The organism is Lysinibacillus sp. NPDC096382 (assembly GCF_044762845.1).
Classification (GTDB): Bacteria; Bacillota; Bacilli; order Bacillales_A; family Planococcaceae; genus Lysinibacillus.
In genome coordinates this window covers 1-44,472 of sequence record NZ_JBIWFC010000029.1, presented here as the reverse complement: position 1 = coordinate 44,472, position 44,472 = coordinate 1, and the positions used below count along the sequence as shown (strand labels likewise).

Annotated in this window: 45 protein-coding genes and 1 riboswitch; of the genes, 19 read left to right on the top strand and 26 right to left on the bottom strand. The window is 36.8% G+C overall.

Annotated elements, in window-relative coordinates; genetic code table 11:
* Nucleotides 1-279 precede the first annotated feature (279 nt).
* The gene (locus ACIQZA_RS24405) at nucleotides 280-1,236 is read left to right on the top strand and encodes a threonine ammonia-lyase (RefSeq protein ID WP_402884439.1); all 957 of its coding nucleotides are present in this window, start codon (nucleotides 280-282) and stop codon (nucleotides 1,234-1,236) included.
* Between the two features lie 28 nt (nucleotides 1,237-1,264).
* Here the strand turns inward: ACIQZA_RS24405 and ACIQZA_RS24400 are convergent, their stop codons facing one another.
* From ACIQZA_RS24400 to ACIQZA_RS24385, 4 genes are all read right to left on the bottom strand, one after another.
* Nucleotides 1,265-2,023 carry a CPBP family intramembrane glutamic endopeptidase gene (locus tag ACIQZA_RS24400; RefSeq protein ID WP_402884441.1) on the bottom strand — a complete coding sequence of 253 codons (759 nt, stop codon included), beginning with the start codon at nucleotides 2,021-2,023 and terminating at the stop codon, nucleotides 1,265-1,267.
* Complete coding sequence (locus tag ACIQZA_RS24395; RefSeq protein ID WP_400935928.1) at nucleotides 2,020-2,589, bottom strand: TetR/AcrR family transcriptional regulator; 570 nt, start codon at nucleotides 2,587-2,589, stop codon at nucleotides 2,020-2,022. The genes ACIQZA_RS24400 and ACIQZA_RS24395 overlap by 4 nt, the downstream gene beginning before the upstream one ends.
* Nucleotides 2,590-2,851: 262 nt before the next feature.
* Nucleotides 2,852-3,046: a hypothetical protein gene (locus tag ACIQZA_RS24390; RefSeq protein ID WP_400935926.1), complete on the bottom strand. Its 195-nt coding sequence runs from the start codon at nucleotides 3,044-3,046 to the stop codon at nucleotides 2,852-2,854.
* Between the two features lie 130 nt (nucleotides 3,047-3,176).
* Complete coding sequence (locus tag ACIQZA_RS24385; RefSeq protein WP_400935924.1) at nucleotides 3,177-3,551, bottom strand: winged helix-turn-helix transcriptional regulator; 375 nt, start codon at nucleotides 3,549-3,551, stop codon at nucleotides 3,177-3,179.
* Between the two features lie 165 nt (nucleotides 3,552-3,716).
* Between ACIQZA_RS24385 and ACIQZA_RS24380 the strand changes: the two genes are divergently transcribed.
* Nucleotides 3,717-4,433, top strand: coding sequence for a 3-ketoacyl-ACP reductase (locus tag ACIQZA_RS24380; protein ID WP_400935922.1), 717 nt, complete (start codon nucleotides 3,717-3,719; stop codon nucleotides 4,431-4,433).
* Between the two features lie 128 nt (nucleotides 4,434-4,561).
* Here the strand turns inward: ACIQZA_RS24380 and speB are convergent, their stop codons facing one another.
* Nucleotides 4,562-5,434 (bottom strand): agmatinase, encoded by an 873-nt coding sequence (speB, locus tag ACIQZA_RS24375; RefSeq protein ID WP_400935920.1) that lies wholly within the window; start codon nucleotides 5,432-5,434, stop codon nucleotides 4,562-4,564.
* 428 nt (nucleotides 5,435-5,862) lie between these two features.
* On the opposite strand from speB, the gene ACIQZA_RS24370 reads away from it, so the two are divergent.
* Nucleotides 5,863-7,917: a transglycosylase domain-containing protein gene (locus ACIQZA_RS24370; RefSeq protein ID WP_402884445.1), complete on the top strand. Its 2,055-nt coding sequence runs from the start codon at nucleotides 5,863-5,865 to the stop codon at nucleotides 7,915-7,917.
* Between the two features lie 345 nt (nucleotides 7,918-8,262).
* On the opposite strand, the gene ACIQZA_RS24365 is transcribed toward ACIQZA_RS24370, so the two are convergent.
* Nucleotides 8,263-8,778 carry a YwhD family protein gene (locus ACIQZA_RS24365; RefSeq protein ID WP_402884446.1) on the bottom strand — a complete coding sequence of 172 codons (516 nt, stop codon included), beginning with the start codon at nucleotides 8,776-8,778 and terminating at the stop codon, nucleotides 8,263-8,265.
* A gap of 165 nt (nucleotides 8,779-8,943) precedes the next feature.
* Between ACIQZA_RS24365 and ACIQZA_RS24360 the strand changes: the two genes are divergently transcribed.
* Nucleotides 8,944-9,129, top strand: coding sequence for a 2-hydroxymuconate tautomerase (locus ACIQZA_RS24360; RefSeq protein WP_053484500.1), 186 nt, complete (start codon nucleotides 8,944-8,946; stop codon nucleotides 9,127-9,129).
* A 253-nt stretch (nucleotides 9,130-9,382) separates the two neighbouring features.
* Nucleotides 9,383-10,051, top strand: a complete 669-nt coding sequence (locus ACIQZA_RS24355) for a class A sortase (RefSeq protein ID WP_402884448.1) — start codon at nucleotides 9,383-9,385, stop codon at nucleotides 10,049-10,051.
* Nucleotides 10,052-10,355: 304 nt separating this feature from the next.
* Here the strand turns inward: ACIQZA_RS24355 and ACIQZA_RS24350 are convergent, their stop codons facing one another.
* Nucleotides 10,356-10,607: a hypothetical protein gene (locus ACIQZA_RS24350; RefSeq protein WP_132363378.1), complete on the bottom strand. Its 252-nt coding sequence runs from the start codon at nucleotides 10,605-10,607 to the stop codon at nucleotides 10,356-10,358.
* Between the two features lie 414 nt (nucleotides 10,608-11,021).
* Between ACIQZA_RS24350 and ACIQZA_RS24345 the strand changes: the two genes are divergently transcribed.
* A complete protein-coding gene (locus ACIQZA_RS24345) occupies nucleotides 11,022-11,294 on the top strand; it encodes an LCI fold-containing protein (RefSeq protein WP_400935912.1) in 273 nt (90 codons plus the stop codon).
* Nucleotides 11,295-11,514: 220 nt separating this feature from the next.
* A complete protein-coding gene (locus ACIQZA_RS24340; RefSeq protein ID WP_248717467.1) occupies nucleotides 11,515-11,721 on the top strand; it encodes a DUF6440 family protein in 207 nt (68 codons plus the stop codon).
* 614 nt (nucleotides 11,722-12,335) lie between these two features.
* Here the strand turns inward: ACIQZA_RS24340 and ACIQZA_RS24335 are convergent.
* The 5 genes from ACIQZA_RS24335 to ACIQZA_RS24315 all read right to left on the bottom strand — a co-directional run bounded on the left by ACIQZA_RS24335 (nucleotide 12,336) and on the right by ACIQZA_RS24315 (nucleotide 20,955).
* The gene (locus ACIQZA_RS24335) at nucleotides 12,336-12,500 is read right to left on the bottom strand and encodes a hypothetical protein (protein ID WP_400941992.1); all 165 of its coding nucleotides are present in this window, start codon (nucleotides 12,498-12,500) and stop codon (nucleotides 12,336-12,338) included.
* Between the two features lie 46 nt (nucleotides 12,501-12,546).
* Nucleotides 12,547-12,816 carry a hypothetical protein gene (locus ACIQZA_RS24330; protein WP_400941989.1) on the bottom strand — a complete coding sequence of 90 codons (270 nt, stop codon included), beginning with the start codon at nucleotides 12,814-12,816 and terminating at the stop codon, nucleotides 12,547-12,549.
* Nucleotides 12,817-13,366: 550 nt separating this feature from the next.
* The gene (locus tag ACIQZA_RS24325; RefSeq protein WP_402884450.1) at nucleotides 13,367-18,553 is read right to left on the bottom strand and encodes a collagen binding domain-containing protein; all 5,187 of its coding nucleotides are present in this window, start codon (nucleotides 18,551-18,553) and stop codon (nucleotides 13,367-13,369) included.
* Between the two features lie 489 nt (nucleotides 18,554-19,042).
* On the bottom strand, nucleotides 19,043-20,416 hold the full coding sequence (locus ACIQZA_RS24320; protein WP_400941985.1) for an HD domain-containing protein: 1,374 nt from the start codon (nucleotides 20,414-20,416) through the stop codon (nucleotides 19,043-19,045).
* Between the two features lie 314 nt (nucleotides 20,417-20,730).
* Nucleotides 20,731-20,955 carry a YuzB family protein gene (locus ACIQZA_RS24315; protein ID WP_049667962.1) on the bottom strand — a complete coding sequence of 75 codons (225 nt, stop codon included), beginning with the start codon at nucleotides 20,953-20,955 and terminating at the stop codon, nucleotides 20,731-20,733.
* A gap of 499 nt (nucleotides 20,956-21,454) precedes the next feature.
* On the opposite strand from ACIQZA_RS24315, the gene ACIQZA_RS24310 reads away from it, so the two are divergent.
* On the top strand, nucleotides 21,455-22,102 hold the full coding sequence (locus ACIQZA_RS24310) for an RsfA family transcriptional regulator (RefSeq protein ID WP_142509390.1): 648 nt from the start codon (nucleotides 21,455-21,457) through the stop codon (nucleotides 22,100-22,102).
* 46 nt (nucleotides 22,103-22,148) lie between these two features.
* On the opposite strand, the gene lipL is transcribed toward ACIQZA_RS24310, so the two are convergent.
* Nucleotides 22,149-22,982 (bottom strand): octanoyl-[GcvH]:protein N-octanoyltransferase, encoded by an 834-nt coding sequence (gene lipL, locus ACIQZA_RS24305; RefSeq protein ID WP_400941982.1) that lies wholly within the window; start codon nucleotides 22,980-22,982, stop codon nucleotides 22,149-22,151.
* Between the two features lie 157 nt (nucleotides 22,983-23,139).
* Here lipL and hemQ point away from each other — a divergent pair, with 157 nt between their 5' ends.
* On the top strand, nucleotides 23,140-23,889 hold the full coding sequence (gene hemQ / locus ACIQZA_RS24300; protein WP_142509392.1) for a hydrogen peroxide-dependent heme synthase: 750 nt from the start codon (nucleotides 23,140-23,142) through the stop codon (nucleotides 23,887-23,889).
* Nucleotides 23,890-24,064: 175 nt separating this feature from the next.
* Here the strand turns inward: hemQ and ACIQZA_RS24295 are convergent, their stop codons facing one another.
* Complete coding sequence (locus tag ACIQZA_RS24295) at nucleotides 24,065-24,247, bottom strand: hypothetical protein (protein WP_142509393.1); 183 nt, start codon at nucleotides 24,245-24,247, stop codon at nucleotides 24,065-24,067.
* Between the two features lie 1,157 nt (nucleotides 24,248-25,404).
* Between ACIQZA_RS24295 and ACIQZA_RS24290 the strand changes: the two genes are divergently transcribed.
* Both ACIQZA_RS24290 and gerQ read left to right on the top strand, forming a co-directional pair.
* Nucleotides 25,405-25,788: a cell wall hydrolase gene (locus tag ACIQZA_RS24290; protein ID WP_400941852.1), complete on the top strand. Its 384-nt coding sequence runs from the start codon at nucleotides 25,405-25,407 to the stop codon at nucleotides 25,786-25,788.
* 21 nt (nucleotides 25,789-25,809) lie between these two features.
* On the top strand, nucleotides 25,810-26,151 hold the full coding sequence (gerQ, locus tag ACIQZA_RS24285; RefSeq protein ID WP_132360250.1) for a spore coat protein GerQ: 342 nt from the start codon (nucleotides 25,810-25,812) through the stop codon (nucleotides 26,149-26,151).
* A 275-nt stretch (nucleotides 26,152-26,426) separates the two neighbouring features.
* On the opposite strand, the gene ACIQZA_RS24280 is transcribed toward gerQ, so the two are convergent.
* The 5 genes from ACIQZA_RS24280 to ACIQZA_RS24260 form a co-directional block, all read right to left on the bottom strand.
* Nucleotides 26,427-27,605 (bottom strand): M20 family metallopeptidase, encoded by a 1,179-nt coding sequence (locus ACIQZA_RS24280; RefSeq protein ID WP_400941846.1) that lies wholly within the window; start codon nucleotides 27,603-27,605, stop codon nucleotides 26,427-26,429.
* 222 nt (nucleotides 27,606-27,827) lie between these two features.
* Nucleotides 27,828-28,208 carry a DUF423 domain-containing protein gene (locus ACIQZA_RS24275; protein ID WP_248717785.1) on the bottom strand — a complete coding sequence of 127 codons (381 nt, stop codon included), beginning with the start codon at nucleotides 28,206-28,208 and terminating at the stop codon, nucleotides 27,828-27,830.
* A 243-nt stretch (nucleotides 28,209-28,451) separates the two neighbouring features.
* Nucleotides 28,452-28,718 carry a YwdI family protein gene (locus ACIQZA_RS24270; RefSeq protein WP_400941844.1) on the bottom strand — a complete coding sequence of 89 codons (267 nt, stop codon included), beginning with the start codon at nucleotides 28,716-28,718 and terminating at the stop codon, nucleotides 28,452-28,454.
* Entirely contained in the window at nucleotides 28,715-28,894 is a 180-nt protein-coding gene (locus ACIQZA_RS24265; protein WP_068985233.1) for a uracil-DNA glycosylase, read from the bottom strand. The genes ACIQZA_RS24270 and ACIQZA_RS24265 overlap by 4 nt, the downstream gene beginning before the upstream one ends.
* A gap of 169 nt (nucleotides 28,895-29,063) precedes the next feature.
* Nucleotides 29,064-29,741 carry a uracil-DNA glycosylase gene (locus tag ACIQZA_RS24260; protein WP_402884453.1) on the bottom strand — a complete coding sequence of 226 codons (678 nt, stop codon included), beginning with the start codon at nucleotides 29,739-29,741 and terminating at the stop codon, nucleotides 29,064-29,066.
* Nucleotides 29,742-30,198: 457 nt separating this feature from the next.
* On the opposite strand from ACIQZA_RS24260, the gene thiD reads away from it, so the two are divergent.
* Entirely contained in the window at nucleotides 30,199-31,029 is an 831-nt protein-coding gene (gene thiD / locus ACIQZA_RS24255) for a bifunctional hydroxymethylpyrimidine kinase/phosphomethylpyrimidine kinase (RefSeq protein WP_402884455.1), read from the top strand.
* 247 nt (nucleotides 31,030-31,276) lie between these two features.
* Here thiD and ACIQZA_RS24250 read toward each other — a convergent pair whose 3' ends face one another.
* Nucleotides 31,277-31,828: an acyl-CoA thioesterase gene (locus ACIQZA_RS24250; RefSeq protein WP_142509401.1), complete on the bottom strand. Its 552-nt coding sequence runs from the start codon at nucleotides 31,826-31,828 to the stop codon at nucleotides 31,277-31,279.
* Between the two features lie 179 nt (nucleotides 31,829-32,007).
* Between ACIQZA_RS24250 and ACIQZA_RS24245 the strand changes: the two genes are divergently transcribed.
* The 3 genes from ACIQZA_RS24245 (at nucleotide 32,008) to bshB2 (ending at nucleotide 34,148) form a co-directional block, all read left to right on the top strand.
* On the top strand, nucleotides 32,008-32,337 hold the full coding sequence (locus ACIQZA_RS24245; protein ID WP_400941836.1) for a hypothetical protein: 330 nt from the start codon (nucleotides 32,008-32,010) through the stop codon (nucleotides 32,335-32,337).
* 757 nt (nucleotides 32,338-33,094) lie between these two features.
* A complete protein-coding gene (locus ACIQZA_RS24240; RefSeq protein WP_049667947.1) occupies nucleotides 33,095-33,445 on the top strand; it encodes a YojF family protein in 351 nt (116 codons plus the stop codon).
* Nucleotides 33,446-33,458: 13 nt separating this feature from the next.
* Nucleotides 33,459-34,148, top strand: a complete 690-nt coding sequence (gene bshB2 / locus ACIQZA_RS24235; RefSeq protein WP_400941833.1) for a bacillithiol biosynthesis deacetylase BshB2 — start codon at nucleotides 33,459-33,461, stop codon at nucleotides 34,146-34,148.
* Nucleotides 34,149-34,199: 51 nt separating this feature from the next.
* Here bshB2 and ACIQZA_RS24230 read toward each other — a convergent pair whose 3' ends face one another.
* Entirely contained in the window at nucleotides 34,200-34,943 is a 744-nt protein-coding gene (locus tag ACIQZA_RS24230) for a TerC family protein (RefSeq protein WP_400941831.1), read from the bottom strand.
* Between the two features lie 246 nt (nucleotides 34,944-35,189).
* Between ACIQZA_RS24230 and ilvA the strand changes: the two genes are divergently transcribed.
* On the top strand, nucleotides 35,190-36,452 hold the full coding sequence (gene ilvA / locus ACIQZA_RS24225; protein WP_400941828.1) for a threonine ammonia-lyase IlvA: 1,263 nt from the start codon (nucleotides 35,190-35,192) through the stop codon (nucleotides 36,450-36,452).
* A gap of 193 nt (nucleotides 36,453-36,645) precedes the next feature.
* Here the strand turns inward: ilvA and ACIQZA_RS24220 are convergent, their stop codons facing one another.
* From ACIQZA_RS24220 to ACIQZA_RS24205, 4 genes are all read right to left on the bottom strand, one after another.
* Nucleotides 36,646-37,590, bottom strand: coding sequence for a nuclease-related domain-containing protein (locus tag ACIQZA_RS24220; RefSeq protein ID WP_400941826.1), 945 nt, complete (start codon nucleotides 37,588-37,590; stop codon nucleotides 36,646-36,648).
* Nucleotides 37,591-37,749: 159 nt separating this feature from the next.
* Nucleotides 37,750-38,544, bottom strand: coding sequence for an ABC transporter ATP-binding protein (locus tag ACIQZA_RS24215; protein ID WP_402884458.1), 795 nt, complete (start codon nucleotides 38,542-38,544; stop codon nucleotides 37,750-37,752).
* Complete coding sequence (locus ACIQZA_RS24210; RefSeq protein ID WP_400941821.1) at nucleotides 38,537-39,565, bottom strand: ABC transporter permease; 1,029 nt, start codon at nucleotides 39,563-39,565, stop codon at nucleotides 38,537-38,539. The genes ACIQZA_RS24215 and ACIQZA_RS24210 overlap by 8 nt, the downstream gene beginning before the upstream one ends.
* Nucleotides 39,566-39,970: 405 nt before the next feature.
* On the bottom strand, nucleotides 39,971-40,993 hold the full coding sequence (locus tag ACIQZA_RS24205) for an ABC transporter substrate-binding protein (RefSeq protein ID WP_402884460.1): 1,023 nt from the start codon (nucleotides 40,991-40,993) through the stop codon (nucleotides 39,971-39,973).
* 597 nt (nucleotides 40,994-41,590) lie between these two features.
* On the opposite strand from ACIQZA_RS24205, the gene ACIQZA_RS24200 reads away from it, so the two are divergent.
* The 3 genes from ACIQZA_RS24200 to ACIQZA_RS24190 all read left to right on the top strand — a co-directional run bounded on the left by ACIQZA_RS24200 (nucleotide 41,591) and on the right by ACIQZA_RS24190 (nucleotide 43,148).
* Nucleotides 41,591-41,845: a hypothetical protein gene (locus ACIQZA_RS24200; RefSeq protein ID WP_400941816.1), complete on the top strand. Its 255-nt coding sequence runs from the start codon at nucleotides 41,591-41,593 to the stop codon at nucleotides 41,843-41,845.
* Between the two features lie 77 nt (nucleotides 41,846-41,922).
* Nucleotides 41,923-42,318, top strand: coding sequence for a DUF1259 domain-containing protein (locus ACIQZA_RS24195; RefSeq protein WP_402884462.1), 396 nt, complete (start codon nucleotides 41,923-41,925; stop codon nucleotides 42,316-42,318).
* 296 nt (nucleotides 42,319-42,614) lie between these two features.
* A riboswitch (PreQ1 riboswitch) is annotated at nucleotides 42,615-42,659 on the top strand.
* A gap of 6 nt (nucleotides 42,660-42,665) precedes the next feature.
* The gene (locus ACIQZA_RS24190) at nucleotides 42,666-43,148 is read left to right on the top strand and encodes a QueT transporter family protein (protein ID WP_142509411.1); all 483 of its coding nucleotides are present in this window, start codon (nucleotides 42,666-42,668) and stop codon (nucleotides 43,146-43,148) included.
* Nucleotides 43,149-43,346: 198 nt separating this feature from the next.
* On the opposite strand, the gene ACIQZA_RS24185 is transcribed toward ACIQZA_RS24190, so the two are convergent.
* Nucleotides 43,347-43,916, bottom strand: coding sequence for a hypothetical protein (locus ACIQZA_RS24185; RefSeq protein WP_400941811.1), 570 nt, complete (start codon nucleotides 43,914-43,916; stop codon nucleotides 43,347-43,349).
* Between the last annotated feature and the right edge of the window lie 556 nt (nucleotides 43,917-44,472).

The window sequence follows — 44,472 nt, the reverse complement described above, 5'->3', positions numbered from 1 at the left end:
GCTGCGCTGCAGGGTCTCGGGCCAACACGATGTTGGTCACGAAGGCGTTATCACAGGATGTGATGCTTTTAGCCTTCGTTCCTCTATTGCTGATCTCCGGAGAGTCGCCCAGTCTCCACTCCAATCAACTATTTACATAGTAGACGTTTTAACAAAAGTCATCCACAACTTTTGGTGATAAACCTTATTATTTCATGATTGACACAATTTGCCTGTAAGTCTACAGTTATATTAAAGAAATTGAGTATTCTATCATTTTAATGAAATGAGGGTTGTTGTATGTTAACATTTGAACAAATTCATGACGCTAAACGAAGAATCTCATCTTATATATATGAAACGCCTATTATTCGTTTAAATGGGCTCGATCATCTTTTAGGATGTCACGTCTACATAAAAGCCGAGAATTTGCAAAAAACAAACTCCTTTAAGCTTCGAGGGGCTCTCAATAAAATGCTTTCCATGCCACTAGAACAACTACAAAAAGGCGTAGTTGCTGCATCCTCTGGTAATCATGGTAAAGGTGTCGCCTATGCTGCCAAGCTATTAAATAGTAAGGCGACAATTGTTCTACCGGATTCAGCTCCTAGCGTTAAGGTTGATGGAATACTTGCCTTAGGTGCAGAAGTTGTACAGTGTAAGCTGGCAGAAAGACATGTTCTAACTGAAAAACTTAGTCGTGATCATGGCTATTGCAATATACATCCTTATGATGATTACGATATTATGGCAGGACAAGGAACAGTAGGATTGGAAATTGTAGCACAGCTTCCTGAAGTCGATACTATTGTTGTTCCTATTGGCGGTGGTGGATTAATTAGTGGCGTTGCAACTGCTGTCAAATCCATAGCCCCTCATATCAACGTAATTGGTGTGGAACCTGCTGTTGTTTCGCGTTATACAAAAAGCTTAGAGGCAGGCGTAAGATTGCTTTTAGCGGAACAAAAATCTTTGGCTGATGCTCTACTAACTTTACAGCCTGGGGAACGGAACTTCCCAATTGTTCAACAGCTTGTCGATGAGATTGTAAGTGTAGATGAAGTAATGATTCAACGTGGGATGAAAACCTTACTCTCTGCGGGTAAAATTATTGCGGAGCCCTCCTCTTCTATCGGCATTGGCGCTGCCCTGCAAGGAATTTTACCTATTCGTAAAAATGAAAAAGTGTGCTTCCTTATTTCTGGAGGAAATGTCAGATTTGAAGCTTTAGACAAAAAAGCATCCACTCAAATTTAACGAGTAGATGCTTTTTTGCTTGTCGAGTCTAAACGTAACTCTCAGGATTTTTTAAATTCATAACAGCCTTTTTAGGAAATAAAGCTTTCCAGAAATAAATTGCGAAACCCATTAACACTAAACAATGAAAGACATAAATCGAAATAGCAAGAACATTCGGCTCACTATCGGTCATAAAAGCAATAAAATCATGCGTAGCGTGCCAGATAATTGGAAATATAATACTTTTTGTCTTTGCTACAATTTCTGCACAAACTAGCCCAAAGAGGCATGCATAAGTAACCTGTAGTAATGTCATTAAAAAATCCTGACCGGAAAGTAAATTTGTAAAATGTCCAATACCAAATAAAATTGAGGAACCTATAATAGCCACTTTAAGCCCTTTTGCTGATAAATATTTGAAAACTAGGCCTCGGAAAATAAGCTCTTCACAAAAACCAACGGCAATAACAAATAGAAGTAAAATAAATACATACTGCGCAGAAAAACCATCTTTATCAGTAATACCATTCAAGAATGTAACCAGCTCAGAAACAATGATAACAACCATCCAAGCCTCTGCTTTAAATCTTCTAAACCCAAAATCTTGGAAAGAGAATTTACTTTTTTTCATGATCCAAAGAGTAACTAGTACACCAACTGCAAAGGCAATAAATTGAATTAAAACTAAAGAGCTTAAGCTACTTATATTTTTGACAGCTATAATTACACCAGCTACGAAAGGAAAAACAAGTGCAAGCATAGTAAATAGTATCGATAAAAGAATAGGTGAATTCTTCATTTTCATTTATTCTCTCCATTCAATAATTTTAGTTTAACGCCTTCAAAAACATCTTTTAAAATACCCTCAATTTCCGAGCTGTCTAAATCGCAAGTATTCGTCGCACACATTGTCGCTATACCATGCGTAGTTAACCATATATCGATAAATAGAGATTTAGCAGAGGTTTGGGTTAATCCCGTTAATTTAGAAATTAGCGCTATAATTCCTTGGTTTTCTACGTCATTTATTAAATTTGAAAAGCTCGATATCTCATACTTATTGGATAGGAATAATAGCTCAAAGAACTTTTTTTCCTCGCGAGCAAAATTAATATAAGCTAACCCCATTCCTAAAAAAGAACTTTCTTGCAAGCCCTGAAACATTCTTTCGTTGTATAGATTGCTAGCCCTTTCATATATTGCAGACTTTAAATCGTCCATACTCGAGAATAATCGAAATATAGGCTTTGTCGAACAACCTAACTCTTTTGCTAAATCTCTTGCATTAACACTATCAATCCCACTCTTCCTAGCCATTTCAAAAGCACAATCCATTAAAATTTCTTCCGTAAACCGCTCTTTTGGCGCCAAAAAAATTTGCCTCCTCTCAATAGGTAACACTAGTTACCTATAATGTAACAGTATTTTCCTACCAATGTCAATAAGGTATTCAAAAAAATTCCAAGAATAAAAAAGCTCACTTTGTAAATGAGCTTTCTTTTCCCAAGAAAGTCCGTAAACTCCCAATACTACTGATGTCTGGAATGAAAAAGCAAGCAGGGCTAAAAGTGAGCTCATTACGCTTCCCCACTTATAGCCCCTTATAAAATAAATTAAATTATCTAGATATTCCTTATTCCAAATTTAACAAATCCGAAATTATTTCTGCACTACCTGGCGAAAACATAAATATTGAGAATGAAATACATAATAATCCTACAAATACAATACTAATTTTCTTTATTAACAAAGATTGCTTTTTCATAAATATTCCTTTAAATACGAAAAATAGCCCTACAAATAGGATTAAGAAATACCAAACTCCCATTTTAGCTCACCCCTTTTACAAAAAAGACGTTAAAAGTCAAGGGAAGTTCTACCATCTCAAACAGCTTGTTTATAGAAATAAAGTACAAAATTCAAAAAACAGACTTACAATTTAAATTATCCTATATGACCTAGTTATTGCTTTCTTGTTTAATTTGATCGATTCTATTTTTCCCCCATTCATACATCATCTCAACGATTGGTAATAACGTCATCCCTAGTTCTGTCATAGAATATTCAACTTTCGGAGGGACTTCTGGAAACACTTCTCGATGAACAATTCCATCTTCCATCAGTTCACGTAATTGGTTTGATAATATCTTATGAGATATTTTCGGAAAAAGTCTTTGAAGCTCACTGAAACGATGTGGTCCTTCGACGCCTAAATGCCACAGAATAACGACCTTCCATTTACCACTAATGATTGATAATGTAAGTTCTTTTTCACAATGGTAATCGTTATTTACTATTCTCTCTTTTATCTCTTCTCTTAATTTATCTGACATAGAGCTAACTCCCTTTTCGTATAAGTAACTTTTAGTAACCTCCGCACCAAAAAGTGCACTCTTCACAATGTATAAAACCGTAGTAAAATGAGGATAGTCTTAAAGACAAATCTTAATCTATTTTTTCGTCTAAATAAAATTATCTCAACCGAAGGAGCAAAAAACATGCAAACAATCGCAGGAAAAGTAGCGTTAATTACAGGAGCTGGGCGTGGAATCGGACGTGCTACAGCAGTAGCTTTTGCGCAAGAAGGTATTCACGTAGGTCTTGTTGGACGTACTCTTGAAAATTTACAACAAGTTGCAGAGGAACTTAAGCAGTATGATGTGAAGGTTGCAATCGCTGTGGCAAATGTGGCGGATTTAGACTCTATTACTAAAGCCGTTGAATCTATTCGCGGAGAACTTGGCGCCATCGACATTTTAGTAAACAATGCTGGAATTTCAAAATTCGGTAACTTCATGGACTTAACACCTGAAGAGTGGACAAATATTATCGATGTCAATGTAAAAGGTGTGTACTACACAACACGTACTGTATTACCGGAGATGTTAGAGCGCAACACAGGCGACATCATTAATATCTCATCAACAGCTGGTCAAAAAGGTGCACCGATTACAAGCGCATACTCGGCTTCAAAAGCTGCGGTTATCGGACTAAGTGAATCATTAATGCTTGAAGTGCGTAAGAAAAACATTCGCGTTACAACATTAACGCCAAGTACAGTTGCTACGGATATGGCGGTTGAGCTTAACTTAACAGACGGCAATCCAGAAAAAGTGATGCAAGCAGAAGATTTAGCAGATTTAATGGTTGCTCAGCTAAAACTTCATCCACGTGTTGTATTAAAGCATGCTGGACTTTGGTCAACGAACCCTTAATAGAACTATTCGAAATATCAAGGCGCTATCTTTGGATGGCGTCTTCTTTTTTATAATGAAAAGGATAAGGAAAATGGGGCTAGCTTATCGCTAACCCCGTTCCAACCACTTCATTTCAAATACCCTACTTATTTGATCCAGCCCAAAATCATTTCTCTTAGCAATTTAGAAGCTGTATTTGCTGTCATTTCAGATGAGTCGTAAATTGGTGCTACTTCAACTAGGTCAAAGCCCACTACATTGACGTTACTTGCTGCAATCGCATGGATTGACGCTAGTAATTCTTTTGATGTAATGCCTCCGCAATCTACTGTTCCTGTACCAGGTGCATGTGCGGGATCAAGTACATCTATATCAATTGTTACGTAAACATTACGTCCTGCTAAAGACGGCAATACTTCTTTTAATGGTTCTAGCACTTCAAATTTTGAAATGTGCATGCCATTTTCCTTTGCCCATTCAAACTCTTCCTTCATACCTGAACGAATACCAAATGAATAGACATTTTTTGGTCCGATATGTTCAGCAATTTTGCGAATCGGCGTTGAGTGAGAAAGTGGCTCCCCTTCATATTCTACACGTAAGTCTGTATGTGCATCGAAGTGGATAATTGCTAGGTCATCATATTTGGCAGATACAGCTTTCATAACAGGCCACGATACTAAATGTTCGCCACCCATACCTACAGGAATCTTGCCGTCTGCTAAAAGCTTCTCGATATACTTTTCAATCTCATCTAATGAGCGCTGTGCATTACCGAATGGTAACGGTATATCACCCGCATCAAAATATTTCACTTCATCTAGCTCACGGTCTAAATACGGACTATATTCCTCTAGCCCAATAGATACTTCACGGATACGCTGTGGACCAAAACGTGAGCCTGGACGATAACTAACTGTCCAGTCCATTGGCATACCATAAATGACCGCCTGAGCATCCTCATATATAGGATGACTTTTTATAAAAACGTTTCCTGAATAAGCTTCATCAAATCTCATTACTCGACCTCCACTATATAAAAAATTATTAAATTCATTTTCACCACTAGAGTTGATATCCCGTTCTGGGCGTTTCTGGAGCATCCATTTTCATCACTCCAATCACCTTATTCACATGACATATGTTCTAGCAAAATGTCATTCAAATCCTTCAATGATGAACCTTTTATCACTACTCTATTAAGGACTTACAGGAATGTAATGAAACCTCTATCCTTGTATCCTCGTATACATTATTGGAACGTCTAGCAAAATTCGATTAAAATCTACAATGTGTGTTTTTTTGTCGAACACTAGCATTTCAAACAGTACAAAAAAAGTATAGATGTTTTTGAATAAAGTGCAATAGTTTTTACCAATAATTTCGATTAAATATGAATGTTCAGACACATACTATACGCAAGTGTGAGAAAACGAGGTGAAGTCAGATGCAGAGAAAAAGCTATCAACGTAAACAAAAGCGTGTAAAGCGTACGCGTAAAGTACTTACCCTTTTTATCGCCTTTACATCTGCAATTGTAGTAGCATTTATAGCTTTACGCGTCTATGTTCAAGTGGCTGGTGCCCCACCTTTAACCGTACCTAAAGCCTCTATTTTCTTAGATGAAAATGAGAACCAAATTGGAGATCACTTTACGAATGAACGACGTTATTGGGTTGGGCGTGATGAGATGTCCCCCTATTTAGCAAAAGCAGTAGTCGCTGTTGAGGATAAAGATTATTATAAGCACAGCGGTTTTGATTTTTCTCGTATCGCTGGTGCAGTATTAGTTGATCTTAAGGCTGGAGGTAAGGTTCAAGGAGCAAGTACAATTACGCAACAATATGCTCGAAATCTATATCTTTCACATGAAAAATCATGGACACGAAAATTAAATGAAGCACTGTATGCTTATAGATTAGAAGTTTTTTATGATAAGGATGAAATATTGGAAGGCTACTTAAATACTGTTTACTACGGACATGGTATGTACGGCGTAGAAGCAGCTAGTCGATTTTATTTCGGAAAATCAGCAAAAGATTTAACATTAGCAGAAGCTGCAATGTTAACAGGAATTCCAAAAGGTCCAAGTATTTACTCTCCTATTGTCAATCTAGATAAAGCAACTAATCGCCAACAAGTTATTTTAAAACTGATGGCCGATCAAGGTGCTATTACGCAAGATGAAAAAACACGTGCAGAAAGTGAAAAGCTTGTCTTAAAGAATGATAGTTGGGTTGCAGCAAAATCTGTAGCACCATTTTTCCTTGATGTAGCATGGCAAGAGGCTAGTGAAATTTTGAAATCGAAAAATCTCGACATTAGTGAAGGTGGCTGGACTATCCAAACAACTCTTAATCTAGAACACCAAAAGGCAGCAGAGGGAGCTGTAGCCAAACATATGCCTAACGACGATCTTCAAACTGCTTTTGTTAGTATGAAATCCAAAACAGGCGCCGTTACAGCATTAGTTGGTGGTCGTGACTATGCTACAAGTTCATTTAACCGAGTTACACAGGCAAAACGTCAGCCAGGCTCAACCATTAAACCTATTTTATATGCGGCAGCTTTAGAGAATGGTTATACACCTTTAACCTATTTAAATGTAGGTGAGACAACTTTCACTTATGATCATGGACGTGCCACATATGCACCAAAAAATGTTAATGGCAAATTTGCAAACCATGATATGTCAATGGCCCAGGCTATCGCTATTTCAGATAATATTTACGCTGTGAAAACTTTAGAGGAAATTGGATTTAAAGCATTTCATAATATAGCTGATCGCTTCAACGTGAATATCGGTACTAAGGACAATTTATCCATCGCGCTTGGAACGACTGAAACAACATTATATGAAATGACGAATGCTTATAATATTTTAGCATCGCAAGGTAAAAAAACTACGCCTACTACTATTGTTTCTATTAAAAATGCGAATGGCGATATCATCTATGAAAATAAAGAAGCTGATAAAGAAGATGAGACTGTTCTATCAAAAGAAAATACGTATATCTTAACAGAAATGATGACGGGTATTTTCGATCCAGTCTTTAGTGATTATTCTCCAGCTACAGGGATTGGCATTCGTTCTCGCATGACGCATACGTATGCAGCCAAATCTGGCTCTACAAATAGCGATCAATGGTTAATTGGATTTACACCTAGCTTAACTGCTGGCGTGTGGAACGGCTATGACCAAGGAAAAAACCTAACAGAAAGAGAAGATACTGCATCTACAAAGCAAATTTGGATCGACTTTATGGAGGCTGTCAATAAAGGAACAAAGAACGAAGATTTTGCAAAGCCTAAAGACGTTAAAGGTGCGGTCATCGATATTGAATCAGGTAAATTAGCAACAGATGCCTGCCCAAAACAACGTCTCGTTTATATGGATGCGAAAGATGTACCAACTGAAAAATGTTCAAACTTCGATATTCTCGATACGAATACGTGGGGAAAATTCTGGAATATGCTTCCATTCTCCATCTTTAAAGATTAACATGCGGAACCTTTATCAGAGATAGACGTTTTAATTAACGAAGGCTCTCGACAAAGTACAGACATATACGAAAAAGAAAAGCTTTCTCTTCCCCGGAGCCGTGTCCGTGGGAACAGAAAGCTTTTCTTATTTATGGTTCGCGAAGTAGATGAGCATCATGGGGCATTTGGCTTGGGTTTGGGTTGTTCAAATGCCGCATAGCGCTCATCACATTCGCAGAACCAAGCGTCCTAGCTTACTAAAATGTAAGCTCTTCATCAAGTTTACTTTGTTTCAAATCCACTTTCAACCTTATATCGAAAGCGATTGTAAAATGTCACACATTGTTCAATCATTGTAGGTCTATTATACAAATAAATCTTGACGCAATTGCTCCTCACTACGTGCCCACAAGTCCGGATTAAGCTCTTCTAGGAAAGAAGCTAACACCTTTTTAGATGGCGCATCCATATGTTCAACAATAATATGACGCTTCATAGATTTATCCATTTTATTCACATGATCAGCTAAAATTTTATAGCCTCGACGTTTTTCGCGATTGACTACCATTTCACACGCAGTTACACCTGCATAGTAAGGTCCATCCGCTTTATGGTCTATTGTCACCCAAACCAACCAATACGGTTTCCCACCTTCTGAATCAGCACGATCTGTCGTAAATTTAATACCTCGTTCCACATCACTGCGAGCATGCATAGCACCAATTTCAACTGATGCCGTCCCCTCTTCTAAATCGATAATGACTGGCGATACGTTTTCAAGCGAAAGCGAACCGATACCAAATCCCTTATGTCCATCTGTTGGGTCATTTTTAATAATAGTAAAGCCCATTTTTTGTTTTGCTTTTTCTTCATTTGCCATACTTTAACTACCTCCGTTCTGCTATTATAAAAGTAAAGCATAGTTAAGCGCATTAGCACAGGAATGAACACGACACTGGCATTGCGCATATGCCTAAATACAAGTAAGAAGTTTATACTTTCTTATAAACACTATACAACATTATTCAATAAAGGAGGCAATATTATGCCATACGTAACAGTGAAAATGCTTGAAGGTCGTACAGAAGAACAAAAACGCGCACTAGTAAAAGAAGTAACAGAAGCCGTTTCTCGTACAGTTAATGCGCCACCAGAAAATGTAACAGTCTTCATCGAAGAAATGTCTAAAAATCATTACGGTGTTGCAGGCGTGCGCTTTAGCGATAAATAAAGAGTAAAACGGGTAGAGCATATAAAGCTCTACCCATTTTTAACGTAATGTAGCCTTATAGTGCCTTGCACGTTTGGAAAGCTGTAATAGCTTCGTTTTTCGGTTTTAGCGGCGGAACTTGGCCTTTTAGCGGCGAATTTTTCGATTTTAGCAGCGGAATTTCACCTTTTACCGGCGATTCTCCGGTTTTTGTGGCTTAACTCGACCTTCAATCGGTAACACGGAATTTCAATACTAGGATGTGATCTATGAAATGAATAAATTTAAATTATCACTACCCATTTGTATGCTCATCGTTGGCCTCTTACTTATTTTTATTAATCCCATTCAAAATGCAATTATCGCTCATTTGAGTAAACAACTAAATACAACTGATTACAGTGTAGACGATATTGAAAAGAACAAAAACGCAGATGCCGATTTTGAATTTGAAGCAGTGCAATCTTTATCCATTGCAGAAGTTTTAAAAGCTCAAACAACCGCAAAAAAAATGCCTGTCATTGGTAGTATCGCTGTTCCTAGTGTTGGTATGAAACTTCCTATCGTCAAAGGAGTTGGTAATGCCTCTCTTGCCGTTGGAGCAGGCACTATGAAGCCTAATCAAAAACTCGGACAAGGAAACTACGCATTAGCAGGTCATTACTTTGAGGAAAAAGATATTTTATTTGGCCCTTTATACAAGGCGAACATCGGAGATACGATTTATTTAACGGATTTAACGAATATTTATGAGTACAAAATAACGATCAAGGAAATTATCGCTGCTACAGATGTTTATGTTATTAATGACATCCCTGATAAAACTGTTTTAACCCTCGTGACATGCGCTGATAGAGGTACGAAACGACTTGCTGTACAAGCAGATTTTGTCGAGCAATATCCATTCGACCAAGCACCTGCAAAACTATCAGAAACTTTTTAGTTTAAGAAAAGCCCCAAGATTTTTTTAAAATTAAAAGTCAAGAGTTAAAGTAATTTGCTTGTTACATCAGTATTCTTTATGAAATGCGCAACATTATAACGAGTTATTTTTAAGCTGAACTAATTTCTGCATTAGTTCAGCTTTTATTTGTGATTAAAATTATATTTAGGAATATTTGTTAAAATTATTTATAGTATAAATGGGTGTAAAATCGTACCTTATTCAACTAACGGTGCAGTTTAGTTGAAGAGTGTTGTTTAACTTGTTGTTCAACAATCGGGCAATATTATTGAATAACATTCTTTTATGAAAGTTCCCAAAAATTTATAACGAAGTCAGATACCATTTCCTGTGTAGAAACAAGGGGAGTCTTGATTTCATCTACAATGTACGAAAGCAGTTCAGTCCAAGAGTGTTTTTCAACAGAATTTTTATTTATCTGCTGCATGAACTTCCGCAATTCACGCATTTTTTGCGGATCCACACTTTCCTCCAAATAATTTTCTACATACTGGTTAACAAATGTAGCTTCATACAAACATTCCTCTAAAATCAAAGCGCAAGCTCTCGCTTTGCTACAATCTAATGCATAGGCCAATGTAACGATTACTTCATATACAGGTTAAAGAAATTCGCTCACATTCTCCAGCTTGTGTTCGTCTAATCACTGGTGTGTTTTTTATATTTCCACGGTATAAAGTACTGTCAATTCCAACACCCCGGCGAAAATTTGGTGATAAATTTTTGAGGATATCCTTATTGTTAATTCCGTGTATGCACATTTGTTCTGCTATGCTTTTTACAGGTGTATTTGTTATATGGGCTAATCTATTCAATAATAATACCAGGACTATAAATTGGGAAATAAAATAAAAATTAAAAATATATGTAAAATAAAAGGGAAATTATCCCTTGTGTCGAATTATTATAGATGTACCATAAAAAATTATATTTGAAGGAGTGTTGTTAAATGAATGGTAAAAAATTTCTAATCAGTTCTGCTCTCTCTCTGTCCTTATTGGTGCCTGTTGTGTCTGCTTCTCCAGCTTTTGCAAGTACAGAAAACACTGTAAGTTCTTCAACTCAATCAGATGCCTCAACTCGAGGGATCATTACTAGGGATATCCCTAAAAAAGAAAATGTTTTTGCAAACTCTTTTACTGAAAACGGCGTTACTTGGTATTTAAAAGGTATCACCTATTCAGGTGGCTGGTACATCGGCCACTATGAAGCTAACGTTTAACATAAAAAAGTAAATTTTGAAATATTTTAAGAGCGATGATAGACGTCGCTCTTTTTTATTATTTAACTTTGCCCCGTTACCTTAATGATAGGGCTTTTTAATTTTGGCTGTTTTCGAAAAGATTGTTGCTATTAACATTGTTGCCTTATTACTATTTTTGTAATAATCACTAGGCAAGAGCGTAGTATAAAAAATGTTATTCCAATATGGGGGCGAAAAAATGGTTACTAACTCAGATAAGAATAAAGGATCAAAGAAGAGATTTGAAGAAATCCTTTCAGAAACTGGTGTGGCTAACGGGAACAGAATAATAGTAGATAATGAAACAGGAGTTCATTATTTATTTAGTTGGGGTGGATATGCAGGGGGAATCACCCCGTTGTTGGATAAGGACGGAAAACCAATAATAGAACCAAATAATGAATAACAGGGCTTTAGTTAAATATTCGATTTAAACATAAAAACAGAGTTGATTCTACACATTTTGTAGATTATTTCTGTTTTTATATTTTAACAGCAACAATCTATACGAAAACAGCCTTAGAGAAAGGCTTTCCTTTGTAATCTAAATGCTTTTTTAGATAAGAGAATACAAATAGTGAGGATTTTTGTGTTTTAGTGCCTTCTTAAACTATCTGCCCCGTTAGCCATCCATGTAGCGCAAAAACCAGCGCTACACCACAGAAAATGAAAGATGATTAAGTTCTTTCATGGGAGTTGAATATTGATTATTTATAGTGCTTGTTCAACTAACGGGTGCTTTAGTTGAACAAGATAGTTAAAAATTAGCCTAGTTAAAAGTAATTTAACAAGGCTGGTTTTGTATCTCATTATTCTACTTAAACTGCTCAAATTGATTAGTTACCCATCGTTCTTGATTTTCTGCAATGTATTTTTCAACCCCTATTAATATGAGTTTTAATCGTTACAATTTTCCCCTCATTTGTTTCAAAAATTAATCCATGTAACAAAAAACGAATAGAACTATATATGGAAAAAAAGAAACAGGTGCTGTTGTTCCACATCTACCAACTATAAGAGCTACTTTATTTTTCGACCATGACTACCTTTGTTAAAAGTAGCAACTTCTTGATGGCTCTTTAGTTGGCGATAGTCTCCTATTGTTAATTGAATGATTTCAGATATCCTTGCACCTGTTTCGAACAACATACGTGCAATCAACATTTCCCGTTGTGACCAATCCACTTTTCCCCAGCTTGATAAACTTGATATGGTAAATTGCCATCATCTATTATTTGTGCCACTCTTCTTTAATAATTTTGAAATAGGAATCTGTTAATCTTCTGTGAGGAATAGCATCTTCTGTCCCTGAAATATTCGGCATTCTAGGTTTATCTTTTCTAACACCATGTTGATTGCTATAATCATGCAAAATATCTTGCCCATCTATGAATGGATTGTTATATGCATAATGCTCCAATCGAATCATCGACTTATAAAAAGATTTTAATGCTAATAAAAAGCGACTGATTGTAATAGGACTTTTATTTGTTAATTTCACAAATCGAAAGGTATCTCTCGAATTTTACATGCCAGCTCAAGCATTAAATAATCTTCTACAACTATTCGTATTATTTCAGATGAATCATTCCTTTTCACTCGTTTCCCTTGATAATTACTTTCTAGCTCCAACCATTTAAAAAATGGAAGCAGGCAATTTAAATAAGACGTAGCAGAACTCTTATCAATTCTTCCTAAACAATCATAGAAATAATCTGTTTATGCAGGGACATGTTGGTTATCTTTAAATACTAATAATTGATATTTACTCGGTATTCCTTTTGGACAATAATCATACCAATACAATCTAACACCACCTATAACAGAACGCTTGTTCTAACTTTAACTTATTTATTAGTAAAATTGTAAAATGTATAATCCTTTAATAAATTATACAAAAATAAAAAAGCACATTACTAAACTTTTCGTTTTTAGTAACGTGCTTTTTATTGAATGTGTAACATTTTATTAAAGTGTTACTAAATTTGACTCAAAGTACAATTACCTGTACTTAATCTTACAGAGTAATCTTAGGACTTTCTTATTGAAAATTATTTCACTTCTGTATTGCGACGTCGCAATAAGAATAATGCACCTAGAACGAGAGCCACACCAATTAGTGTAAGAGCTGTTTGATTTGCTCCATTTGTTTGTGGCAGTTTACCCTGCGCCTTTAACTGCGCTTCCATTTCTTTTGCATCTGCTTTGATTTTGTCAATATCAAGTGATTTTGCTACTTCTTCCTGTTCCTCTTTAGATAACTTGTTGTATTTATCGAGGAAATCCTTATATGCATCTAAAGTGTCTTTATTTGCTGTAGAAGGATTATATGGCTTTAAGTCTTTCCCTTGGTCAATGACTTCTTGTACAGATGGTTTTCCAGGTTTTGTTGTTTCAGGTTTTCCAGGATTTGTTGGATTTTTCGAATCTGTTGTTGAGTTACCTGGATTTTCTGGATCAACTGGTTTCTCCGGTTCTGGATTTGGTTTGTTTGGATCAACCGACTTCTCTGGTTCTGGAGCTGGCTTGTTTGGATCAACTGGTTTCTCTGGTTCTGGTTTTGGTTTGTTTGGATCAACCGGCTTCTCTGGTTCTGGTTTTGGCTTGTTTGGATCAACTGGTTTCTCCGGTTCTGGTTTTGGTCCTGGGCCTGGATCAGGGTTTGGACCTGGTCCTGGGCCTGGATCAGAATTTGGTTTTACTAATGCAGAACATGTATCTTTTACAGTAAATGAGCCAATTAAACTACTTCCTTCATATATATAGTACGTTCCTTGTTTAATAGCTTCGTTTGGCAATACAACCGTTCCAGTAATACTAGTTGTTAGAACTTCACTGTTGTCTACACCCTTAACGATATTTCCATTAGCATCTTTTACTGTGATCTTTGCATTCGCATTAGGCATTCCAAACTTAGTTTGTACAGTCAATGTAAACTCAGGACAGGCAGGTGCTGCTGATACTTCTGCATAACAACTTTCTGAATATTTAACTGTTATTTGACCAATGAATAGATCACCTTGATATACACGATACTTACCAGAAGGAATTTCTTTAGGCTCAATAGTAATTTGTCCTAATTCATTTGTCGTTTGGTTTGTAGCAATAATTGCACCTGTTTCATCTTTGATTGTGATATTGCTAACATTAGGACGTGGTTTACTATTTTCATCCTTCACCGTTAATGTGAATAGTTCACATTTTGGTGCTGGTTGAACTGATTTTTCACATTCGATATTTGTTTGGAAAGTACCAATTTTTTCACCATCAACTTCAACTGCGTAAGTACCTGGGTCTAAATCCCGTAATACAATAACGCCTGTCTTAGTTGTTGTATTAATAATTTCTTTACCGGCAGCATCTTTCACAACGATTTTTGTAGTATCATCCTTAATTTTATTACCATCAACATCTTTTACAGTTAATTTGAATTCTTCGCATTTTGGTAATTGTTTAATGATAAATTCATGCCCACAATCTTTTGTATACGTTAAATTTACTGTTCCTAAGAATTGTTTACCTTCGTACGCCAGATACTCACCTGGCTTTACACCATTTGTAGGATTATTTTTGTTTGATTCAAAAATAAACTTGCCTGATGCGTCTGTTGATGCCTTTACTTCTGTAGTACCTGATTTTAATGTTAAATCTTTAATATTTGTACGGATATTTCCGTCTGTATCTTCAACCACGATTGTGAAGTTTTCGCACTTAGGTGCTGGTTGAATTACATTTTCATCCTTACATTTATCATCGTATTTCACTGTAACGCTACCTAGCTTATTTTCGTTTGAATCATAAACATCGTATTGACCAGCTTTAACTTGGTCTGGAGTAAAAGTAACTTTACCGTTTTCAACGGGATAATTTTCTGATAAACCCGTCGCCTCACTTACTAATGTTACTGTTCCATTAACTAATTTACCGTCAATATCGTATACTGTTAATCCAAATTTTGTACACGCTAAACCACTTAATGGTTTGTTTTCAATTTCAATCACTTGGAAACCAGCATACTTACCTGATGTTTCGATTTCCTTTTCATCAAGTTCAAACTCTTTTGTTAATGGCTCATAGCCTGGCTGTGTTTCTTCAATTACTTTATATTTCTTACCAGCAGTACTTGGCGCTAATTTTAAGCCATAGTTTAAATAGCCATCTGCACGTGTTGTTTTTGACGCTAACACGGTGTTACCTGTGTATGGTCCTAGTAAGTCAAACTTAACGTTTTCCATTGGTAAACCAGTTGCTGCATCCGTTTTGATAATGACGAATGGTACTTTACCAACTTTACCACCACCATCATAAGTGAAGTTGTTTTTATTAAATACATTCTGACCATGCTCACCATCTGTACTAGTATAAGCAACATCTACTGTGTTGTTTAAACTCTCACCTGATGCTCCCATAAATACTGTAGAGTACGTAACGTAATATGCTTTATCACCATTAGGTAATTTTAATGTAAACGTACCTTTTTCAATATCAACGTTAAAATTAGCATCTGATAAACTAATTTCTTTACCACGAGTCGGTGTTGGATTAGTCCCTGTAAAATTCATTTCATATACTTTAAATGAATCTTTTAAAATCAATTGGTTTGGATTACCTTCGCTGTCTTTATCTACAGTGTCAGTAATAACGATGTTATTTAATTGTGACTGAGCATAGTTAAACTTAAAATTCCAGTTAACTTGCGGAGAATTACCTACTTGTTTGCCTGTTTTATCTAAGATGTTCTTAGTATGAGCAACCGATACATCTTTCTCCCATTCTGCGTTAGGCTTAGTACTTGTTTTTTCATACAATGCTGCTTTATTACTAATTGTAATATCAGAACCATGTGGGAATACAGCATCAGCATCTTTTGATGTATACGTCACCTTATAAGGTCCTTTAATCGGTCCTAATTCGAGCATGATTTCATTTTTGTTAGGTGATTTATTAGTGTATTTTTTTGATGAGACTGGTTCAAATTCTCCCGCTGAATTTAATTCACCTTCAGTTACTGTAATACTAATCACTTCTTGAGATGGATCTAGTGTATCTTTAAACACCGCATCCTCGAACTCATTGTAGTTAAAGTTTAGCTCAACATCCCAATGGAATGTTTTTGTTTCATAGTTATAATAACCATCTTTTTTACCATTTGCTTTTTGTTCTTCTTTAACCTTTTGCGTTGCTGAATCAGACGACTCCGATTTGAATATACCAGTGTCTTTCAATTTCACAGTATTAGTGTAAGTACGATCATTTGTACCAATATCTTTAATTTCATAATCTGTTGTATAGTTAATTTCAATTACACCATTAACAGGCTGTTCTAATTTAAGAATAAATCCTGTTTCTTTACCGTCAACTTCTGTTTTATCTAAAGTAAAGTCTTTAAACTCATTACCATCAACTGTGACTGTTAAACTACCATCTTTTAATTTTAGTAATGAATCACCATACGTATCTTCAAATATTGCACCTGATTTCAACCCATATTTCGCTTGGTTCGCCACAATCTTCCATGATATTGTTTTATTTTGGTAGTCAACGCCAAGAGCAGATTTGTCTAATACTAGTTCATTCTTTTTATAATGAGAATAGGCGATACTTTCCAAACCATCCTCACGAGTAACTGTATTTTTTACTGTAATTTCAGTTGTCGGATATACACCATCGTCAGGCCTAGTTTTGTATTTAATAACGTATGCTTCTGTTACATCGTCATTAAACGACAATTCGAAACCATTTGTTCCATTATGAGTTAATTTATATTTTTCTTTAGCAACAGGCGTGCCATTCTCATCATAAACGTCTACATTTCCGGCTAAAATTTGTGTCTCATCCCATACATCAGTTAATATTGCCTGTTTTGCTGGAATATTACGCTTATTAAAGTTGTATTTAATCTTCCATTCTGTTGTTAAATCAGCAATATTAGGACCTGAACTTGACTTTTCTAAAGGTGTACCAAATTCAACATTCACATAAATTGGTTTCGTTGATGTTCCATTGTAAGTAGCAACGTTACCAAAGTTTGCCTCTTCAACATTACCCGGATCGCCAACTTTTGTTGTATAAATAATACGGTAACCTGTATGTTGCTTATTTGGTAAGTCAATTGTCATTGTATTATCATTAATAGTTGTCGGTGGTGCAGGTGTTAATTCTTTACCTACTGATATAGCTCCCGTTGGAGAAATACTTAATTCTGTTACAGTTGGAATGCCTTCAAAGCTATGTTGATTAATTAATGTGTCAGTAAATATAGTATTACCAGTATTACTATTCACATCTAAGTTCGTATTAACATCTACTGTCCAAGTAATAAATTCACTGTTTTTACCATCACGGTCTGCTTTACCTGATTTAGAAACTGCTTGACCGCTATTAGCTGGTTGAAAATTCAATTCAATCGTCTGGTATCCTGGCACTTCAATATTCTGTAACCAACCATCACCTACAGATTGTAGTTCACCTTTAATAGTGAAATAAACATCTTCTACTATTGTACCCGCATTAGCTTCATCACGAATTTTATCCGTGAATGTAAGAGTAGCAGTTTGCCCTGAAACAACTACATTACCAATTAAAGCACCTTGATAATATAATGGTGTGTCTCCACTTAGACCTGCAAATTGACTCGGCAATGTATAAGTTAAAGTAGAACCTGCACTATATTGGTGACCTGGGACTAAACCTAAATCCACTCTAAATTCTACAAAATCTCCAACTTTTCCTTGTGCCGATGTTCCAGAAACTTCTGCCCCATTAATTTTTAAAGTGATTTTCTCTTTAAAATTAGGATCTTCTCTATCAACAGGTAGACCAGGTGTTATTTGTTCATTCGATAGCTGTGGTGATTCACCCTCTACTGTTTTTTTAGCATCGTCCCCTTCGCCCTTAAGGTCATCTGCACTTTGATTTTTATCTTCTGTACTTTGATTTTTATCCTCTGTACTTGGATCTTTATCTACTGTACTTTGATTTTTATCCTCTGTACTTGAATCTTTATCTAATGTACTTGGATTTTTATCTTCTGTGCCACCTTCTCCATTTTTGATACTAGTAATATCACTAGATTCTTTACCATCTTTTTCAATTTCCTGGTTATGATCTTGTTGCTCTAACTCTAATGGTGTTGAAGAAGTGTCTTCAATCGCAAACACTGATATCGGTGATAGCATTGTTTGGAATACGAGTAGCATTAAGATTATTGCTATGTTTAGTTTTTTAAATTTCCTCATGTTTCTCTCCTTTTCTAAGTTCAGAGGGATACCTGTTGGTGTTTGCTGACGACGTTGCATCCTTTCTACATTTTGTAAAGGTATGCTACAAACATCGGTTGATCTCTCTTTCCTCCTATTCAGTTGTCGTCATACATTCTATTAAGTACTCGGAGTAGGTATTCATGATGACTTATGTATATTCGATGTACAATTAGAATGTATACATAGTACTTTTGTGACACCTTCAACAATAGGCCTCACCCCCTATAGGGTTTTAGGCTCATTATAAAAGATAATACTAAACAATTTCTAAACAATCACGGACTTTTTATTTAAAAGATTCTAAAAAATTTTATATTTTTTCCATTTTTTTCATCTTTATACACAACAAAAAAACAGTGAAAGTAACTCAATTAGAGTACTTTCACTGTTTTTCACTATTTGTATGTTGGAATACTATTTAATTTAATTATTTTATATACATATTTTTATACATAAAAAAATTTTTTATTTTTTCCCTTTTCCTTCAAGTATGGCTAATATTTGCTTCTTAATATCGGAATGGGTACTGTTGTCTTCTAAGAAATCTAGTGGGAAATAGACTTTATGATCTCGCTTCATGCGGCCAGAAATAGAATCAACAATAATAGATTCACGCGATAGCTCTCGTAGCTCTCCATTTTTCATTTCTAAGAAAATAGGAACACGCACTTCTTCCTCTCCAGGTCGATAAAAGTCATAAGGTAGATCTGCCGTCGTATCATGGACAAGATAATATTCTGGATTTAAATCAGCTTGCTTGAAGAGTTCTTGGAGTTTTTGATATTTATCCAACTCAACACCTGGGTCTAAATCGATGTACTGAAATAACTTTCGATTAACAAAACGGCGGCTTAAGTCACTTAATATAGCATCTTCCTCTTGCATCCAAAGCTGAAAATATGTAAAAAGAATACTTTCATCTAATGCAAGATAGTCTTCAAGCGTAATTGAGTTACGGAAAAACGCTAAAAAGTGTGTAGGCTCGTGCTTAAATTTGTAGCCTGCCAAGCTTAGTTCTTTAGCGCGTTTTAAAATATTATTTAAAACAACCTCTGCGCTGCGAGATACTGGGTGGAAATAAATTTGTAAGTACATTTGATAGCGGCTCATTATATAATCCTCTACCGCATGCATGCCCGTCGTCTTAATAACGACTTGATTTTTTCGCGGACGCATCACTCTTAAAATTCGTTCCATATCAAAATGACCATAGCTTACGCCAGTGAAATAAGCATCACGCTGTAGGTAATCCATACGATCTGCGTCTATTTGGCTAGATATTAAACTGACAACCTGCTTATTCGGATATGTTTTTTCAATTACCTGTGATACTTTCTCTGGAAAATCAGCTGATACTTTTTTTAATACTGCATTCACTTCTGTATCGCCGAGTAAAATTTGTCTTGTATAAAATTCGTGATCAAGCTCAAAGACATTTTCAAAAGCGTGTGAAAATGGCCCATGCCCTAAATCGTGTAATAGGGCTGCACAAAGCACAAGCAATCGTTCATCCTCATCCCATTCAGGACGACCTGCAAATATATCATCTACTATGCGGCGTACAATTTCGTAAACGCCAAGCGAGTGACTAAAACGGCTATGCTCCGCTCCATGGAACACTAAAAACGTTGTACCGAGCTGGCGAATTCGTCGTAATCGCTGAAATTCTTTCGTACCAACTAGATCCCAAATCGCTTGATCCCGTACATGCACATAGCGATGCACTGGATCCTTGAATACTTTTTCCTCTTGTAATTTAGCTTTTGCATAATGTGTCAATTGTACAGCACCCCCGTTTCCTATTTGTTCTATTATATGCGATAAATATAGGACTAGCATACATATTTACTTTTAATTATAGAGACTATCAACCTAACTCGCTGTATTCTCGTCTTAATTTAGGATTCTATTGACCTAATTTCCAAGCAATGGAGCGAAAGTAAAGCTTCTCGCCCCTCACTTTATACGTTCTATCCATCGAAGTGACTCTTCTTTCCGTTCACTTCGATGATTCTATCCGTCGCTCTGGCTCTTCTATCCATCACTTCGTTAGTTATTCGTAGCTTTGATTCTTCTATCGGTAGATATTAAAAATGCAGAAAAAAACAAAAACTATCTCCAACTAGACTAGTGAAGATAGCGTTTTGTTTTACTTATTTTTTTAACTTTGCTAAAACCTTTTCCATTAGTTCTTCTTCCGTTAATGCAGCAACAGGACGGCTATTTACAAAGGTAAATGTTTTTTTACGTCCTGGGCCACAATAAGAATGACAGCCAATTTCGATGGTTGCATCAGGATCGATTTCCTTTAATTTTGGAATTAACGTTTTTAAGTTAACGGCCTGACATTCATCGCAAACTTTAAATTCGTTTGCCATTTTGTCAACAACCCTTTCTATATAGTATTTTCTTAACTTCTTTCAGCAAGTGTCTTTTGACCGAAAGCGTAGCGACAGGTACAGATCTCTTGGTAGCGAAAGCAATGCGTCAGCTACAGAAGTCTCCCATTCTATAGGTGGTGAGATAAATGCGGTTTTAGATCACTTTTTTAGCGGGTGTCCAAACATCCGCTAAAAGAAGTTAAAGCCTCCGGCAGATGTCACGGAATCGGGATGAGGTTCTTTGTGCAAGCACAAAGCCGATTCCGGACGTAATTATGCCGAGGCATAATTGATTCAAAAATTCGTTTCTATTGAACGTATGACTTCACATAGTTAAGTATGTAGCATACGTACAAACCTACATCGGGTATTGTATCGCATTTTTCCCCTTGTATTCAAGCATAATAATTCCTTCCACATAGATGAATAAAAGGTTAAAAGATTGGTCATGCTAATTGTAAATAAAAGTTCCAAATAAAGGTGGGAGGATTTTAATATGAGTAAAGTAAGACAAGATGCTTGGTTAGAAGAAAACGATGAATTATTAGCTGAGGCGGTAATTCGCCATGTGACGGAAGGTAGTACACAATTAAATGCCTTTGAAGAAGCTGGTGATGCTTTAAATCGTACTGCTGCTGCATGTGGTTTTCGTTGGAATGCTGTTGTTCGTAAAGAATACGAGGAACAATTATCAGAAGCAAAAAAAGAAAGAAAAGAAAGAATGCGAGTGTTAGGAGCTCCAGCAAGACGTCGTGCTTCTAGTATGTTTACAGTTAATAGTAGTGCCGCAGAGGGTAAATCAATTCCTCTATCTGCATTAAATCTTGATATTGTTATAGCCTATTTACTACGTTTACAGCACTCTGGTGAAATAGGTAATGAGTCTTCAAAATGGAGACAACTAGTACACGTAACATCCGAGAAAAATAAAAAACTAGAGAAGACAATTACACAGCTTGAAGAGGAAAATCGAGCTATTCGAAAAGATTACGAGCAGTTTGTACAAATTATGAACCGTGCAAGACGACTAGTAACACTAGATGAAGAGGAAGAACGAATTGCACCTGTTTTCAAAATGGAGAAAAACGGAAATCTTGTTACAAGTAGCCCTTATACACAAGAAAATGGCGATGCGCTTAATTAGCAGCATCGCTTTTTTTCTTTGAATTTGGTACCTTCACGATTATGCTTTACTTTGGTTCAAGCATTTTCGTATTCCGATCTAAAACACGTTGTAAATAAAACGCATATTGCGTTAATTCTTCATCATGAAAAGATTCAGCCCGAATTTCTTCTGCCATATTGTGAAGAAGCTGCTGTAAACGAATAACAACGGCTTCCACTGTTAATGATGCATCAATAAGTTCAGATAATGACGCCATCACATCAGGGACGATATTAGGATACGTAAATTTTGTTTCCTCACCTTTTAGACTTTCCTCATAAAAGTCACGAATGAGTGCTGCTCGATCAGAACCGCTTCCTTCAATACATAAATAAATTTGCACTGCTACTCCTTGACGTAAGCGTCTCTGAGAAATACCCGCAAATTTCTTCCCTGCAATACTTAAATCATAAGAACCTGGACAATAGGAGCCTACAATTTCATAGGCTTCAATTTGATCCGATACTTCAGGGAACAATCCTTTTACTAGAGCTACCATGACATCATAGCCATCATTAATGCTTAGCGCTTCCGTTTGTTCAGATAAAACAATAGAAATATTCAGTACACCTTCATCAAGCACAACTGCTAATCCGCCTGAATTGCGTACAATAGGATCATAGCCACGTTCTTTGAGCAAATCCATGCCCTGCTGCACATATGGTAAACGGTGATCCTGAATACCAAGCACAACCGATGCATCATGTACCCATGTACGTATAGTTGGTGGAGAAGCTAATTGCCCTACTAACTGACATAAAGTATCGTCTGTTGCAAAGGATTCAAGTGGCGATCTTTGCTTTGCGCTAATGGATTGATCGTAAAAACGCCAAATCGGCTGTTGTAAAATACTTTTCATGATTGGAACTCCTCTATCTACATCTATTCTCTTTAGAATACATTATCTATCGAAGGTGTCAAATTCGTGAAATGTAATCATGAACTTAGGGAATTTGTACAAACTATGATAAACTAAAATTTGAATGATATTCACTTATAAAGGAGTGTTCTTAATAATGAATGAAGCAGCAATTACTTTAGATGGTTGGTACGCTTTACATGATTTCCGCTCACTTGACTGGGCTTCATGGAAACTAGTTTCTGCTGAGGAACGCCAAGCAGCAGTAGAAGAATTCATTGCATATTTAGAAAAATTAAACGAAGCTGATATCGCTAAAACAGGTTCTCATGCATTTTACGCAATCGTTGGTCAAAAAGCTGACTTTATGATTATGACATTACGTGAAACAATGGAAGAGCTACAAGAGCTTGAAGCTGAATTCAATAAATTGGCGATTGCTGATTTTACAATTCCTACATATTCATATGTATCTGTTGTAGAGCTTTCTAACTATTTAGCAGGTGATTCAGACGAAGATCCTTACCAAAATCCACATGTGCGTGCTCGTCTATATCCTGAACTTCCACGTGCTAAGCATGTATGCTTCTATCCTATGGATAAACGTCGTCAAGGCAATGACAACTGGTATATGCTTTCAATGGATGAACGCAAATCTCTAATGCGTTCTCACGGTATGATTGGTCGTGGCTATGCTGGTAAAGTTAAACAAATCATTACTGGTTCTGTTGGCTTCGATGATCATGAATGGGGCGTAACACTATTCGCAGATGACGTACTACAATTCAAAAAATTAGTATATGAAATGCGTTTTGATGAAGTTTCAGCTCGCTACGGTGAGTTTGGTGCATTCTTCGTTGGTAACCTTCTTGATAACGAAAAACTTGTGAAATTCTTAACTGTCTAAAATGATTTCAATATCAATTTCGCCTTGACGTCATTGCGTCCGGAGGCTTTATCATCATTCAGTAGATGTTTGGAGAAGGATCCACATCGGCATTCATCTCTCTGACTTCATAAGGTAGGAGTCTTCAGCTGAATGAAGATAAAAAAGCGAGTCCATAGTAGTGGACTCGCTTTTTTTAATATTCACTTTCTTCGCTGTTCTCTGATTCCAATATTAAAATAATTGTATGAATAAAAAAGCCAGTTAGAATCATAAGAAAAACTAAATACCAATTATATGGTTGATGATAGTATTCTGCTATACCAACTGCCATGAATGCACTTATGATAATTGCTACAAACGTACCAAAACTATGCATTATAACACTCCTTCATAAAAGCAAAAAATAATTTTCCACTTTAGTATGTCACAGTTTATTTTTAATATACTTACAAAACATTAGATTTCATTTACTCAATCAAAAAAAATAAGAAAGTGCCACAAACCGCGATGACACTTTCTTATTTTCATACCTCAAGACCTTTCATCCTTAACCTTTAAAATTAGTATAATCGTATGGATAAAAAATCCTACTACAATTATTAATATGAAGAGATACCAATGGAGTGGCTGTCCGTAAAAACTCCCTACTAAAAATGCCAGCACAGCACTTAACAAAATGCCTACCCAAACACCAATCTCCATACCCTATCACCTCACATGTATTCAATACACATGCAATTCCCTATCTCACGTTCCCCATTATATTTTCTATCTCTATTTACCCATTTTTATAAAATTTGGCTCATCACCATAACGTGGGGTTGATTTCCGTTCCTGTCTAGGTGGTTTCCTTAGGACGTCGGAGGAAAAAGTGTTTTCTGTGTGAAAGCGTAGCGCAGCAACAGGATGTTCATCACGAGGCGTTACCACAGGACGGGATGCTTTTTGCCTTCGTTCCCCTACCCGTTCGCGCTTCGGGGTCTTATCTGTGACGCAGTTTCCCAAGGAGCTCATCTTCACTCCAATCAACTTATATAACATACGTTTGGTGTTGAATATCTAAAATTTTTTAAAAGTTTAGCTCTATTTTACAGACTACTCGTTATTACTAATATATGCGTAGCATTTTTAAATTGTGAATTTCTTTCAATCAATTATGCCTCGGCATAATTACGTCCAGAATCAGATTTGCACTTAGGCCTGCAGATGTTTTTTTCGCGAAAGCGTAGGATGCAGGTCAGTTAGCCGTTATCGCATAAATGCGACCCTTTCCGATTACGTGACATCCGCCGCATGAGGCTTCAACTTCCAATGAAAAGTAACTTAGCTTACCGCCTATAGAGGTAGGAGACTTCTGTAGCTGACGCTTCGCTTTTGCTACCAAGACATCTGTACCTGTCGCTACGCTTTCGGTCAAAAGACACTTGCTGAAAAAAGTTAAAATTAAACATGTCTACAATACCATCATGCATATACTGTCTGCGAGGAGGAGTGAAAATCGCCGTTATAAAGACGAATGATGCACAAACAGCCATGCTAGCAAGGCTTATGCGCTCTGAGGCAGAAGGTGAAGGAAATTTAGGTATGCTGATGGTCGGCAATGTTGGCGTCAATCGTGTACGAGCCGATTGTTTAGATTTTACGGATGTTCGTACAATTGAACAAATGGTTTTTCAGCGTCCTGGAGGCTTTGAAGCGACACAAAAAGGCTACTTTTATCAACGAGCACGTGATCAAGACCTTCGATTAGCGAAGAGAGTTATTCAAGGCGAAAGATTCCATCCGGCGACTCGTTCTCTATGGTTTTTCAGACCTGAGGGAGATTGTCCAGCACAATGGTATGGTCAGTGGAATACGGGAAGATTCAAAGCACATTGCTTCTTCTCGCCAACCGAAGAAGATTGTCCTCAAATCTAAAAGAAAGAAGGTTGATAACTTATGATGCCTTATTATTGGACACCGACAACGCAACAACAAATGCCGCCACAGGTAATGCCTCCACAGACGACTGGAGCACGACCAACTGGACGGGAGCAATCGTATATTGAGAATATTTTCCGATTAAATCGCGGAAAGCCTGGAACTTTCCATTTTTCCTTCGAGCATGCGGTTGAGCAAGGAAAAAACACAAAAACTGTGCGAGGCGTTGTAGAAGCAGCCGGTCGAGACCATGTTATTTTACGTGAACTCAAATCGAATCATCGTTTCCTTTTCCCAATGATTTACTTTGATTTCGCTGAATATGATGAAGAAATGGCTTATTTTAACCAAAATCCATAAGAAAAAGCTATTCAAAAATTCATATTTTCTTTATGGTAATATCCCGCTCCTCTATATGCGAATAAAATAAGAACAGAATCGGCTTGCTCCTTCGCTCCGCTTTACTTAAGCTTCGTCGCATTGCAAATTTCGTTAGACTCCCCATTGAGTCTCGTATCCTTGCATGCGTCGCAAATGTGTTAGTAGTATGAAACGAGGAATCTGCGTGGATATTTGCCATTAGATCAAAAGAATTGGCATGTTAGGATATCTCCTAGCATGCCAATTTTTATTTACTACTGATTTTCTTGTAAAAACTGCAATGTTGCTTTTCCTAATGTTTTGGCAGCGATCAACATTGCACGTTCATCAAAGTCAAAGCGTGCATGATGGTGAGGATATGCTACTTCCCACTCTGGCTTTTTAGCACCTGTGAAGAAAAATGTTCCTGGTACATTCTCTAAATAATACGCAAAGTCCTCACCAATCATAAATGGTGGACACGTGATAATATTTTCTACTCCTGGTATATCTGCTGCAAGTTGTGCAATAAATTCTGTTTCTTTCACATGGTTATACACAGGTGGATAGCCTCTTGTATAACGATAGTCATAGCTTGCACTGAATGCCAAACAAGTGGCATTTAAAATAGCCTCAAGTTCTTGCTCCATTTGTTTACGTACCTGCTCTTCAAAAGTACGGACTGTTCCAGCTAATACTACCCGTTCGGCAATAACATTGAAAGGATTAATCGCCTCCAAATGACCAATCGTTAAGACAGCTGACTTTAATGGATCAATACGTCGAGATATAATCTGCTGTGCATTGACTACAAACTGTGACGCAAGAGTAACTGCATCAATAGAATGATGAGGCTCCGCACCGTGACCACCTTTGCCATGAATCGTAATTTCCACTTTATCCGCAGCAGCCATAATCGCCCCGTCTCTCACCAATATATCTCCTAACGGTGTTGGTGCCCATAAATGTGTACCGAAAATAACATCTACCCCGTCTAGGCATCCATCTTCAATCATAGGCTTTGCTCCACCTGGCGCCATTTCTTCTGCATGCTGATGAATAAATACTACATTGCCCGCAATATCATCCTTTATTGCATGAAGTGCTTTAGCAAGCCCTAGTAATGTTGCAGTATGACCATCATGTCCACATGCATGCATTTTACCATCCACTTTTGATTTATAAGGGACGTCATTTTCCTCCCAAATTGCCAGTGCATCAAAATCAGCGCGTAATGCCACTGTTTTACCTGGCTTCCCTCCGCGTAAAGTAGCAACAACACCACGTTCACCTACACGCTCTCGAACCTCATGTCCTAATGCTCGATGAAAAGCAGCTACATAGGCTGGAGTTTCCACTTCCTCAAAGGATAATTCCGGGTATTCATGTAAATGACGACGAATCGCTACCATTTCATCATAGTTATGATCTAGTAAAGTAAAAAGCTTCTCCATATCACAAAACCTCACTTCCTATTTATCGAACTTATTTGATAATTATAGTGTACTATAAATCCTTACAAAAACAATAGGAATTAAAACTAACCATTGTATAGTAATTATATTGTTCATTACGAAGGAAAATTCTCTTGACCCGTTACTAGTTCCCAACAAAACAAAAACCCCTTCACACATAGTGCAAAGGAGTAACTTTGGAAAAATATTTATATTCAACTTTCATCGCGCATGTTTAAGGGCAGCAACTATAATTAGAACCCAGCCAGTTAAAAATAGAACACCACCGATTGGCGTGATGGCACCTAGAACTTTAACGCCGCTGATTGCCAGTACATATAAGCTTCCTGAAAAGAAGACAATACCTAGGTTAAAAAAGATTCCAGCTAAATTTAACTGCTTTACTTCACCTAGTAGTTTCGAGCTCATCAATATGCCAATCACCAGTATAGCCGTGGCATGAAACATTTGGTACTGAACAGCAGTTTCCCAAATTCCGCGACTATAATCGTCTAGAACCTCTTTTAAAGCATGTGCACCGAATGCACCCAATGCCACTGCTAAAAAGCCGTGGAGTGCACCTGTTACGATAAATTTTTTCATGTCATTATCCCTACCTTTAATCAATTTCGCCTTGGCGCAATTGCCGCTGTCGCTACGCTTTCGCGCAGATAGACAATGGTCCTGATTTTGAATGTGTTGCACAATTTATTCCTTTCAAAATCCATGACATCCGCCGGAGGCTTTATCTTCATTCAGTAGGCATTGGGACACCTACTGAAAAGGAACCACATCCGCATTCATCTAGCCACCTTCAGAGGTGGGCGTCTTCGCTGAAGAAGATAATTAAAAGTCAAAAATCGAATCACCATTTGCTCCGTCTTCTTCTTCAATTTTTGCAGTATATAAGCTTGTTTGCTTCGGTTCTGACACTAGCATTTGTGGCAGATGTTTTGACTGGGCTTTAGAAATATCGTCAGATGAGTCTAATACCACATCACATAATGCTCGGATTGCCGTTAAGGCTTCACGAATTTGCTGTTCGTCTCCAACATTTTTAACACCAGATAATTGTTTTTCAAGTTGTTGAATAACGGCTTGATAAGGAATCATTGCATTCTCCCACTTTCTGCTTTTGGCACAAATTTTAAACAGTCTGTGCCAGAGGATTGTTTAACGACAACAGATGGTATTTGCTTCGTTTTAAAGCCATATGCTACACATGCCCGTGGAGTTTGTGGGTCCCACGTTACTTTAAAATATTGACATTTGAAACAATTTACCTTCATCGTTGTTCCTCACTTTCTTCTATTATTAACTGTAACACGAAACGATGAGTGATGTGCATCAATTTCGCCTTGGTCTAATTGTAGCTGTTGCTTTGCTTTCGCTACAGAAAACATTTGTAGCTGTCGCTAAAAAAACAATTATTGAATGAAGATATCGATTTATGCCAATCTATGCTAGATTCCAATCAATTGGTTGCTCTCCCCATTCTACTAACTGTGCATTAATCTTTGAATATGGTTTACTGCCGAAAAAGCCTCGATAAGCACTTAGTGGACTTGGATGAGGTGCTTCTAAAATTAAATGTGATGTTGAATATTTACGAATTAATTGTCTTTTACGTTGTGCTGGTTTACCCCAAAGCACAAAAATAATTGGTTTATCTCTTGATGCTAATTTATCGATTACAGCATCGGTAAATTGCTCCCATCCTTGTTCTTTATGAGAATTCGCTTGACCTGCTCGAACAGTTAATACAGTATTCAATAACATTACTCCCTGCTTCGCCCATTTTGTTAATGTTCCATTTTGAGGGATTGGATAGCCAAGATCATCTTGTAATTCTTGTAGCATATTTCGTAGGCTTGGTGGATGTTTGATTCCCGGCATGACCGAAAAACTTAATCCATGTGCTTGGTTTGATCCATGATACGGATCCTGACCTAAAATTACGACCTTTACATCTTGATAAGCCGTCGTATTAAATGCATTCATTATGTCATTTATCGGTGGATAAATTGTTTGTGTTGAATATTCATCATCTACAAATTGATGTAACTTTGTGTAATATGTCTTTTCTATTTCTTCTGCAAGTATTGCTTGCCAATCATTCGGGAATACTTGTTTCATTGTAATATAAGCCCCTCTCTCTTCTTACAACGGTACAAAAAAATAATGTTGAATTCAAGTACCCAGTTCAATTATGCCTTGGCATATTTGCGTCCAGAATCGGCTTTACGCTTAGGCCTGCAATTGTTTTTTGTGCGCAAGCGTAGTGCTAACGTAACGGCAGCGGCACCGATTCAGGTAAGTTAGCCGTTATCGCACGGATCGATGGTTTTAGGCTAACATCCTTTATTAACTCCTTTCCGATTCTGTGACATCCGGCGGAGGCTTTAACTTCTTTCAGATGAAAAGTGAGAAAAACCCAAATTTATCTCACCGTCTATAGAAATAGAAGACTTCTACTAAAAGAAGTTGAACTGACCTTCTAAAAATATCTAACTCTGACTATTTTTACAGCATCAGAATAAGACTATACTAGATGGTAATTTTAAAACTTTTATTTATAAAGGAGATATTCCACATGGCTCTAAAAAAAACTTTAACGATTGCTGGTTCAGATACATCAGGTGGCGCAGGTATGCAAGCCGATCTTAAAACATTTCAGGAGCACGGCACATATGGCATGGTGGCATTAACAGTTGTCGTAACAATGGATCCAAACGGTTGGACTCATAACGTAACACCACTACCAACAGAGCTTTTACAAAAACAAATCGATACTGCTCTTTCAACAGGCATTGACGCCATAAAAACTGGTATGCTGTCAACGGAAGAGATTATTCGTATCGCAGGTGATGCTATCGCAAAATCTGGTACTGCAAACGTGGTCATTGACCCTGTAATGGTATGTAAAGGAGAAGATGAAGTATTGAACCCTGGTAATACAGATGCAATGATTCAACATCTTTTACCATTAGCTGCAGTTACAACACCTAACCTATTTGAGGCTGGCCAATTAGCTGGTACTGGGACACCTAAAACAATCGAAGAAATGAAAATAGCCGCTCGTAAAATTCACGGCCTTGGTGCCAAAGCCGTTGTGATTAAAGGTGGAAAAGCGTTAGCTACTGAAAAAGCAACTGACTTATTCTTCGACGGTGCAAAATTCTACTTATTAGAATCTGAAAAAGTAGCTTCTACTTATAACCATGGGGCTGGCTGTACATTTGCTGCTTCCGTAACAGCAAACCTTGCAAACGGTCTTTCAGTACAAGAAGCTGTAATTGAAGCAAAAGAATTCGTTTCAGCTGCAATCGCTCGCGGTTGGGCATTAAATGACTATGTAGGACCAGTTATGCACGGTGCAAAATCTCGTTATGGCGCACCACAAGTAACAGTAACAGAAATCTAACTTTTTTCAGCAGATGTTTTGGTAGCGAAAGCAAAGCGACAGGTACACCCCACCCTATAGGTGATGAGATACGTGCGGGTTTAAGTCACTTTTCAGTGGGTGTCCAATCATCCGCTACAAAGTTAAAGCCTCTTGCGGATGTCATGGGACGGTAAGGAGTTTTTGTGCAAGCACAAAGCCGATTCCGGACTCAATTATGCCTCGGCATAATAACTAAAAGGCATCTGATTAGTTTCAGATGCCTTTTTTACATATAGTAGTTCTCCATCATTTCGAGCCGATAATCCCATGGATCGTTCATCGAAATGAATTGAGCCAATGCCTTACTTTCCTTTTTACGATCTGCACGCGCCTTTGCTCGTTCAGATGCCGTTTCATGTAGTTTTGTCTCCTCTACTGTTTCTGGGATAACAGATGGAACTGGGGCTGGTTTATTATTTTCATCTAATGCAACAAAGGTTAATAATGCTGTTGCTGCTACCTTACGTTCTCCTGTTTTCAAATTCTCAGAAATGACCTTTACGAAAACTTCCATTGAAGATGTCCCTGTCCACGTTACATAAGATTCGAAATAGACAGAATCGGTCGGGCGTATTGGATGCAGGAAGTCTACAGAATCCGTTGAGGCTGTCACACAATCTCTACGGCTATGCTTAGCAGCGGAAATTGAAGCTACTTGATCGATGTCACTCATCAATCGACCGCCAAACAGTGTATTATGATTGTTAATATCATTCGGAAAAACTCGACTTGTACGCATAACTCTAGAATCTTTACAATATTTAAAGTTTTTGTTCACATCTATTCCCCCTAAAAACAACTGTTTATTTCTACTATATTGCTCTATTTTTCCATAAAAAGCAATTGAATTATCCGAAAATTAAGAATTTTTTAACTGTTGTTTTTTTATTAATTCTCTGGACAAGATACACTACTGCTTCATATGCCATATATTAGCTGTATATGGGAGGGAGAAAAATGGTAAGACGTAGACAACAACAAACCCCAAATGGAGAAGGAAATTTCCTAGCTGGTGAAGAAGCTGGTCTCCTAGGTGAAGATACAGGTATTCAAAGTGGAGATATAACCTCTACCAAAGTAGAATTAATATCTTCAATGGTTTTGACAATAGGGTATTCATTAGCAACCCTCTCCACCATTTTAGCATTGCAGGAAGAAGAAGCAAATGAACAAGCAAGAACATCCGACGCGCGAAATCAAAGTGTACAATTTAGACAAATGCATAAGCATCTATCACATCTCAATAACCGTCTAGATTCCATTGAACGGAAACTCAACCGATATTAACAAATACATACCTCCAAAAACCGCTAATTATAAAAAGCCGCGATTCTCCGTCATAAAAGAGAATCACGGCTTTTTTTACTATACTATGATAATGAGCTTTCAGTCTTCTTCCCTTTTTACAGCTATACATACCAATGTTGAAGGAACGTCATCTATTGTACCAAGATAGAATTCGTTATTACCTAGTTTAAAATCCCCTTCAACATTATGCGCTGCCTTTCCTCTGTTAAGGAAGAAATCATGTTCAGTATCTTTTCGTTTGTGAAACCGTATACAATACAAAACGACACATTTTGTACAAAATTGCTTTCACACTCATTATATTGATATATTTCTATAATTTTTTCAAGAGTATTGCTTAAAAATCTTCATAGATTAAAAAATGGAATCATTTATGCCCCGGTACGAATGCGTTCGGAAACTTTAGCTCAGAGGTTTTTTTGCGAAAGCGTAGCACAACGGAGTGGCGGCCAATAAAGCGAAGCACAATTTAACGACAGCGTTTCATGCATACTAAAACAGAGCGGCAGCACAGCACGGTGTTGGTCACCCAGGCGTTTCACAGAATGATAAGTTCTTATCCTGAGTTCCCCTATTTCATTGATATATGTGGACCCACTGAAAGACGTTAAACAAGCCTTCGAGATTCATTTGAGGTGAAGTATATTAATGATGTTGTGTTACATAGGCATTCAATTTCCCTTTGTGAATTATTTTTACTATACTTAAAGGAGAAATAATCGAGAGGAGTGTTGAGATGCAAGAAGTACAAGTAAAGACGTTGCAGGAATTATTGAATTCTTTCGCCAATAAAGACGTTTATATTCATCTTGAGACGACAAACGGTTCTTATGCAGCACACTATGATGAAAAATTTTTCAATGCAGGTGCTTTTATTCGCAATGCAAAAATCAACTATGAACTTGCTAAAGTGGTAGATGATTCACCCCATCGTGTCGGGTTAAAAATGGCACATGGCTGGGTTTATGCTCAAGGCATCACACATTTTGAATTAGATGATTTAGGCCGTTTATTAATGGCTGGACTAGACTACTCAGGTAAATTGGCGATTGCACTCGAAATTAGCGAAACGCCATTTACTTACTAAGGGGGACGACTTTTTGAATTTACAACCACAGCGTCATATTTTAATTGTTTACCCTCACCCAGATGATGAGGCTTTTTCAGTTGCTGGAACAATTGCCTATTATACAAAGAAAATGAATACACCGGTTACATATGCCTGTTTAACTTTAGGTGAAATGGGGCGTAATTTAGGAAACCCACCTTTTGCAACACGTGAATCTTTGCCAGAAATTCGACGTAAGGAGCTTGTTGCAGCAGCAGAGGCTATGGGAATACAAGATTTACGTATGCTTGGTTTCCGTGATAAAACGATTGAATTTGAAGACGATGAAAAAATGGTAAAGCTTGTTGAAGGTTTAATTAAGGAGCTAATGCCTTCTCTTATCTTTACGTTCTTACCTGGTTTTGCAGTGCATCCTGACCATGAAGCTACAGCACGTGCCGTAGTGGAAGCTGTTCGTCGGATGCCAAAAGTTGCACGTCCACAAGTGTTAGGTTGTGCCTTTGCAAATGATACGATCGAAAAAAATGGAGAGCCACATGTTGTCAACGATATACGTGAAATGAGGATGGATAAAATTAAAGCATTACAAGCACATACGTCTCAAACTGCTTGGATGATGCGAGAAACAGAAAAACGTGTTGATGACGGCGAGCCAATGAGTGAAAGCTGGCTTAATATTGAAAAGTTCTATATTGTGAATCCTGATCAATATGTAAAATAACAATAAAACGGTTCTGTCCTCTTTCTTCATTGAGAACAGAACCGTTTTATATTAAGCGACCCTCATCTTTTTTAAAAAATGAATAATGAAAGTTATTGAGAAAATAACAATTAACACAACAAAAAACATATAATGTGGGACGTGAATACCGATGACGCTGGCTAGCATTTTCAGTGCAATAATCCCAATAATAATAAATGCTGTTGCCTCTAATTCTGGTATTTTTTCTATAACGATTAAAAATAAGCCAGCAATAGTTCTCATCATTAAAATACCTAACATTCCCCCGATTAGTAATATCCAAATTTGATTGGATATCGCAAAAGCAGCAAAAATCGCGTCAATTGAAAAAGCAATATCCATCAGTTCCACAGAAATAACCGTTGCCCAAAAAGTTCCAAAAAGGCGAACCAACAACCCTGTTTTTTTCATCTCTTTAGTACTATCCGCTTCCCCTATCTGTAAGAAATGAGCAACACATAGCCAACCTAAATACAGGGCTCCTAGCAATTTAATAAACCAAAATTCTACCAAATAAACACCTATCCCGATAAATAAAAATCGGAAAAAATAGGCCCCAAACATACCGTACATTAATGCCCGTTTGCGTTGCTTGTTTGGCAAATGCTTCACTAGCACTGCTAATACAAGTGCGTTATCTGCTGAAAGTAAACCTTCTATTATAATTAATGTTGATATTAACCCCCAAGAGACAGGGTCAGTTAAAATCTCTTTCCACATTTCCCAATTGAAAAATTGCATGTATGTAGATAGAATTCCTTGAATGATTTCCAATTATATACCCTCCTACTTGTCCTAAGGTATTCTATTATATGCTTGACCATTTTTGTTATGAGGAAATGTGTGCATCCTTTATTTTTACAAAAAAATTCTCGTAGAAATTTAATTATTCTGCATTTTGTAGTTTCCTAGACAAAACAGGCACCGAAAATTTAGAATTTACTAAAAATTAATGACAAAAAGCTTATAATATGTGCTATCATAGATAAATGTTTTATACGTATACGGAGGATGAATATTATGGAAGCTGCTGACACTAGAACTGTGCAGGTAGAAAATATCTTGATTGCACATCATTTCTTAAAAGACGTAGTGGTGCACACGCCGCTACAAAAAAATGACTATCTATCCGAGAAATATGGAGCTAATATTTATTTTAAACGCGAAGATTTACAGCATGTACGCTCATTTAAACTTCGTGGTGCTTATTATAAGATTAAAAAAATCGAAGAAGAGGCTCGTAAAGTTGGCGTCGTTTGCGCGAGTGCGGGTAATCATGCCCAAGGTGTGGCCTACGCCTGTGCTCAATTGAAAATTCAGGCAAGTATTTTTATGCCTCAAACAACACCTAAGCAAAAAATTGACCAAGTGCGTATGTTTGGTCGTGATTATGCAGAAATTATTTTAGCAGGTGATACCTTTGATGATGCTGCAGAAAGCGCATTTGCTTACTGTGATGAACACGATAAAATCTTTATTCACCCATTTGATGATTTCGATGTCATTGCTGGACAAGGAACGGTCGCTGTTGAAATTATGAATGACATGGAAGAACCGATTGATTACGTGTTTGGTAGTATTGGTGGCGGTGGCTTAATGTCAGGTGTTTCTGCCTATGTGAAAAACCTTTCCCCTAATAGCAAAATTATCGGTGTTGAGCCTACCGGGGCAGGCAGTATGAAGGCTGCTTTTGCAGAAGGCGGTGCAGTGGCACTTGATTGGATTGACAAATTTGTAGACGGTGCTGCGGTAAAGTGCGTCGGTAACCACACATATGACGTTTGTCGTCGCTACTTAGACGATATCGTACTAGTACCTGAAGGAAAAGTATGTACAACAATTTTAAATCTTTACAATAAACACGCTATTATCGCAGAGCCTGCTGGAGCATTATCCGTAGCAGCACTCGACTCCTACAAAGAGGAAATTAAAGGGAAATCAGTCGTTATCATCATTAGTGGTGGTAATAATGACATCGATCGTATGCAGGAGATTAAAGAAAAGTCTTTAATTCACGAAGGCTTACTCTACTACTTCATCGTTAGTTTCCCACAACGCGCAGGCGCACTTCGCCAATTCCTAACAAGTGTGCTAGGTCCAAATGATGACATTACAACTTTCGAATATACAAAGAAAAACAACAAAGAAAGTGGTCCTGCCCTAGTCGGTATCGAGCTTGGCGATCGTGAAGACTACGAAGGTTTACTTGTTCGCATGGATGAATTCGGCTTCAAATACAAAGAAGTAAACAACGACATTCAACTATTTGGCTTACTAGTCTAACATAAAGGGTCACACTACTTGCGTGAGTGTGGCTTTTTTGTGTGGATAAGGGGCTTATCGGAATGATTTTGTGTTTTATCGGAACAATTTTGAGATTTATCAGAACAATTTCAGATATTATCGGAATGATTTATTAATTTATCGGAACATTTTAGAAAATACAGTCTATCTGACCGCGTTGATAGACTATATACTATTTAATAATATACTTTCGATCCTTTTTTGCACCTACTTCTTGAAGCTGCAAAGACTTCAATATTTTATATACCGTTTTAGCGCAAGAGATACCGAAAAAATCTTGAAATAAACTGTTGGATATAAATTCACCATACATATGACGGTAATCTTTCAGTGCATTATTAAATGCTTGATCATCTCTCCCACCACAATTCTCACACCGCCACTTACCTTGACGATAGTGCATGACAAATCGATAATCGCACTTAGAGCATAATACACCTTTCTTTAGTTCATCCACATTCATATCTAGCGTCCACTGTGTCGGTTTATGCATCGTTAGAATTTGCTCAGAGAATTCTCTTAAAACTTCTTTACTTAGATAGGCTTGTTGATGTTGCTTAAACAACTGCTCTACCTTCTCAGCCAAGCCACTCACATGAATTATCGGGTGTGCGGACAAACTGGACGTCATAATCATATTTGGATTTGCAGAAACGACTATATATTCAATCGGTATATGATGCCCACTCATTTGAAATAATCTACGCAACATTCTGGCGTGCCGCTTCACTTGGTCAAAGGGATTGCGAAAACCATCTACTTTGTCATCAGACGTAATTCGAATAAATTGATGGTTATCTTCCATATATTCTACACGCCCAACGATATTTTTGATTTCCACTATTAAAATAAAATTCTGCGACATCAACAATGTATCCATTTGATGTATGGATCCACCTTCATCCTTAAGCGCAACATCGTGTAATAAATAATGCGTTTGCTCTAAATAAATACTTTGCCATTCTCGATCTACTCGTTGCTCACCTGCATACCCTGCTCTTGTTCTATTGAGCATATCTTGATAGTAAGTAGTTTTTGGGTGAGATTTCGGTAATCGCCTTTCAAGCATTTCTAATGTGAGTTGTTTTGATGAAACTTCGCGCTTTTTGAGTAACATATTTTCACCTCCTTTAGTTAGATTATAATGCACCTCTTTCACCTTAACTAAATTTTCAGTTTTTTATTAACAAACTTTATTTCTTTATCCCCCAACTTCCAAAAAATATCGACAACAATCGAAAACGCCCACACCTAGGTATGAGCGTTTTATCATTTATTATCCTAGTAGCGCACGGTCTGAGTTCATTTTCTCTCCGCGGATACGTTCGAACTCTGCCATCAAATCTGGGATGGTTAATTCATGCTTGCGATCCTCGCCGACCTCTAAAATAATTTGACCTTTATCCATCATAATCAGTCGATTTCCTAAATCTAATGCTTGTTGCATATTGTGCGTGACCATCAATGTCGTTAAGTTGTCTTTCTCAACTAAATATTTCGTAATACGTGTGATTAACTCTGCACGAGATGGATCAAGTGCCGCAGTATGCTCGTCTAGCAATAAAATCGAAGGCTTCGTAAATGTTGCCATTAAAAGTGACAAAGCTTGACGCTCCCCTCCCGAAAGTAAGCCAACTTTTGCAGACAATCGATTTTCAAGATTTAAACCCAACATCTCTAACGATTCCTTGAAAAATTCACGACGCTTTTTATCAACACCGAAGCGCATGCCTCTACTCTTATTACGTGAGTAAGCTAATGCTAAATTTTCCTCAATCGTCATTGTTGGCGCTGTACCAGCCATCGGATCCTGGAATACTCGACCGATATAGTGAGAACGCTTATATTCTGGCAAAGTAGTAACCTCATTCTGATCAATTGAAACCGTGCCAAAGTCTGGTATTAGCGCGCCAGAAATCATATTCATCATGGTCGATTTACCAGCACCATTACTGCCGATAATTGTGACAAAATCCCCTAGCTTCAAATGCAAATTAATTTCTGCGAGTGCTATTTTTTCATCAGGCGTACCTTCATTAAAAATCTTATTAATGCCGTTTAATTTAAGCAAGGCGCTTCCCTCCCTGCTCTACCGTCTTTACGCGCGTTCTCTCTGCTGCACGCTTCACCTTTCGTTTTCGTTCCTTACCCTTATTGATAAATTGTGGTAAAACTAACGCTATAATAACAATGATAGCCGTTATTAATTTCATATCTCCTGAATCAAGGAAATCTACTCGTAATGCTAATGCTAAAATAATGCGGTAAATGATCGCTCCAGCAATGACAGCGAAAGTTGTGCGCATAATCGTTTTTGTACCGAAAATTGCTTCACCGATAATAACAGATGCAAGACCAATCACAATCATTCCAATCCCCATACTGACATCTGAGAACTTTGAATATTGAGCGATTAAAGCTCCAGAAAATGCCACAAGTGCATTAGAAAGTCCTAGCCCTAAAATTATAAGTGTATCTGTATTTGCCGAGAAGCTACGAATCATACGCTTATTATCACCGGTTGCTCGAATAGCCAATCCAACCTCTGTTTTTAAGAACCAGTCTGCAATGAACTTAATTAAAATCGTAATGATTAAAACTACGATTATCGTACTCCATGTTGAAGGTAGTTTCTGAACGCCGAAGCCTTTTAATAGGTTATTTAAAGCAGCATCGATTCCCAAATCGTTCCAAAACACTTGAAACTTTGAAAATAAAGTCTCTGAATTTAATAGTGGAATATTCGGACGACCTATCGTATTTTCTGCAGTTGATCCCATAATTCGTAGGTTAATAGAATACAAAGCAATCATCATTAATATCCCCGATAATAGAGGATTAATCTTTCCTTTTGTGTGAAGAATTCCTGTCATACATCCAGCAATAAATCCAGCAACAATTGCCACTAAAGTTGCTAAGATTGGGTGGTAGCCAAGCATAATCATCGTCGCTGCTGTAGCTGCCCCTGTTACAAAGCTTCCATCAACCGTTAAGTCTGGAAAATCTAACACACGGAATGTTAAATACACACCAAGTGCCATAATTGCATAGATGATCCCTTGCTCCATCGCGCCAAATATTGCTAAAAACATAGTTCATCATCTCCTAATAATTTCTTAATAAATATAATTCGGCTCATCACCATAACTTGAAGTTGATTTCCGTTCCGGCTGGGCATTTTCCTGGGGGGCGTCCGATAAGCCTTCGTTCCTCTATCGCTAATCCCTAAGGAGTCGCCTAGCCTAGCCTCCACTCCAATCAACTTATCCACTACAACTTTCAATATGAACCATAATTTTTAGTATTCTAATAAGATGAATCTAGAAAGGATTACCCCACCATAATTGGGATTAATGCAATGTACTCTATTCGCTCGTAACTATATATAGCGCTAATCCTTCCTCATAATGACTTCATTTTTTATTCTAAAAAGTAGATAAAGCGGGGGCAGTTTTAGTTCTCCCCCGCTTCGTTCCATAAGATAATCATGTCAGTCATTACTTTTCTAACAGCTCTGCACCCCAAGAATCTTTCATTTTGATCCCTAAATCATCCGCTACTTTTTTATTGATTAATAGTTTTAATTTTTGTGGGTATTGCGCTGGTATATCAGCAGGTGTTGCTTCACCTTTTAGAATCTTCACAGCCATTTGCCCCGCCTCATAACCGATGTCATAATATTCAAAACCATATGCAACTAAGCCACCACGTGCTACAGAGTCGAGCTCTCCAACAACTAATGGTAATTTATTAGAGTTTGCTACATCAATTACAGACTCAAGAGCCGAAACTACTGTATTATCAGTAATGATATAGAATGCATCTGCTTTACCAATTAATGATTCAGTAGCTTGTTTTACTTCTGCAGAAGTTGCCGCAGATGCCTCAACTACTGTTAGGCCTTGTTCAGCCATAACTTTTTTCACTTCTTTTACTTGTGCTACTGAGTTTTGCTCACCAGCGTTGTATACCATACCTACTTTTTTCGCACCTAGTTCCTTTAAGAATGCTACTGTTTTCGAAATAGTATCAGGATGTAAATCAATCGTTCCTGTTACATTTTTCCCTGGCTTCTCCATAGATTCAATGAGCTGTGCGCCAACAGCATCCGTTACAGAAGTGAAGACAATTGGAATATCACTAGTAGCTGTCGCCGCGGCTTGTGCTGATGGCGTAGAGTTAGCAAAGATTAAATCTACGTTGGCACTTACTAGATTGTTTGCAATGGTCGTGTTAAGACTATTATCTCCTTGCGCTATTTGCGGATCGTATTCAACTTTTAAGCCAGATTCTTCAATTGCTTTTTTGAAACCTTCAGTTGCAGCATTTAAAGATGGATGCTCAACAATTTGAGTAATCCCAATCTTAAATGTTTTGTCATCTGCATTGCTGCTCTCACTAGCATTATTCTTGTCGTTCTCTTTCGAATCTGATGAACTAGATCCACTGTTGCCACAAGCAGCAAGCATTAAAACTAATCCAAATAACAGGAACGAAAGCTTTCTTAAATTGCTTTTCACAAATAATCCCCCCCAATATTATCTCTAATATTTATCACACTTTATCCAAACAAAGTGTGAACTTATCGCTATATTATCGTTATTATATAGGTTCGTCAATAACATTATGAATGTTCTGACTATTAAACTTAACAAAATATTTTATTTTTTCACTCAATTTGTCACTTTAAACCACTAAACTACACTATTTCTATAAATCGATTTCTTTTTTCTAATATAACAAAAATTTTTTTGACAAATTTCGCGAAGTTATTTTTCTGCTATTGATTTTTCAAGTAATTTATATACAAAACTTAAAAACCTGACATTCTCCATAAGAAATGTCAGGCTTTCAAATTATTATATTTATTCGCTATTACTTCTACAAGACATCTACTAACCAACTACTTTAGGGTAACGGGATATCTGGGAAGCATACGTGCGTTTGAGTAACACCTTGGATGGCTGAATAAAATCAACCTGCGAGTACTTTCTCCCTTAATGGTTACATTTTATTTATTGCTAACAAGATTGATCTACACATTTCAGTCTCCTTTTTTACACTTAATGCATATGATGCAAATAAGACGAATGCTGCTTTCAAAAAGGAGGAATACCATGAACAATGAAGAAATCGATTTAAATCAACCTTCTTATTCACAAGAGAAACAAAATGCAAATGTAGGGGATATTGACACAATCATTTCTAATCTTTGTGACAGTCTATTTGCATTTGCTCTAGATTTTGCCTTAAATGCCTTGGAATATACAAAAGATTTAGATGGAGAACTAGAATATACAGATGAATTCAAAAAACAACTAGACGATATAATTTTTGAAATAGGAGAAATTAAAAATGTTTTAGATGAATAAATCCCAATCAGAGACCTCTACTACTTTCGCACCAAGGCATCCTCATTATAGAAGTTTAAAAAAGCAGAGGTGTCTAAATGCAAAGCTTTCAAGATATGTGTACAGAATTTGCTCAGATTGCCAACGGAAAAGCTTCTATTGAACATGGTGTATGTTCAGTAAAGCTTAATCGAAATCTTAATGTTATGATTCAAGGTCGCCCAAGTCGTAGTGCACTTCATGCTGGGATAACGTTCGAATCACTCGATATATATGGAAATGCACTTAACTTAGGTGAAGTTGTAGTACTTCAAGAAGAATTAACACCATTTGTTAAGGTACTTGCAGAAAATAATTTAATTATAAGTGCCGTCCATAATCACTGGATATATTCAGATCCAGTAATTTTATACGTTCATTTTCAATCAATAGAGCCCCCATTAATCTTCGCCCAAAAATTTGCTCAAGCATTTAGTGTTTTAAAAAACTACTGATAACTACACTTGTTAAAAGAACTGCTTAGCACAGTTCTTTTTAATATGACTGGATAGATATTCGATTTTTAATGTTCACGGTTGCTTCTCATCTATAGTCCAGTATCATTCCATCTGTAAAGAAGCAACTGTACAAGCCCCTCTTCTTATGGATTCCAAATTCTAATCCCGGTCACGCGCACACTAATGAGCAACGAACAAGGGCTAAATATTACCTTTAGCACTATGAATTTCTGCGTTTTTTTTTACTCATTGCTATTTACAAATAAGCATAAACATTGATATGATTGCATTTGCTTCACGTGGTTCGTAACCATCCCACGCAAAAAAACTAAGGAGAAATGTATATGAAAGTAAAATTTTTAACAACGAGTGGCATAATTGCAGCTCTTTACATTGCTATTACATTGTTAGTCGCCCCATTTGGCTTTACAGAGGTGCAGTTCCGTATATCAGAAATGTTTAATCATCTAGTTGCGTTTAATCCACGCTTTACCTTCGGAATCATTATTGGTGTATTTATCTCCAATCTATTTTCACCAAATGGCATTATCGATTTGTATTTTGGTGTAGCCCATTCAATGATTACCCTTGGGTTGTTCATTCTTATTTGTAAATTTGTCAAAAATATTTGGGCACGTTTAGTCATTAATACATTATTATTTACATGCACAATGTTCATCATTGCTTTTGAATTGAACATTGCTTTAGAATTACCATTCTTCTGGGCATGGTTAACTGTTGCCGCAGGTGAATTTGTTGTCTTAGCGGTCGGTGCACCGATTATGTATACATTGAATAAACGCTTAAACTTCAAAAATTTAATTTAACGAAGCTGGGACATAACTAAATGGTTCCTTCGAAAAGTCGAATAATTTCTAAATTAATAAAACACGTAAATAGAAATACCGAACTATTCCGAAACACTTCATAAGCGTTTCATTGAATAGTTCGGTTTTTTTGTTGGCTGAAACACTTATGTCCCAGTTTCTTTCCTGTATACCTTCCTCACATGTTATTTCTTCTTTTTATGGTTTTTCGCATGCAAAATTATACCCACCAATTCTTTCAGCTTCTGCTTCATTGGTTTGTACTTTTGAACCAGATCTATCTCTTGAGTCAATTATTGGGTTTCCGTGCTGATCAAAACATCTATTCATATAATTCATTTTTTCTTTATGTGTAAGATATCGATCCCAGAAAAAATATCCAACAAAAGAAACAAAACCAATTCCTGCAAGCCACGCTATAACGGCAAATTCTTGAATTTCACCATTTTCATCTTCTTTATAAATTATGTTGCCATCATAATTTTCCATGTCTATCCCTAATGTTAAAAGTTTGTTATTAACTTCTTCAGGAGTTAGTGATTCTAGAGAAGATTCATAATAATTTAATTCTTCATCTGTGAAATTATATACTTCATTAGCAGCCTCTTCATCAAATTCTAGTTTTTTAGTATTAAAGTTATATAATACTGATTCGGCTAAAGCACTTTCTTTACTTGCTAGTTCATTGGCATGTACAAAACTTGGTGAAACTGTAGATACAATCAAAGTAAGTATCAAACTGCAAATAAAAACGGTAAATTTTTTCATCCTAATTCTCCTTTTTTGTTTTTTGGTAAAATAATACATTTATGGATAATAAATTGAATTATTTCCTCAATTATACATAATAACCGAATTAATATATACTTTATATAATATATATATAGAAAGTGAGGTGTATTGTTTGTATTTCTCGAATATGCAATTATTAATGTTGATATTTGCTTTTATTATTGTGATTTTAAGCTTCATTAAAGTTTATCAAATAAAAAAAGAGTATTTGATTAAGCATAGGGAACTAGAAGTGGAACTGGAGAAAGTCGAATTAGAAAGACAAAAAATAAAAGCTGAGAATATAAAAAGTTGAATTGAAAAACGCTGTCAAATCAACAATGTATAAAATTTTGTATGCATATTAAAAGTCATTCAATCAAAAAAGGAGTAATGACAAGGTTTGACCTTTGCCATTACTCCCTACTTCTTCAGTGGTTATGTTTTACCTACTGATTAAAAACATACTAACATTAGTAGTACAAACCAAGGCCATGGTTTGTGCTACTATTTTTTTATAGTAGAAGTGAAGAAAAGCCGACCAGCCTCTGGG

Excerpts from the sequence above, each read along its gene's own strand:
- ACIQZA_RS24405 (WP_402884439.1), top strand. The coding sequence starts at position 280 with ATGTTAACATTTGAACAAATTCATGACGCTAAACGAAGAATCTCATCT.
- ACIQZA_RS24400 (WP_402884441.1), bottom strand. The coding sequence starts at position 2,023 with ATGAAAATGAAGAATTCACCTATTCTTTTATCGATACTATTTACTATG.
- ACIQZA_RS24390 (WP_400935926.1), bottom strand. The coding sequence starts at position 3,046 with ATGGGAGTTTGGTATTTCTTAATCCTATTTGTAGGGCTATTTTTCGTA.
- ACIQZA_RS24385 (WP_400935924.1), bottom strand. The coding sequence starts at position 3,551 with ATGTCAGATAAATTAAGAGAAGAGATAAAAGAGAGAATAGTAAATAAC.
- ACIQZA_RS24380 (WP_400935922.1), top strand. The coding sequence starts at position 3,717 with ATGCAAACAATCGCAGGAAAAGTAGCGTTAATTACAGGAGCTGGGCGT.
- speB (WP_400935920.1), bottom strand. The coding sequence starts at position 5,434 with ATGAGATTTGATGAAGCTTATTCAGGAAACGTTTTTATAAAAAGTCAT.
- ACIQZA_RS24370 (WP_402884445.1), top strand. The coding sequence starts at position 5,863 with ATGCAGAGAAAAAGCTATCAACGTAAACAAAAGCGTGTAAAGCGTACG.
- ACIQZA_RS24365 (WP_402884446.1), bottom strand. The coding sequence starts at position 8,778 with ATGGCAAATGAAGAAAAAGCAAAACAAAAAATGGGCTTTACTATTATT.
- ACIQZA_RS24360 (WP_053484500.1), top strand. The coding sequence starts at position 8,944 with ATGCCATACGTAACAGTGAAAATGCTTGAAGGTCGTACAGAAGAACAA.
- ACIQZA_RS24355 (WP_402884448.1), top strand. The coding sequence starts at position 9,383 with ATGAATAAATTTAAATTATCACTACCCATTTGTATGCTCATCGTTGGC.
- ACIQZA_RS24345 (WP_400935912.1), top strand. The coding sequence starts at position 11,022 with ATGAATGGTAAAAAATTTCTAATCAGTTCTGCTCTCTCTCTGTCCTTA.
- ACIQZA_RS24340 (WP_248717467.1), top strand. The coding sequence starts at position 11,515 with ATGGTTACTAACTCAGATAAGAATAAAGGATCAAAGAAGAGATTTGAA.
- ACIQZA_RS24325 (WP_402884450.1), bottom strand. The coding sequence starts at position 18,553 with ATGAGGAAATTTAAAAAACTAAACATAGCAATAATCTTAATGCTACTC.
- ACIQZA_RS24320 (WP_400941985.1), bottom strand. The coding sequence starts at position 20,416 with ATGCTAGTCCTATATTTATCGCATATAATAGAACAAATAGGAAACGGG.
- ACIQZA_RS24315 (WP_049667962.1), bottom strand. The coding sequence starts at position 20,955 with ATGGCAAACGAATTTAAAGTTTGCGATGAATGTCAGGCCGTTAACTTA.
- ACIQZA_RS24310 (WP_142509390.1), top strand. The coding sequence starts at position 21,455 with ATGAGTAAAGTAAGACAAGATGCTTGGTTAGAAGAAAACGATGAATTA.
- lipL (WP_400941982.1), bottom strand. The coding sequence starts at position 22,982 with ATGAAAAGTATTTTACAACAGCCGATTTGGCGTTTTTACGATCAATCC.
- hemQ (WP_142509392.1), top strand. The coding sequence starts at position 23,140 with ATGAATGAAGCAGCAATTACTTTAGATGGTTGGTACGCTTTACATGAT.
- ACIQZA_RS24295 (WP_142509393.1), bottom strand. The coding sequence starts at position 24,247 with ATGCATAGTTTTGGTACGTTTGTAGCAATTATCATAAGTGCATTCATG.
- ACIQZA_RS24290 (WP_400941852.1), top strand. The coding sequence starts at position 25,405 with ATGCTAGCAAGGCTTATGCGCTCTGAGGCAGAAGGTGAAGGAAATTTA.
- gerQ (WP_132360250.1), top strand. The coding sequence starts at position 25,810 with ATGATGCCTTATTATTGGACACCGACAACGCAACAACAAATGCCGCCA.
- ACIQZA_RS24280 (WP_400941846.1), bottom strand. The coding sequence starts at position 27,605 with ATGGAGAAGCTTTTTACTTTACTAGATCATAACTATGATGAAATGGTA.
- ACIQZA_RS24275 (WP_248717785.1), bottom strand. The coding sequence starts at position 28,208 with ATGAAAAAATTTATCGTAACAGGTGCACTCCACGGCTTTTTAGCAGTG.
- ACIQZA_RS24270 (WP_400941844.1), bottom strand. The coding sequence starts at position 28,718 with ATGATTCCTTATCAAGCCGTTATTCAACAACTTGAAAAACAATTATCT.
- ACIQZA_RS24265 (WP_068985233.1), bottom strand. The coding sequence starts at position 28,894 with ATGAAGGTAAATTGTTTCAAATGTCAATATTTTAAAGTAACGTGGGAC.
- ACIQZA_RS24260 (WP_402884453.1), bottom strand. The coding sequence starts at position 29,741 with ATGAAACAAGTATTCCCGAATGATTGGCAAGCAATACTTGCAGAAGAA.
- thiD (WP_402884455.1), top strand. The coding sequence starts at position 30,199 with ATGGCTCTAAAAAAAACTTTAACGATTGCTGGTTCAGATACATCAGGT.
- ACIQZA_RS24245 (WP_400941836.1), top strand. The coding sequence starts at position 32,008 with ATGGTAAGACGTAGACAACAACAAACCCCAAATGGAGAAGGAAATTTC.
- ACIQZA_RS24240 (WP_049667947.1), top strand. The coding sequence starts at position 33,095 with ATGCAAGAAGTACAAGTAAAGACGTTGCAGGAATTATTGAATTCTTTC.
- ilvA (WP_400941828.1), top strand. The coding sequence starts at position 35,190 with ATGGAAGCTGCTGACACTAGAACTGTGCAGGTAGAAAATATCTTGATT.
- ACIQZA_RS24220 (WP_400941826.1), bottom strand. The coding sequence starts at position 37,590 with ATGTTACTCAAAAAGCGCGAAGTTTCATCAAAACAACTCACATTAGAA.
- ACIQZA_RS24210 (WP_400941821.1), bottom strand. The coding sequence starts at position 39,565 with ATGTTTTTAGCAATATTTGGCGCGATGGAGCAAGGGATCATCTATGCA.
- ACIQZA_RS24200 (WP_400941816.1), top strand. The coding sequence starts at position 41,591 with ATGAACAATGAAGAAATCGATTTAAATCAACCTTCTTATTCACAAGAG.
- ACIQZA_RS24195 (WP_402884462.1), top strand. The coding sequence starts at position 41,923 with ATGCAAAGCTTTCAAGATATGTGTACAGAATTTGCTCAGATTGCCAAC.
- ACIQZA_RS24190 (WP_142509411.1), top strand. The coding sequence starts at position 42,666 with ATGAAAGTAAAATTTTTAACAACGAGTGGCATAATTGCAGCTCTTTAC.
- ACIQZA_RS24185 (WP_400941811.1), bottom strand. The coding sequence starts at position 43,916 with ATGAAAAAATTTACCGTTTTTATTTGCAGTTTGATACTTACTTTGATT.